61 protein-coding genes (2 of these 61 running past the window's edge) are annotated in these 56,610 nt (G+C 36.2%); 25 read left to right on the forward strand and 36 right to left on the reverse strand.

The window, feature by feature from the left end; translation table 11 throughout:
- The 3 genes from NHE85_RS11985 to NHE85_RS11995 all read right to left on the reverse strand — a co-directional run.
- A protein-coding gene (locus NHE85_RS11985; protein WP_252812264.1) for a TonB-dependent receptor crosses the window boundary here: on the reverse strand, positions 1 to 2,053 show its 5' portion. It extends 326 nt beyond the left edge of the window; the window shows 2,053 of its 2,379 coding nt (coding positions 1-2,053); it begins with the start codon at positions 2,051 to 2,053; its stop codon lies beyond the left edge, outside the window.
- A 312-nt stretch (positions 2,054 to 2,365) separates the two neighbouring features.
- Positions 2,366 to 4,591: an NADP-dependent isocitrate dehydrogenase gene (locus NHE85_RS11990; protein ID WP_252812265.1), complete on the reverse strand. Its 2,226-nt coding sequence runs from the start codon at positions 4,589 to 4,591 to the stop codon at positions 2,366 to 2,368.
- Positions 4,592 to 4,824: 233 nt separating this feature from the next.
- Positions 4,825 to 5,049: a hypothetical protein gene (locus NHE85_RS11995; RefSeq protein WP_252812266.1), complete on the reverse strand. Its 225-nt coding sequence runs from the start codon at positions 5,047 to 5,049 to the stop codon at positions 4,825 to 4,827.
- A 112-nt stretch (positions 5,050 to 5,161) separates the two neighbouring features.
- On the opposite strand from NHE85_RS11995, the gene NHE85_RS12000 reads away from it, so the two are divergent.
- A complete protein-coding gene (locus tag NHE85_RS12000) occupies positions 5,162 to 5,659 on the forward strand; it encodes a hypothetical protein (protein WP_252812267.1) in 498 nt (165 codons plus the stop codon).
- Positions 5,660 to 5,854: 195 nt separating this feature from the next.
- Here the strand turns inward: NHE85_RS12000 and rplS are convergent, their stop codons facing one another.
- The 4 genes from rplS to NHE85_RS12020 form a co-directional block, all read right to left on the reverse strand.
- Positions 5,855 to 6,205 carry a 50S ribosomal protein L19 gene (rplS, locus tag NHE85_RS12005; RefSeq protein WP_252812268.1) on the reverse strand — a complete coding sequence of 117 codons (351 nt, stop codon included), beginning with the start codon at positions 6,203 to 6,205 and terminating at the stop codon, positions 5,855 to 5,857.
- A 196-nt stretch (positions 6,206 to 6,401) separates the two neighbouring features.
- Positions 6,402 to 7,076, reverse strand: a complete 675-nt coding sequence (gene trmD / locus NHE85_RS12010) for a tRNA (guanosine(37)-N1)-methyltransferase TrmD (protein WP_252812269.1) — start codon at positions 7,074 to 7,076, stop codon at positions 6,402 to 6,404.
- A 95-nt stretch (positions 7,077 to 7,171) separates the two neighbouring features.
- Positions 7,172 to 7,624 (reverse strand): DUF1569 domain-containing protein, encoded by a 453-nt coding sequence (locus tag NHE85_RS12015; protein ID WP_252812270.1) that lies wholly within the window; start codon positions 7,622 to 7,624, stop codon positions 7,172 to 7,174.
- A gap of 37 nt (positions 7,625 to 7,661) precedes the next feature.
- Positions 7,662 to 8,462, reverse strand: a complete 801-nt coding sequence (locus tag NHE85_RS12020) for a bifunctional 2-polyprenyl-6-hydroxyphenol methylase/3-demethylubiquinol 3-O-methyltransferase UbiG (protein ID WP_252812271.1) — start codon at positions 8,460 to 8,462, stop codon at positions 7,662 to 7,664.
- 107 nt (positions 8,463 to 8,569) lie between these two features.
- On the opposite strand from NHE85_RS12020, the gene NHE85_RS12025 reads away from it, so the two are divergent.
- Together NHE85_RS12025 and NHE85_RS12030 are read left to right on the forward strand one after the other, a co-directional pair.
- On the forward strand, positions 8,570 to 9,502 hold the full coding sequence (locus NHE85_RS12025; protein WP_252812272.1) for a peptidylprolyl isomerase: 933 nt from the start codon (positions 8,570 to 8,572) through the stop codon (positions 9,500 to 9,502).
- Positions 9,503 to 9,735: 233 nt separating this feature from the next.
- On the forward strand, positions 9,736 to 10,296 hold the full coding sequence (locus tag NHE85_RS12030; protein WP_252812273.1) for a hypothetical protein: 561 nt from the start codon (positions 9,736 to 9,738) through the stop codon (positions 10,294 to 10,296).
- Positions 10,297 to 10,379: 83 nt separating this feature from the next.
- On the opposite strand, the gene NHE85_RS12035 is transcribed toward NHE85_RS12030, so the two are convergent.
- The gene (locus NHE85_RS12035) at positions 10,380 to 10,937 is read right to left on the reverse strand and encodes a thioredoxin family protein (RefSeq protein ID WP_252812274.1); all 558 of its coding nucleotides are present in this window, start codon (positions 10,935 to 10,937) and stop codon (positions 10,380 to 10,382) included.
- A 73-nt stretch (positions 10,938 to 11,010) separates the two neighbouring features.
- On the opposite strand from NHE85_RS12035, the gene NHE85_RS12040 reads away from it, so the two are divergent.
- On the forward strand, positions 11,011 to 11,346 hold the full coding sequence (locus NHE85_RS12040) for a tRNA-binding protein (RefSeq protein ID WP_252813306.1): 336 nt from the start codon (positions 11,011 to 11,013) through the stop codon (positions 11,344 to 11,346).
- A gap of 120 nt (positions 11,347 to 11,466) precedes the next feature.
- On the opposite strand, the gene NHE85_RS12045 is transcribed toward NHE85_RS12040, so the two are convergent.
- Both NHE85_RS12045 and NHE85_RS12050 read right to left on the reverse strand, forming a co-directional pair.
- Positions 11,467 to 11,838, reverse strand: a complete 372-nt coding sequence (locus tag NHE85_RS12045) for a PUR family DNA/RNA-binding protein (RefSeq protein ID WP_252812275.1) — start codon at positions 11,836 to 11,838, stop codon at positions 11,467 to 11,469.
- A gap of 71 nt (positions 11,839 to 11,909) precedes the next feature.
- On the reverse strand, positions 11,910 to 13,667 hold the full coding sequence (locus NHE85_RS12050; RefSeq protein WP_252812276.1) for an ABC transporter ATP-binding protein: 1,758 nt from the start codon (positions 13,665 to 13,667) through the stop codon (positions 11,910 to 11,912).
- Between the two features lie 196 nt (positions 13,668 to 13,863).
- On the opposite strand from NHE85_RS12050, the gene NHE85_RS12055 reads away from it, so the two are divergent.
- The 4 genes from NHE85_RS12055 (at position 13,864) to yajC (ending at position 16,801) form a co-directional block, all read left to right on the forward strand.
- A complete protein-coding gene (locus tag NHE85_RS12055; protein WP_252812278.1) occupies positions 13,864 to 14,967 on the forward strand; it encodes a Glu/Leu/Phe/Val dehydrogenase dimerization domain-containing protein in 1,104 nt (367 codons plus the stop codon).
- A 120-nt stretch (positions 14,968 to 15,087) separates the two neighbouring features.
- A complete protein-coding gene (nusB, locus tag NHE85_RS12060) occupies positions 15,088 to 16,005 on the forward strand; it encodes a transcription antitermination factor NusB (protein ID WP_252812279.1) in 918 nt (305 codons plus the stop codon).
- Between the two features lie 22 nt (positions 16,006 to 16,027).
- Complete coding sequence (locus NHE85_RS12065; protein ID WP_252812281.1) at positions 16,028 to 16,510, forward strand: DUF1573 domain-containing protein; 483 nt, start codon at positions 16,028 to 16,030, stop codon at positions 16,508 to 16,510.
- 3 nt (positions 16,511 to 16,513) lie between these two features.
- Positions 16,514 to 16,801 (forward strand): preprotein translocase subunit YajC, encoded by a 288-nt coding sequence (gene yajC / locus NHE85_RS12070; protein ID WP_252812282.1) that lies wholly within the window; start codon positions 16,514 to 16,516, stop codon positions 16,799 to 16,801.
- A 34-nt stretch (positions 16,802 to 16,835) separates the two neighbouring features.
- Here the strand turns inward: yajC and NHE85_RS12075 are convergent, their stop codons facing one another.
- A complete protein-coding gene (locus NHE85_RS12075) occupies positions 16,836 to 17,417 on the reverse strand; it encodes a YdeI family protein (RefSeq protein WP_252812283.1) in 582 nt (193 codons plus the stop codon).
- A gap of 7 nt (positions 17,418 to 17,424) precedes the next feature.
- Positions 17,425 to 18,663, reverse strand: coding sequence for a peptidase T (pepT, locus tag NHE85_RS12080; RefSeq protein ID WP_252812284.1), 1,239 nt, complete (start codon positions 18,661 to 18,663; stop codon positions 17,425 to 17,427).
- Between the two features lie 237 nt (positions 18,664 to 18,900).
- On the opposite strand from pepT, the gene NHE85_RS12085 reads away from it, so the two are divergent.
- The 3 genes from NHE85_RS12085 (at position 18,901) to guaB (ending at position 22,471) form a co-directional block, all read left to right on the forward strand.
- Positions 18,901 to 19,932, forward strand: a complete 1,032-nt coding sequence (locus NHE85_RS12085) for a quinone-dependent dihydroorotate dehydrogenase (protein WP_252812285.1) — start codon at positions 18,901 to 18,903, stop codon at positions 19,930 to 19,932.
- Positions 19,933 to 20,027: 95 nt separating this feature from the next.
- Complete coding sequence (locus NHE85_RS12090; protein ID WP_252812286.1) at positions 20,028 to 20,891, forward strand: hydroxymethylglutaryl-CoA lyase; 864 nt, start codon at positions 20,028 to 20,030, stop codon at positions 20,889 to 20,891.
- A 107-nt stretch (positions 20,892 to 20,998) separates the two neighbouring features.
- Positions 20,999 to 22,471 (forward strand): IMP dehydrogenase, encoded by a 1,473-nt coding sequence (gene guaB, locus NHE85_RS12095; RefSeq protein ID WP_252812287.1) that lies wholly within the window; start codon positions 20,999 to 21,001, stop codon positions 22,469 to 22,471.
- Positions 22,472 to 22,546: 75 nt separating this feature from the next.
- On the opposite strand, the gene NHE85_RS12100 is transcribed toward guaB, so the two are convergent.
- From NHE85_RS12100 to NHE85_RS12125, 6 genes are all read right to left on the reverse strand, one after another.
- On the reverse strand, positions 22,547 to 24,439 hold the full coding sequence (locus NHE85_RS12100) for a monovalent cation:proton antiporter-2 (CPA2) family protein (protein WP_252812288.1): 1,893 nt from the start codon (positions 24,437 to 24,439) through the stop codon (positions 22,547 to 22,549).
- A gap of 4 nt (positions 24,440 to 24,443) precedes the next feature.
- A complete protein-coding gene (locus NHE85_RS12105) occupies positions 24,444 to 25,046 on the reverse strand; it encodes an NAD(P)H-dependent oxidoreductase (protein ID WP_252812289.1) in 603 nt (200 codons plus the stop codon).
- Positions 25,047 to 25,205: 159 nt separating this feature from the next.
- Positions 25,206 to 26,552: an adenylosuccinate lyase gene (gene purB, locus NHE85_RS12110; protein WP_252812290.1), complete on the reverse strand. Its 1,347-nt coding sequence runs from the start codon at positions 26,550 to 26,552 to the stop codon at positions 25,206 to 25,208.
- A 79-nt stretch (positions 26,553 to 26,631) separates the two neighbouring features.
- A complete protein-coding gene (locus tag NHE85_RS12115; RefSeq protein WP_252812291.1) occupies positions 26,632 to 27,321 on the reverse strand; it encodes an NAD-dependent deacylase in 690 nt (229 codons plus the stop codon).
- A 7-nt stretch (positions 27,322 to 27,328) separates the two neighbouring features.
- Positions 27,329 to 28,114, reverse strand: a complete 786-nt coding sequence (locus tag NHE85_RS12120) for an anti-sigma factor domain-containing protein (protein ID WP_252812292.1) — start codon at positions 28,112 to 28,114, stop codon at positions 27,329 to 27,331.
- Positions 28,114 to 28,644: an RNA polymerase sigma factor gene (locus NHE85_RS12125; protein WP_252812293.1), complete on the reverse strand. Its 531-nt coding sequence runs from the start codon at positions 28,642 to 28,644 to the stop codon at positions 28,114 to 28,116. Before NHE85_RS12125 ends, NHE85_RS12120 begins: the two co-directional genes overlap by 1 nt.
- Positions 28,645 to 28,708: 64 nt before the next feature.
- Between NHE85_RS12125 and NHE85_RS12130 the strand changes: the two genes are divergently transcribed.
- Positions 28,709 to 29,374 carry an RNA methyltransferase gene (locus NHE85_RS12130; RefSeq protein WP_252812294.1) on the forward strand — a complete coding sequence of 222 codons (666 nt, stop codon included), beginning with the start codon at positions 28,709 to 28,711 and terminating at the stop codon, positions 29,372 to 29,374.
- A 5-nt stretch (positions 29,375 to 29,379) separates the two neighbouring features.
- Here the strand turns inward: NHE85_RS12130 and NHE85_RS12135 are convergent, their stop codons facing one another.
- The 6 genes from NHE85_RS12135 to NHE85_RS12160 form a co-directional block, all read right to left on the reverse strand.
- Complete coding sequence (locus tag NHE85_RS12135; RefSeq protein ID WP_252812295.1) at positions 29,380 to 30,153, reverse strand: carboxypeptidase-like regulatory domain-containing protein; 774 nt, start codon at positions 30,151 to 30,153, stop codon at positions 29,380 to 29,382.
- A 76-nt stretch (positions 30,154 to 30,229) separates the two neighbouring features.
- The gene (locus NHE85_RS12140) at positions 30,230 to 32,059 is read right to left on the reverse strand and encodes a DEAD/DEAH box helicase (RefSeq protein WP_252812296.1); all 1,830 of its coding nucleotides are present in this window, start codon (positions 32,057 to 32,059) and stop codon (positions 30,230 to 30,232) included.
- Positions 32,060 to 32,159: 100 nt separating this feature from the next.
- A complete protein-coding gene (locus NHE85_RS12145; protein ID WP_252812297.1) occupies positions 32,160 to 32,732 on the reverse strand; it encodes a non-canonical purine NTP diphosphatase in 573 nt (190 codons plus the stop codon).
- Positions 32,733 to 32,734: 2 nt separating this feature from the next.
- The gene (locus NHE85_RS12150) at positions 32,735 to 33,289 is read right to left on the reverse strand and encodes a hypothetical protein (RefSeq protein WP_252812298.1); all 555 of its coding nucleotides are present in this window, start codon (positions 33,287 to 33,289) and stop codon (positions 32,735 to 32,737) included.
- Entirely contained in the window at positions 33,265 to 33,672 is a 408-nt protein-coding gene (locus NHE85_RS12155) for a DUF2752 domain-containing protein (RefSeq protein ID WP_252812299.1), read from the reverse strand. The genes NHE85_RS12150 and NHE85_RS12155 overlap by 25 nt, the downstream gene beginning before the upstream one ends.
- Before the next feature lie 4 nt (positions 33,673 to 33,676).
- Positions 33,677 to 34,012 carry a TM2 domain-containing protein gene (locus NHE85_RS12160; RefSeq protein WP_252812301.1) on the reverse strand — a complete coding sequence of 112 codons (336 nt, stop codon included), beginning with the start codon at positions 34,010 to 34,012 and terminating at the stop codon, positions 33,677 to 33,679.
- Between the two features lie 258 nt (positions 34,013 to 34,270).
- On the opposite strand from NHE85_RS12160, the gene NHE85_RS12165 reads away from it, so the two are divergent.
- Positions 34,271 to 35,536, forward strand: a complete 1,266-nt coding sequence (locus NHE85_RS12165; protein WP_252812302.1) for an aminotransferase class I/II-fold pyridoxal phosphate-dependent enzyme — start codon at positions 34,271 to 34,273, stop codon at positions 35,534 to 35,536.
- A gap of 71 nt (positions 35,537 to 35,607) precedes the next feature.
- On the opposite strand, the gene NHE85_RS12170 is transcribed toward NHE85_RS12165, so the two are convergent.
- Together NHE85_RS12170 and NHE85_RS12175 are read right to left on the reverse strand one after the other, a co-directional pair.
- On the reverse strand, positions 35,608 to 36,726 hold the full coding sequence (locus tag NHE85_RS12170; RefSeq protein WP_252812303.1) for a GTP cyclohydrolase: 1,119 nt from the start codon (positions 36,724 to 36,726) through the stop codon (positions 35,608 to 35,610).
- A 2-nt stretch (positions 36,727 to 36,728) separates the two neighbouring features.
- Positions 36,729 to 37,697 (reverse strand): transporter, encoded by a 969-nt coding sequence (locus NHE85_RS12175; protein ID WP_252812304.1) that lies wholly within the window; start codon positions 37,695 to 37,697, stop codon positions 36,729 to 36,731.
- 128 nt (positions 37,698 to 37,825) lie between these two features.
- Between NHE85_RS12175 and NHE85_RS12180 the strand changes: the two genes are divergently transcribed.
- The 3 genes from NHE85_RS12180 (at position 37,826) to NHE85_RS12190 (ending at position 41,967) form a co-directional block, all read left to right on the forward strand.
- Positions 37,826 to 38,080 carry a DUF4834 domain-containing protein gene (locus NHE85_RS12180; protein WP_252812305.1) on the forward strand — a complete coding sequence of 85 codons (255 nt, stop codon included), beginning with the start codon at positions 37,826 to 37,828 and terminating at the stop codon, positions 38,078 to 38,080.
- A 124-nt stretch (positions 38,081 to 38,204) separates the two neighbouring features.
- The gene (locus NHE85_RS12185; protein WP_252812306.1) at positions 38,205 to 40,655 is read left to right on the forward strand and encodes a YfhO family protein; all 2,451 of its coding nucleotides are present in this window, start codon (positions 38,205 to 38,207) and stop codon (positions 40,653 to 40,655) included.
- A 34-nt stretch (positions 40,656 to 40,689) separates the two neighbouring features.
- On the forward strand, positions 40,690 to 41,967 hold the full coding sequence (locus tag NHE85_RS12190) for a glycosyltransferase family 4 protein (protein WP_252812307.1): 1,278 nt from the start codon (positions 40,690 to 40,692) through the stop codon (positions 41,965 to 41,967).
- 293 nt (positions 41,968 to 42,260) lie between these two features.
- Here NHE85_RS12190 and NHE85_RS12195 read toward each other — a convergent pair whose 3' ends face one another.
- The 7 genes from NHE85_RS12195 to uvrA all read right to left on the reverse strand — a co-directional run bounded on the left by NHE85_RS12195 (position 42,261) and on the right by uvrA (position 48,929).
- The gene (locus NHE85_RS12195) at positions 42,261 to 42,689 is read right to left on the reverse strand and encodes a GNAT family N-acetyltransferase (protein WP_252812308.1); all 429 of its coding nucleotides are present in this window, start codon (positions 42,687 to 42,689) and stop codon (positions 42,261 to 42,263) included.
- A gap of 9 nt (positions 42,690 to 42,698) precedes the next feature.
- A complete protein-coding gene (locus NHE85_RS12200; RefSeq protein WP_252812309.1) occupies positions 42,699 to 43,064 on the reverse strand; it encodes a glyoxalase in 366 nt (121 codons plus the stop codon).
- Between the two features lie 2 nt (positions 43,065 to 43,066).
- A complete protein-coding gene (locus tag NHE85_RS12205) occupies positions 43,067 to 43,525 on the reverse strand; it encodes a DUF1572 domain-containing protein (protein WP_252812310.1) in 459 nt (152 codons plus the stop codon).
- Positions 43,526 to 43,591: 66 nt separating this feature from the next.
- On the reverse strand, positions 43,592 to 44,260 hold the full coding sequence (locus tag NHE85_RS12210) for a DnaJ domain-containing protein (RefSeq protein WP_252812311.1): 669 nt from the start codon (positions 44,258 to 44,260) through the stop codon (positions 43,592 to 43,594).
- 400 nt (positions 44,261 to 44,660) lie between these two features.
- Positions 44,661 to 45,431: a restriction endonuclease gene (locus tag NHE85_RS12215; protein WP_252812313.1), complete on the reverse strand. Its 771-nt coding sequence runs from the start codon at positions 45,429 to 45,431 to the stop codon at positions 44,661 to 44,663.
- A gap of 138 nt (positions 45,432 to 45,569) precedes the next feature.
- Positions 45,570 to 45,953 (reverse strand): SseB family protein, encoded by a 384-nt coding sequence (locus NHE85_RS12220; protein WP_252812314.1) that lies wholly within the window; start codon positions 45,951 to 45,953, stop codon positions 45,570 to 45,572.
- Between the two features lie 186 nt (positions 45,954 to 46,139).
- Positions 46,140 to 48,929, reverse strand: coding sequence for an excinuclease ABC subunit UvrA (gene uvrA, locus NHE85_RS12225; RefSeq protein WP_252812315.1), 2,790 nt, complete (start codon positions 48,927 to 48,929; stop codon positions 46,140 to 46,142).
- A 177-nt stretch (positions 48,930 to 49,106) separates the two neighbouring features.
- Between uvrA and NHE85_RS12230 the strand changes: the two genes are divergently transcribed.
- The 7 genes from NHE85_RS12230 (at position 49,107) to NHE85_RS12260 (ending at position 53,132) form a co-directional block, all read left to right on the forward strand.
- Complete coding sequence (locus NHE85_RS12230) at positions 49,107 to 49,496, forward strand: endonuclease domain-containing protein (protein WP_252812317.1); 390 nt, start codon at positions 49,107 to 49,109, stop codon at positions 49,494 to 49,496.
- Between the two features lie 183 nt (positions 49,497 to 49,679).
- Positions 49,680 to 50,000: a hypothetical protein gene (locus NHE85_RS12235; protein ID WP_252812319.1), complete on the forward strand. Its 321-nt coding sequence runs from the start codon at positions 49,680 to 49,682 to the stop codon at positions 49,998 to 50,000.
- An 8-nt stretch (positions 50,001 to 50,008) separates the two neighbouring features.
- On the forward strand, positions 50,009 to 50,818 hold the full coding sequence (locus NHE85_RS12240) for a hypothetical protein (RefSeq protein WP_252812321.1): 810 nt from the start codon (positions 50,009 to 50,011) through the stop codon (positions 50,816 to 50,818).
- Positions 50,819 to 50,866: 48 nt separating this feature from the next.
- A complete protein-coding gene (locus NHE85_RS12245) occupies positions 50,867 to 51,754 on the forward strand; it encodes an LD-carboxypeptidase (protein ID WP_252812322.1) in 888 nt (295 codons plus the stop codon).
- A complete protein-coding gene (locus tag NHE85_RS12250) occupies positions 51,754 to 51,993 on the forward strand; it encodes a hypothetical protein (RefSeq protein ID WP_252812323.1) in 240 nt (79 codons plus the stop codon). Before NHE85_RS12245 ends, NHE85_RS12250 begins: the two co-directional genes overlap by 1 nt.
- 356 nt (positions 51,994 to 52,349) lie before the next feature.
- Entirely contained in the window at positions 52,350 to 52,934 is a 585-nt protein-coding gene (locus NHE85_RS12255; protein ID WP_252812324.1) for an RNA polymerase sigma factor, read from the forward strand.
- 51 nt (positions 52,935 to 52,985) lie between these two features.
- Entirely contained in the window at positions 52,986 to 53,132 is a 147-nt protein-coding gene (locus NHE85_RS12260) for a hypothetical protein (RefSeq protein ID WP_252812325.1), read from the forward strand.
- Positions 53,133 to 53,149: 17 nt separating this feature from the next.
- Here the strand turns inward: NHE85_RS12260 and nth are convergent, their stop codons facing one another.
- Both nth and NHE85_RS12270 read right to left on the reverse strand, forming a co-directional pair.
- On the reverse strand, positions 53,150 to 53,812 hold the full coding sequence (gene nth / locus NHE85_RS12265; RefSeq protein ID WP_252812326.1) for an endonuclease III: 663 nt from the start codon (positions 53,810 to 53,812) through the stop codon (positions 53,150 to 53,152).
- A gap of 31 nt (positions 53,813 to 53,843) precedes the next feature.
- Entirely contained in the window at positions 53,844 to 54,563 is a 720-nt protein-coding gene (locus tag NHE85_RS12270) for a hypothetical protein (protein ID WP_252812327.1), read from the reverse strand.
- Positions 54,564 to 54,594: 31 nt separating this feature from the next.
- Between NHE85_RS12270 and bcp the strand changes: the two genes are divergently transcribed.
- Positions 54,595 to 55,047, forward strand: coding sequence for a thioredoxin-dependent thiol peroxidase (gene bcp / locus NHE85_RS12275; protein ID WP_252812328.1), 453 nt, complete (start codon positions 54,595 to 54,597; stop codon positions 55,045 to 55,047).
- Here bcp and NHE85_RS12280 read toward each other — a convergent pair.
- Positions 55,039 to 55,437 (reverse strand): Ig-like domain-containing protein, encoded by a 399-nt coding sequence (locus NHE85_RS12280; RefSeq protein ID WP_252812329.1) that lies wholly within the window; start codon positions 55,435 to 55,437, stop codon positions 55,039 to 55,041. The two genes, bcp and NHE85_RS12280, sit on opposite strands and share 9 nt — an antisense overlap.
- Before the next feature lie 426 nt (positions 55,438 to 55,863).
- On the opposite strand from NHE85_RS12280, the gene NHE85_RS12285 reads away from it, so the two are divergent.
- A protein-coding gene (locus NHE85_RS12285; protein ID WP_252812330.1) for a LuxR C-terminal-related transcriptional regulator crosses the window boundary here: on the forward strand, positions 55,864 to 56,610 show its 5' portion. It continues 12 nt past the right edge of the window; the window shows 747 of its 759 coding nt (coding positions 1-747); the start codon lies at positions 55,864 to 55,866; the stop codon falls past the right edge of the window.

The following is a 56,610-nucleotide window of genomic DNA, read 5'->3' on the forward strand; positions in this document are numbered from 1 at the left end:
TCGCCCCGAATGACCATTTGTCTGTATAATCATAAGAACCTGTTACAGAAAGGTTATGTGTTTTATTATATCCGGCACTATACCATTCGCCATTATTAATACCTGTTTCTCCCGTTGCTCTGCCCGGAGTTTGCTGTTCAGTACGGGAAAGGGTGTAAGATACCCAGCCTGTAAGCTTACCTTTGTTTTTACGGAACAGTACTTCTAAACCGTATGATCTTGCTTTACCATTTAGCAATACCTGCTCTATGGCTTTATTGGCAATAAGATCGGCACCGTCTATATAATCAAGCTTGTTTTTTATTTTTTTGTAGAAGCTTTCTACTTCAAGTGTATAAGTGTCATCTTTTAGATTTCTGAAATACCCAACCGCTACCTGATCTAATAATTCCGGCTTGGTAAAATTGTCACTTGGTGCCCAAACGTCAAGTGGAGTGGGTGATGAGGTATTAGATATTAAATGCAGGTATTGTGCCATGCGGTTGTAACTTGCTTTTACCGACTGATTGTCGTCAAGTTTATAAGCAATAGCTACACGTGGTTCCAGATTGCCAAAATCAGCAATGGTTTCGCCGCTGCTATAATGTAGTGTACCAATTGGAGTTGCTTTTTCGTAAATTTTCAGCTCGTTATCAAAAGCCACAGCCTGATTGTTGGCATAAACATTCATATTTTGCTCTCCTAAACGATAAAACATACTATATCGTAAACCATAGCTAACAGTAATTCTGTCACTCAGTTCATGTTCTGCATCTACATACAGGGCGGGTTCAAAAGCATGTTTCTTTTCGAGCTGGTCGTGGTTTATAGCCGAATCTTCTCCTGTTGGGTTTACAGTTCCCGGATTAAAATCGTAGTATATGGCATTAACACCATAGTTCAGTTTAAATTTATCCGTAAGGTAATGTTTCAGGTCATATTTAAAATTATAATTTTTAATGCCTGAATCCCATTTAAGGCCAATAAAGCCTAATTCGAGTCCGTAATAGTAATCACTATAAATAAGACTCATATTAGAGAATAGCTTTTCACTAAATAAATGGTTCCATCTAAGGTTTAAAACGGCATTACCATATACGTTATTAAAACTTTGGCTTATATCCAGTAAATCACGGCCAAAGTAGCCAGAAAGGTACAGGTTGTTATTTTCGTTGAGGTTATAGCTAAGTTTTGTATTAAGGTCATAAAAATAAGCAGAGTTGTCATTGTCTGCCAGTTTAAGAAAAAGATGTGCATACGATGCTCTTCCTCCAATGAGGAAAGAGCCTTTGTCTTTTACAATAGGGCCTTCAGCCAATAATCGGCTTGAAATTGCACCAATACCGCCTTTCATGTGAAACTCTTTCTTGTTCCCCTCTTTTTGGTAAATATCCAGTACAGATGACAGTCTTCCGCCATAACGTGCCGGGATACCTCCTTTATATAATTTCAGGTCTTTTATTGCATCTGCATTAAAGACTGAAAAGAAACCGAATAAGTGGGATGAGTTGTAAATAGTTGCTTCATCAAGAAGTATAAGGTTTTGATCGGCAGATCCTCCGCGGACATTAAACCCTGAAGCGCCCTCGCCGGCATTAGTTACACCGGGTAATGTAAGTATAGATTTTAGTACATCTACTTCACCCATTACAACGGGCATTTTCTTTATTTCTTCAGCAGAAAGCCTGTTTACACTCATTTCAGGCTTTCTTATGTTGGCTCTTTTTACGTTTTCAGAAATTACTACTTCATCAAGCACTTTGCTATCGGTAGTAAGGCTGAAGTTTTTACGTATGTTGCTGTTTAATACAATTGTTTCTTCCTTAGTACCAAAGCTTACATAGCTTACCTGTACTGTGTAGGTTCCTGCGGGAAGTGAGATAGAGTAAAAGCCATATTCGTTGGTTGAAATTCCTTTTTCCAGTTCTTTTATATATACACTGGCACCTATAAGGGTTTCATTGCTGCTATCGTCGGCAATAGTGCCGCTTAGTGTAAATTTCTCCTGTGCAAACACAGCACTGAAAAAAAACAGAAGGAATACCGAGAGGCATCCTTTTTTTTGTAAGGTCATTTGTTTGATTGGTTTTGTGTTGATTGATCGATGATTGGACTCCGGTTCAATACTATTATTTAATGAACAAGTAGATTCAGGTTTACATTGTTTAATTCATAATTTTTATATTTTCTTATATAACGATATTAGACGAATTAAATTACTTCTTGTTACAAGAATTTACAATTTTTTCATACAAGAAATAGTGTTTTTAATAACAGACCCCATTAAAATAGGGGTTGCTGCTAAAATTTTAAAATTTAATTTAAACTACTGCTATAAAAAAAGCTATCCCTAAGGATAGCTTTTAAGTATAATATACGACTGGTTTTAAACCAGTTTTGCAAGTATAGTATTTAATGTTTCACTTGGCCTCATAGCTTTGTCGGTTTTTGCAAAATCAGGGTGGTAGTAGCCGCCTATTTCCTGTGGCTTGCCCTGTGCACCTATAAGTTCAGCATTAATCTTAGCTTCATTTTCAGTAAGATCTTTAGCAATTTCTTCAAACTTAGCTTTCAGTTCAGCATCTTTAGTCTGAGCAGCTAGAGCCTGTGCCCAGTATAATGCAAGGTAGAAATGAGAACCACGGTTGTCTATTTCGCCTACTTTACGTGCTGGAGATTTATCATTCTCAAGGAATTTCTCATTAGCAGCGTCAAGTGTTTCGCTTAATACTAAAGCTTTAGAATTGTTCAGAGACTGACCAAGGTGCTCTAAAGATACACCAAGTGCTAAAAACTCTCCAAGTGAATCCCAACGAAGGTAGCCTTCTTCAACAAACTGCTGAACATGCTTAGGAGCTGAACCTCCTGCGCCTGTTTCAAATAATCCACCGCCATTCATTAACGGAACGATAGAAAGCATTTTTGCTGATGTGCCAAGTTCAAGAATAGGGAACAGGTCAGTTAGGTAGTCACGAAGTACGTTACCTGTAACAGAGATAGTATCTTCTCCTTTACGTATTCTCTCCAAAGAGAATTTAGTAGCGTCGATCGGGTTCATGATACGAATATCAAGTCCGTTTGTATCGTGATCTTTTAAATATGTTTTTACTTTTTCAATTATCTGTACATCATGTGCTCTGTTTTCATCTAACCAGAATATAGCCGGTGTAGAAGATAACCTTGCTCTGTTTACAGCAAGTTTAACCCAGTCCTGAACAGGAGCATCTTTAGTCTGGCACATTCTGAAAATATCTCCGGCCTCTACTTTTTGCTCCATGTAAACAGTACCGTTATTATTATCTACAACTTTTATAACGCCATCAGCAGCTGCCTGGAATGTTTTATCATGAGAGCCGTATTCTTCAGCTTTCTGAGCCATAAGCCCAACGTTTGGTACACTACCCATTGTTGCAGGATTAAATGCACCGTGTTTTTTACAGTCTTCAATAGTTGCAACATATACGCCTGAATAACTTCTGTCCGGAATAATGGCTAAAGTATCCTGTGGTTTTCCATCTGCATTCCACATTTGCCCCGATGTACGTATCATAGCCGGCATAGAAGCATCTACAATCACATCGCTAGGAACATGAAGGTTGGTAATTCCGTTATCAGAGTTTACCATTGCAAGAGCAGGGGCAGTAGTATAAACCGCATTAATAGCTGCTTTTACTTCCGCTTCCTGAGGAGTTCCTGCTATTTTAGCATAAACATCACCTAAGCCATTACGTGTATCTACACCCAGTTCGGCGAATAATGATGCGTATTTTTCAAATACATCTTTATAAAACACCTCCACAATAGCTCCAAAGATAATAGGGTCAGAAACCTTCATCATTGTAGCTTTAAGGTGAACAGAGAATAGTATACCCTGTTTTTTAGCAACTTCAATTTCTTCAGCAATAAATGCTTTAAGTTTTTTAAGGCTAAGTGCAGAACTGTCTATAATTTCACCTGCTTTTAGAGGTGTACTTGCTTTAAGTACTGTAACAGTACCGTCATTAGCTGTAAATTCTATTTTAACATCGGTAGCCTCTTTTACGGTAACAGATTTTTCACTGCCGTAAAAGTCGCCTTCTTTCATGCTGGCAACACTTGTTTTAGAGTCAGGCGACCATTTACCCATAGAATGAGGATGTGCCTTTGCATAATTTTTAACTGCTTTAGGAGCCCTACGGTCAGAGTTGCCTTCACGTAGTACAGGGTTAACTGCAGATCCTAATACTTTTGCATATTTAGCTTTAACAGCTTTTTCTTCTTCTGTTTTAGCATCTTCCGGAAAGTCAGGAATGTTATATCCCTGTCCCTGAAGTTCTTTTATGGCTGCTTTTAACTGCGGTACCGAAGCTGATATGTTTGGTAATTTGATTATGTTGGCTTCCGGCGTGTTTGCCAGTTGGCCAAGTTCTGTAAGGGCATCACCAACTTTTTGGTTTTCAGTAAGATGTTCCGGGAAGTTAGCAAGTATCCTTCCGGCAAGAGATATGTCGCGGGTTTCAACTTCTATTCCGGCAGGTGCAGTAAATGCCTGCACAATAGGAAGTAATGAATGGGTGGCCAGCATAGGGGCCTCATCAGTTATCGTATAAAAGATCTTTGATGTTTTGGACATTGCGATTGTTGTTTAATGACCCTTTCGGCAAACGCTGAAAGGCTGATTATTAATATGTTATTTGAGTGTTTGTTTGAGCTGTTTACTACAAAGCGCATTTATCAGCCCCTTACTGTAAACAAGGCTCGCAAATATAGGAAAATCTTATCTAACAGGGGGTTGGTATATCGGTAAAAAAACGTTGTCGTAATTTTACTTTTACAATTTTAAAGGATAAGATTTTACAGTGTCAGTTAAGGTTTCTCCTTTAACTGGTTGATCCTTTCCAGCACAGAAGTTGAAAATTCTTTTGTGATTACTTTATTTATCTGTCCCTTGCAATCAGGAATAGAATAGTAGCGTATATGTGTAAGTTTAGCTTTTGCGCTGGTTACTTCTTCTACCTCATAAATATGCTTAATATTTACAAAGTGCACGCCCCCGCGTATGTCAGCTATTTTTATAAAAATCGGATCCATGCCCAAAGATAATTAAATGTGTTGATTTTGTTTAAAAGTATACGTTTAAATCGATATAAAACATTTCTATAAAAACTCTTGCTGTTTATATTTGTATATATAAACTAATATTATGAGAATTACTTTTTTAATAATAGTGTTTTTATTGTGTGCTTGTAACAACAATAAAAATTGTAGTTATAAGGAAGCGATACAAAGAGGTGAAATAAAAGATTATAAAACATCTTTTATTCGTATTAATGACAGTCTGGATTTTAAACTGGATTATGTCCGGGATCAGCTATATAAGGAAAAAGAGCCTTTTTGTTATGGAAATATGGAATTAAATAATGAACGTTTTTCTGTACTGTGTAATGCTGTCGCACCTTATTATAATTCTGCGAATGTCAGAATACTTGACCTTTTATGTGCAAATAAAGATCTTTGTGAAGGTGAAGCTTTAGAATTTCAAAACATAAAAGGATATTTGATATACTATATTAACGATGAAAAAAGATTGTCCTTAGATTATGTAAATCTCATAACAAGTGAGAAAGAAACCTATCCTGTAAGTGATGCTTATGCTACTGTAAAAGGCACTTTCTGTTTGAAAGAAGCGGTATTGAGCTAAAGCCTTCTATTGTTGAATTAAAAAATATGGGATTTAATTTCCAGCCTGATGATATTTTAATGATAAAAAAATCTGAAGACAAGCTCTATAAAAAAATTAATGGAAAGTGATTGTAAGTGTAATATAGTCAGGTTATTTGCAAAAAAAAATCCCATGCCGTAGCTATGGGATTTTGTATTTGTGAAAAAGAAAAGATTATCTTCTTCTTTCTTTGATTTTTGCTTTTTTACCTGTAAGGTCACGGAAGTAGAATATACGTGCTCTTCTAACTTTACCTCTTTGGTTAAGTTCGATTTTTTGCAGCGCCGGCATATTAAGCGGGAAAATACGCTCTACACCTACAGCTCCTGACATTTTACGGATAGTAAATGTTTGAGAGATACCTGCACCTCTTTTTTGGATAACTACACCTTTAAAGAACTGGGTTCTTGTTTTCTCACCCTCTTTAATTTCGTAGTAAACAGTAATGGTGTCTCCTGAGTTAAATTCAGGGAAATCTTTTTTTGTTACAAATTCGTCTTGTACAAATTTTACTAAATCAGACATGATTTTATTTTTAAGTGTTTGATTCAAAGCAACATTCACGATTTTCGCCAGAGGTTAGTCCGAATAAGGGTGCAAATATAAAATTTTTTTTGTTTCAGGTTTAAAGTTTCAGGGTTTTTTTAAATTCTATAAGTAGATTTTTTTTATTTAGGTACTTAACTATAAAAAATTATGTCCTAAACAATTTACAATCAACTTATTCTAAAAGATCCGGCCTTCTGTTTTTTGTGTGTTCAAGTGCCTGGTCTTCCCTCCATTTGTCTATGTTTGCAAAGTTGCCGCTAAGTAATATATCGGGAACTTTCCATCCTTTATATTCTGCCGGGCGCGTATATATGGGAGGGGAAAGCAGGTTGTCCTGAAAACTATCTGTTAAGGCAGAGGTTTCATTGCTTAAAACACCGGGTATAAGGCGTATGATGCTATCGGCTACTACTGCAGCAGCAAGTTCACCACCTGACAGCACAAAATCGCCAATAGAAATTTCTTTGGTTATAAAATGATCGCGTACACGCTGATCTACACCTTTATAATGCCCACACAGTATAATTATGTTTTTAAGAAGCGACATACGGTTTGCCATGCCCTGATTGAGTGTTTCTCCGTCGGGTGACATGTATATTACTTCATCATAGTCGCGTTCTGCCTTAAGTTTAGATATGCATGCATCTATAGGCTCAATCATCATCACCATGCCTGCGCCACCGCCAAACTGATAATCATCTACATTTTTATGTTTGTTGGTGCTGTAGTCTCTTAAATTGTGCAGGTGTACTTCAACCAGTCCTTTGTCTATAGCGCGTTTAAGTATAGATGCTTCAAAAGGGCTTCGCAATAATTCGGGCAGTACAGTAATAATGTCTATTCTCATCTAATAATTATTCAATGTAACAATTGCCTGTTATAGCAATTATACAGGACTGCAAAATTAAACTTTTTTAATGTAATAAGTAATTGTTACATTATTTATGCCCCGAATTGTTTTAAGTGATGGTCAAGATGCTTCCATTGCATTAGGTCCCATTCATGCATTGTCATTTTGCCAAAAAAAGGATGTTTGTCTATTTTAATGGCATCATGGCCTTCTTTGGCAAAAATACTAACCAGTTCTATAAGTTCTTTTTTAGAAGTCTCAAAATCAGGTTCATGGGTAATTTTGAATTCTTTACTGGTGGGCATGCCTTTGCCAAAAGGTTGTTTATTTGTAAGTTTCTTTTTTGCAGACTTACCAAAAAAGAAAGCCAGTAAAGGTTTTGGTTCAAGCTGTAAAGTGCCATAAGCAACTTTTATTGGCTGCTGGCAGTGCAGCAGCATTTGGCTTACAGTCATTTTTCCCCATTGCGAAAGTGTTATTGGGGTTAAGGTATGAATACGGTCTATTATATTTTTATTGCCTTGTGGGTCGAATATGCTTTCCATAATTTTAGGTTTGATGCAAAAATAATAATAAATCCGCTTACTTTTTCGTGGCTTTCACAGAGTATACCATCGGTATATTATTGCCTAAATGGGCTATTCGGTATTTGTAGGTTTCCAATGCTTCGGTGTTCCTGAAACAATTGTAAGGTGAATAATCGTACTCTTTAAAAGAGTTTATTTGCAGACCTGCATTTATAAGATTATTTAAAACTTCGCTCAGGCTGTGGTTCCAGGTTATCATTTCATATTCTGTTACAGATGCAGGGTCAGCATAGGTGCCAAGTTCGGTTTCAATAATAGCATCGCTTTTAAAATAATTATAAGCAATTTTATTGAAATCGTTGTCAAACATCCATACTACAGGATGAAATTCAGCAAAAATGAAAACTCCTTCCTGTTTTAAAAAATGTGAGATTATATGTGCCCATTTTTCTAAGTCAGGTAACCATCCAATTGTACCATAGCTTGTAAAAACGATATCGAATTCTTCATGTAGATTATCTTGGAGGCTGTATATATCAGAACAGATAAAGCGTGCATTTGCTCCTGTTTTTTCAGTTAATTCACGGGCTGTTTTAATAGCTTTTTCTGAAAAATCTACTCCTGTAACTTCGGCACCCATGCGGGATAAGGATATAGTGTCCTGTCCGAAATGGCATTGCAGGTGCAGTATCTTTTTTCCTTTAACATCACCCAGTAAATCAAGCTCTATACTATTAAGGCTCGATTTACCTTCTAAAAAAGCAGGTATATTGTAAAATTCAGAGTTTATATGTACATCTGTTTTATCGTTCCAGGCCTTTTTATTTATAGCGAGATAATTATCTTCTTTTTTCATTTTTAATTGGTTTGATATTCAAATTTACCTTTTTGTTATGAAAGTCCTATATCTTAAATTGTGAATAAATTTGTAAATTTGGCACTTCAAAATAAACAACTACAATAATGGAAAACGGAATTTACGCAAAATTCAATACTTCAAAAGGCGCTATACTTGTTAAACTTACCCACGATTTAACTCCGGGTACAGTTGGTAACTTTGTAGGCCTTGCAGAAGGCAATTTAGAGAACGAAGTGAAGCCGCAAGGTAAACCATATTATGACGGACTTAAATTTCACCGTGTTATATCTGATTTCATGATTCAGGGCGGATGCCCGCTTGGAACAGGTACAGGTGGTCCGGGTTACCAATTTGATGATGAGTTTCACCCATCTCTTAGACATGATGCTCCCGGTGTACTTTCCATGGCTAATGCAGGGCCTGGTTCAAACGGATCGCAGTTTTTTATAACTCACGTAGCTACGCCCTGGTTAGATGATAAACATACTGTATTTGGTAAAGTAGTAGAAGGGCAGGATGTAGTTGATGCTATTCAGGGTAATGATACTCTTGAAAGTGTTGAAATTATCCGTGAAGGTGAAGAAGCTAAGAAATGGAATGCTGTTGAAGCTTTCAGAACATTTGAAGGTTCTCGTGAAAAACGTATGGCTGAAGCTAAAAAACAAGCTGAAGAAGCTATGGAAAAACTTGCTGCAGGTTTTGATAAAACTGAAAGCGGACTTCGTTATAAAATGATACAAAAAGGTACCGGTAAACAGGCTCAGAAAGGGAAAACAGTATCTGTTCACTATACAGGTTCTCTTGAGAATGGACAGGTATTTGATTCTTCATACAAAAGAAAACAGCCTATTGATTTCCCTCTTGGGATGGGTCATGTTATTGAAGGATGGGATGAAGGGATTGCTTTACTTCAGGTAGGCGATAAGGCCCGCTTTGTTATACCATCTCATTTAGGGTATGGCGAACGTGGCGCAGGCGGTGTTATTCCTCCGGGAGCTACACTTATTTTTGATGTAGAACTTATGGATGTAAAATAGTCTCTGTATTGAGAATTGATATATTTGAAGGCCGGGAGATTTTTCTCCCGGCTTTCTTTTTTGAACAGATTATTACTGTTTTAAAACAGGTGAATTAATAGCGAGATTATTGGTTGTGTTTTTTCTGTCAACTGTGAACTGTGAACTGTGAACTGAAAACTGATAATTAAAAGTTGGAATACTTTTTGAAAGTAATGCTGTATAGTTTTACTTTTGCGCTAATTCTTTTAGTTATGAAATATACTTTACTGATTATAGTTTCTTTATTAGGTTTATCTGCTAAAGCACAGCTGCCGGGTGGTAATTCCATGCACTGTGGTTATGATTTTACATCCTATATAGTACTCGATGTGCATGAATCAGGTAAAAAAGAGAATATCAAAAACCTGCGTATTACTGTGGTAGATAGTCTGGGTAAAGATCTTATTAATATTAGTAACCTGTATAGTTTTAAAAATGCTAATCAGCCGCTTGTATTTACATCTAACTATCTTATAGGTGATGACAATAAAAGACTTGAACAAGGGGCTGTTGCTAAAAAAGAACGCTATTTCTTTCCTTTTGCAAAAGATAATTATCTGCTGTCTGTAGCTAATACTTTCAAAGCAGACAGTTTTGCTGTGAAAATTCAGGATACCGATGGTGAAGAGAATGGAGGTAAATTTAAAACGGTAACTATCCCTCTGCACAGTTATAATATGTATGTTTTATGTTCTAATGAAAGTCAGCAGGCAGCTATTAAATTTGGTGTAAAAATGAATAAGCCTATTGATATAGTGCTAGAACAGGAATAATATAAACGTAATAATTTGTTATTTTTTAATGTAACAATTATCGCATCTACAGATAATCGTTGCATTCTTATATTAATTGTATATTAAATTTTCCACTTGATATTACATCCTAAACTTGGCTTTTGATTTTTAGGTATTGCACGATTGTATAAAACACCATCTATAGCGTTTCGTAAATCGCTTCCGCTTAGTGGAATGTTATTGCCAGGGCGGGAATCATCAAGCTGTCCTCTGTAAACAAGCTGGTCACTGGCATTGAAAAGATAAAAATCAGGTGTGCATGCGGCGTCATAAGCTTTTGCGGCTTCCTGAGTGTTGTCGAATAAATAAGGGAATTCCATTTTGTTTTCAAAAGCAAATTCACTCATTTTTTCAGGACTATCCATAGGATATTTTTCAATATCATTACTGCTTATAGCTATCATGCCAATGCCCTGTACTCTGTAATCATTTGCAATCATAACTATTTCATCGATCACATGGTGTACAAAAGGGCAATGATTGCATATAAACATAACTAATGTGCCTTTTTCACCTTTTAATTGAGCAAAAGAGTAATAGTTATTAGAATTGGTATCCTTTAACCAAAAAGCAGGAGCGATGGTACCAAGAGGCAGCATATTTGATGGAGTGTTTGCCATTTTATAAGAAAATATTACTTTAGCAAAGTACGGATTTTTAACCCGAAACTTTATAATCTTAATCAAAATTAAAATAATGCTGACCTGGGAAGAATTTGAAAAAACTGAAATGCGTGTAGGTACTATTCTTGAAGTGAATGATTTTCCTGAAGCCAGAAAGCCGGCATATCAGTTAACTATAGATTTTGGTATTGATATTGGAGTTAGGAAATCGTCTGCACAAATTACAAAGCGATATAAAAAGGAAGATTTGGCAGGAAGGCAAATTATTGCCGTAGTAAACTTTCCTAAGAAACAGATCGGTAAGTTTATGAGTGAATGCCTTGTTCTTGGAGCAGTGGGGCAGGAGGGTGACGTAGTTTTGCTGGCTCCTGATGTTAAAGTTGAAAATGGCTTACGAATAGGGTAGCCATTTTATTTTAAAGATTTCTGTTTTATAATGAGTGATTATATAGGAAGTAAAAAAAAGTCCAAAACCTTAAAGATTCCGGACTTCATAATTTTTTAGTTTTTTGACGGGTTGATTTGATTAAATATCGTCAAAATTAACATCGGTAAAGCTTTCACTGGTTACAGCTTCTTCGCCTTTTTCGCCAAAGAGCTTTCTAAAGTCTTTTTGGTGTCTTTCAGAGATTACTTCTTCCCCTTTGTTGCTAAGTACATACGATGTCATTTCATCAAGTATGTCTCTAAAGGCAGCAAAATCTTCTTTGTAAAGGTAGATCTTGTGTTTCTTGAAGTGGAACGAACCGTCTTCTTCTGTAAATTTTTTACTTTCGGTAATGGTAATATAATAATCATCAGCCTTAGTAGCCCTTACATCAAAGAAATATGTCCTTCGTCCTGCCCTCAATACTTTCGAGAAGATCTCTTCCTTTTCAAGCATGTCATTTTCTCTCATAATCCTTGGTTCTTTTTATTTGGTTTATGTGCAAACCAAAAATCTAAAAAAAATCTAAATTAACCAACAAATTATTGCAATTCTTTTTCAGAAAGTTGTTTTAAATACAATTCTTTATAATATCCCGGTTCGTTTATTAGCTGATTATGAGTGCCTTGTTGCAATATTTCACCATCATCTAAAATTATTATCTTATCTGCATTTTTGGCTGACGACACCCTGTGACTTACAATAATAGTAGTTTTGTCTTTACAAAATTCAAGCAGATTATTAAGTATAGCTTCTTCTGTTTCAGTGTCTACAGCAGAAAGGCAGTCGTCAAGTAATAATATAGGTGCATCTTTTATCATGGCTCTTGCAATAGATACACGTTGTTTTTGTCCGCCTGAAAGTGTTATACCTCTTTCTCCCAATATGGTTTCATATTGTTTGTTAAAAGCTATAATATTATTGTGTACCATTGCTTTTTGTGCTACGCTAACAATTTCGTCATAGGAGGCTTCTTCTTTTCCAAATTTTATATTATTACTTATGCTGTCAGAAAACAAGAATGCATCCTGGGGTACAAATCCTATGCTGTTGCGTAAGTCGTAGAGGTTTAAATCTTCAACGTTTTCACCATCAACTGTTATAGTACCTTTATCAACATCATATAACCTGCTTATTAGAGAAAGTATTGTAGATTTTCCTGATCCTGTCCGGCCTAAAATCGCTAATGTTTCTCCTTTATTTACAGAGAAAGTCACATTTTTTAGTGCAGTTATATTGGTGTCATCATATGTAAAAGATACATTATTAAATGCTATATGTCCTAATACAGGAGTATGAATTTCATTATTGTTTTGTATATCGGGCTGTATCTTAAGAAATTCATTAATTCTTTTTTGTGAAGCCTCGGCTTCCTGAATCATAGATGATATCCATCCTAAGGATGCTACAGGCCATGTAAGCCGGTTTATGTATAGTATAAATTGAGCTATAATACCAATTTCAGCTATATTACCTTTAATATACATTATTCCCCCTACATATATTACTACAAGGTTGCTTATACCTATTAGTAGTATCATAAAAGGTCCAAAAAGAGCATTTACTTTTGCCAGGCTCAGATTTTTTTTAACACTGTCCCTTGAAAGTTCTTTAAAATCATCACCTTTTTGTTTTTCAAGCGAATAAGCTTTTACTATTCTTATACCTGAAAACATTTCCTGTGTAAAAGTTGATAGCTTTGACAAATTTTGCTGATAAAGAGTACTGCGCTTATTTATTTGTTTGCTTATCCAGAATATAGAGTACGCAAGTATAGGTAAAGGCAAAAGTGTATAAAATGTAAGCTTTGGCGAAATAGTAAACATGTGTGTAGTAATAACGGCAAAGCTTATAACTGTATTGAGAGCATACATAATGGCAGGGCCTACATACTGGCGTACACGGCCAACATCTTCACTAATACGGTTCATCAAGTCTCCGGTACGGTTTTTTTTGTAAAAACTGGATGAAAGATTTTCATATTGACGAAACACCTCATTTTTAAGATCATACTCTACATGCCGGGACATTACAATAAGTGTTTGTCGCATAAGGAAGGTAAGAAACCCTGCAATCAGAGTGGTTCCAATAATCATTAATATACTGGTTAGCAACTCAGATTGTACTTCTGCTGTTGTAGCAGTTCCGTTTTTAAAATTTTCAATAGCCGTAATTGAATCTTTAATATATTCAGGAGTGAATAAAGAGAAGATTTGAGCTACAATTGTTATTAAAATACCTAAAAGAAATTGAAATTTGTATTTTATAAAATATTTATTTAAATATTGAAGTTCTTTCATCTTATTAATTGAAATGCAATTTTATTATTTAGTTTAGTGTTAAAATACCTTTCTGTCAGGTTATATTTAACATGTTGAAAACACCTGCCTTTAATTATGGAATATGTAAAAAAAGACTTTTATTTTGTCTTATCTTAATATTATATGTAATTTTACAACCTGTTTTTGAATAAATTTCAAATTTAAAATTATTATTATGATAACAGAAGTTATTAAGGCTAACGAGCTTACTAAAGTCGATCCGGTTTTTGGACAGCCATCTTTTAATGACCATGAGCAGATCGTTTTTTGCCATGACAAAGATACAGGTTTAAAAGCAATAATAGGTATTCATAACACAGTTTTAGGGCCTGCTTTAGGAGGTACAAGAATGTGGAAGTATACTAACGAATGGGAAGCCTTAAATGATGTTTTGAGATTATCAAGAGGTATGACCTACAAGTCTGCTATTTCAGGATTAAATCTGGGTGGTGGTAAAGCTGTTATCATAGGCGATTCTAAGTTAGATAAGACCCCTGAAATGATAACAAGGTTTGGCCAGTTTGTAAACTCTCTTAGCGGTAAGTATATTACTGCTGAAGATGTAGGTACTACAACTGCTGATATGGATCTTATACGTGATGTTTCTCCTCATGTTACCGGTATATCTGTAGAAAGAGGCGGTTCAGGCAATCCTTCTCCTGTAACGGCTTATGGTGTTTATATGGGTATGAAAGCTGCTGCTATGCATCAGTTTGGAAGTGATAAGCTGGAAGGTAAAAAAGTATTAGTTCAGGGTACAGGCCATGTAGGTGAAACACTTATAGATTACCTTACTAAAGAAGGAGCTCTTGTTCAGATATCAGATATTAATGAAGCGAGAATGCAGGAAGTATCAGCCAAATATGGTGCTGCTATTTTTGCAGGTGATGATGTTTACAGTGCAGATGTTGATATTTATGCTCCATGTGCTCTTGGTGCTACAATTAATGATACTACTATTGATAAAATAAAAGCAAAAGTTATAGCTGGTGCTGCTAATAATCAGCTTGCTAACGAGGTTGTTCATGGTAAAATACTTCAGGACAGAGGTATTCTTTATGCTCCTGACTTCCTTATTAATGCAGGTGGTATTATTAATGTTTATTCAGAGATAGTAGGCTATGATTCAGCTGAAGCAATGAGGAGAACTGAAAACATATATAATACAACGCTTGAAATATTCAGTCTTGCTGAAACTCAGGGTATCACAACGCAACAGGCTGCTATGGCAATGGCCCAGAAGCGTATAGATGACAGGAAAAAAGAAACCGCTAAATAATTAGCGTACAAAAATATTATTCTTAATTTTGCGGAGCGAAAGAGTTATTCTTTCGCTCCCTTAATTTTTTAAAGTTCTTATAGACGGATGTTAAACAGAAGACATATTCGGGTTAAAGTGATGCAGTCAATATATGCTATGCATCAAAATGATTCAGACAATCTTGAAAAGGAAGAGAAATTCCTTTTTAATAGTATTGAAAACATTCGTGATTTGTATCTTATCATGCTTTCTGCACTGGTAGAAATAAGAAATAGTGAAGAAGATTTTATCGAAAAATCATCAAAAAAACACCTTGCGACTGCCGAAGAACGCAATCCTAACAAAAAATTTATTAATAATCAGGTACTTCATATGCTGGCAGAGAGTAATCCGCTTAATATTGCAATGGCAGACCGTAATATTAATAACTGGAAAAATAACGACGATTATATATTACTTCTTCTTGAAGATATTAAGAAAAGTGAGGTGTATCAAAACTACATGCACAATAACATCAATACCTTTGAAGAAGACCGTGATTTTGTAGCGGATCTTTTCACAGATGTTGTTGCACCTAACGAGAAGTTGTATGAATACCTTGAAGATAATAAGCTTACTTGGGTAGATGATATTCCTGTTGTAAATACACTTATAGCAAAACAATTAAGATTGGTAGAGCCGCCTAAAGAAGGAAAAGAAACATTTAATGTTCCAAGGCTTTATAAAGATATGGATGATAAAGATTTTGTAAAAGATCTTTTCCGAAAAACGGTATTGAATAATGTAGAGCTTGCAAAAGAATTTATAGATAAAACACCAAACTGGGATACTGAACGTATTGCAGAGATCGATGCAATTATACTTAAAATGGCTATTTGTGAGTTTCTTAAATTTCCATCTATTCCGGTTAAAGTTACAATTAATGAATATCTTGAAATTGCAAAAGAGTATTCTACGCCAAAAAGCAGTATTTTTATCAATGGAATTTTAGATAACCTTGTAAAAGATTATCAGGCTAATAATAAATTAATAAAAGCCGGAAGAGGCTTAATGTAAAACAGTTTAAATTTTTTAAGTTATGTTGAAAAAAACAGCAGCTATGTTTGCCATAGCGTCTTTAATGCTTACAGCATGCAAAAAAGAAAATGCAGCATTGCGTATTGATGATGAAACAGCTAAAAAAGCTGAAATTGCCCATGCGCAGTCAGGTAACCTTCCTGTAGCTAAATTTGAAAGCATGGAGTATGACTTTGGTACTATTACTGAAGGTGATAAAGTAGAGCACGTTTTTAAAGTTACTAACGATGGTACTGCAGATCTTGTAATAAGTGAAGTTAAGCCTAGCTGCGGATGTACTGTACCTGAATATACTAAAACGCCTATAGCACCGGGTGCACAGGGAGATATTAAAGTAATTTTTAATTCTACCGGAAAAAGCGGTAATCAGGAAAAAACAGTTACAGTAACACTAAATACTGAAAAAGCAACAGAAATTCTTAAATTTAAGGCAAACATCACACCTAAAGCGGGTGGTATAGGTGTTACGCCTGCAGCACACTAATATATGGGACAATTAACGCAATTTGCGCCAATAATTTTAATGTTTGTGGTAGTGTATTTTTTAATGCTTAGACCACAGCAGAAAAAGCAGAAACTTGAAAAAGAGTTTGAAGCTAATTTAAAAGTAGGAGACAAGATTATCACTAAAAGTGGTATTCACGGAAGAATAGCCGAATTAGCTCAGGACTCTGTTGTAATAGAGACAATGGCAGGAAAGCTTAAAATGGAGCGTTCTGCAATATCTCTTGATCTTAGTCAGAAACTAAATGCTCCTAAACAGGAAGTAAAATAAATAAAAAATCCCAATCGAAAGATTGGGATTTTTTTTATCTGTACTTATCATTAAGTCCTCTCCCTTCAAGTATCAGGGGCTTAATTTTTTCAAGCCTCGCTAGTATAGTTTCTTCCCGCTTTGCAGATTCTATAAGTTCTGCAAATTCTTTTTGTTTATAAGGAGAAAACTTATCGAAAGCTTCAGCTAATTCAGGAGATGCTTTAAGTTCGGTTTTTAGTCTCTCGGGAATTGTAAAAGCTTTCTTTTCAGGCTTTACGGCTAATCCGGCTTTTTCAACTTCAATAGCTTCGTGTATATATTCAAGTACCAGTTTTTCATCTACTTCTTCTTTAGAAGTGAAACGCCACTGGCGTAACGACTTGGTTACGCCTTCTTGCGCGTTCACTAATACTTTATTTTCATCTTTAAGAAAAACACCTTTGAAAAACCAAATGGCAAAATAGTCTTTAAATCCACCTATGCCAACTACGTTTTTGTTATTATACGTATAGGCTGTACCTCCCCATTTTATGGTTTCAGTCAGGCCGGTTTTGTTTATTATAGACTTTAATATATCTAATTCTTCAGGCCATTGACTGTTTTTGTCCCAAATGTTTTTCTTTTCAGACTCCATTGGCTTTTTACTTTTGTGCAGTCAGCTCGGCAATTTTAACAATAACCTCTACAGCCTTCTGCATGCTTTCCACAGGAACATATTCATATTTACCATGAAAATTATGCCCGCCCGCAAAAATATTTGGACAAGGTAATCCCATATATGAAAGTTGAGAACCGTCTGTACCACCACGTATTGGCTTAATAATCGGTTCTATACCAAGTTCTTTCATGGCTTTTTCTGCAATATCAACAATATGCATTACAGGCTCTACTTTTTCCTTCATATTAAAGTAAGAGTCTTTTATTTCGGCGGTAGCAATATCTCCGCCAAATTGCTCTTTAAAGCTATTGTTTATGTTGTCAGTGATTTTTTGAACTAACTGTTTTCTATCTTCAAACTTAGCACGATCATGGTCGCGAATAATAAGCTGAACAGTAGTTTCTTCAATGCTTCCGTTTAAGCCAACAACGTGAAAGAAACCTTCATAACCGGTAGTTTTTTCAGGAACTTCACCTTTAGGAAGTGCAGAGATAAAATCATTAGCAATAAGCATTGAATTGATCATTTTACCTTTGGCGTAACCGGGGTGTACGCTTTTACCTTTAAAAGTAATTTTTGCTCCGGCAGCATTAAAATTTTCATATTCAAGTTCACCTATCTGGCTGCCGTCCATAGTATAAGCCCACTCTGCACCAAATTTTGCTACATCAAATTTATGAGCACCGCGACCTATTTCTTCATCAGGTGTAAAGCCTACGCGTATTTTTCCATGTTTGATCTCAGGATGCTGAATTAAGTATTCCATAGCAGTTACTATTTCAGTAATACCTGCTTTATCATCAGCACCAAGAAGGGTAGTACCATCTGTAGTTATAAGGGTCTGACCTTTATATTGAAGCATATCTTTAAAATAGCCTGGAGAAAGTACTATATCAAGTTCTTTATTTAGAACAATATCACCGCCATCATAGTTATGTACTATTTGTGGTTTTACATTAGCGCCTGTAAAATCCGGAGTAGTATCAAAATGAGAAACAAAACCTATTACAGGAACTTCATGATCTACATTTGATGGAAGTGTAGCCATAATATACGCATTGTCATCTATGGTAACATCTTCCATGCCTATTGCTTTAAGTTCTTCTACAAGCTGATTGGCAAGATCCCATTGTTTTGCTGTGCTTGGTGTTGTGTCAGAGTTTGGATCAGATTCAGTATCAACAGTAACATAGCTGATAAAACGGTCTATAATATGCTGCATGTTTAATTTTTATTTAAAATGAAGCACAAATTTACGATTTTACAATATTTTTTATTGCATTTTCAAGAGTTTTATAATCATTTTATAATAAACTTTTGTGGACATATTTAAGACAAAAGAGAAAGTTCAGCGGATAAATTTATCTCAATCTTCTCATATCCGGTCATAATAACTTTTACAGTTTAATTTTTAATATGATATGTTATTCCTAAATTTGCAGCTACCAAACAATTTTATATGTACAAATCCTTAATAAGGCCGATACTGTTCCGTTTTGATCCGGAAAAAATACACCATTTTACTTTTTCCACAATTCGTTTTCTTGATAGTATCCCGGGATTTCCGGTACTGTTCAGATCACTGTATGAAGTAAAAGATCCGCGTCTTGAGCGTGAGGTATTCGGACTTAAGTTCAAAAACCCTGTAGGACTGGCAGCAGGTATGGATAAAGATGCGAAGATGTTCAAAGAGTTTTCAGACCTTGGATTCGGATTTATAGAAATTGGTACACTTACGCCAAAAGCACAGGAAGGAAACCCTAAAAAAAGATCATTCAGGTTAAAGGCAGACAGTGCTATTATTAACCGTATGGGCTTTAATAACGGGGGAGTACAGGAAGCTGTAGAACGCCTTAAAAAGAACCCTGCAGGAAAAGGACATGTACTTATTGGAGGTAACATAGGCAAAAATAAAGTTACTCCTAATGAAGAGGCAGTTAACGATTATGAGATATGCTTTGATGCACTATATGATTATGTAGATTATTTTGTGGTAAATGTAAGTTCGCCAAATACACCTAATTTAAGAGAATTACAGGATAAAGAACCGCTTACAAGGCTATTGCAAACGCTTCAGGATAAGAATGCCGTTAAACCAAAGCAAAAACCTATTTTACTTAAAATAGCACCGGATCTTACTAATGAACAATTACTGGATATAATAGATATAGTTAAAACTACTAACATTGCCGGCGTTATTGCTACCAATACCACTATTTCACGTGAAGGACTTGTATCTCCTGATAAAACTGAAATGGGAGGATTAAGTGGTAAACCACTTACTAAGCGATCTACAGAGGTAATCAGGTTTCTTTCGGAGAAAAGTAATAAAGCATTCCCGATTATTGGGGTAGGAGGGATACATACTCCTGAAGATGCCATTGAAAAACTGGAAGCCGGTGCGAGCCTTATCCAGCTTTATACAGGTTTTATTTATGAAGGCCCTGCACTTATAAAAGCTATTAATAAGAAGCTTTTAAAAGATGCATAAGGTACTTTAAGCCTGAATTTTTTAACAACAGCAATTACAAGTCTTAAAGAAAACGTTTTCGTAAATAGGTGAATTCTTATTATCTTTGAACCTTTATGGAAAAGATTAAAATTATTGAATGTCCAAGAGATGCCATGCAGGGCATCAAGGCATTTATACCTACCAATAGAAAAATAAGCTATATCCAGTCTTTATTAAGAATAGGATATGACACCATAGATTTCGGAAGTTTTGTATCACCAAAAGCTATCCCGCAGATGCAGGATACCGCCGAGCTGCTTGCGGGACTCGATCTTTCTTCAACCCAAAGCAAACTTCTGGCTATTATAGCAAATATACAAGGGGCGCAAATGGCAGCGCAACATGCAGAAATTCGTTATTTAGGTTACCCTTTTTCTATTTCTGAGAATTTCCAGATGCGAAATACCCATAAAACCATAGCAGAGTCAATAGTTACATTACAGGAAATATTAAACATTGCCGATGCATCCAATAAAGAAGTTGTTGCTTACCTTTCTATGGGGTTTGGTAATCCTTACGGTGATCCGTGGAATGTAGAGATAGTAGGAGAGTGGACTGAAAAACTGGCTGCTATGGGAGTAAAAATCCTCTCTTTAAGTGATACAGTTGGAAGTTCTACCCCCGATGTTATTGATTACCTTTTTGCTAATCTTATTCCTAAATATCCTGAAATCGAATTTGGAGCACACCTGCACACTACTCCTGATAAATGGTTTGAAAAAGTAGATGCAGCCTACAAAGCAGGATGCAAACGTTTTGATGGTGCCATACAAGGCTTTGGCGGATGCCCAATGGCTAAAGATGATCTTACAGGCAATATGCCTACAGAGCGTATGCTATCCTACTTTACCGCAGCAAAAGCAGATACCAATATGAACCCAATGAGCTTTGAAAGTGCCTATAACGAAGCTACTAAATTATTTGGGGAGTTTCATTAAAGTATAAATCATGACTATATGATCATAAAAATATTTTATGGTCTTATCTATTTTACAATTCCTAAAAAAGTGTTATATTTGCACGCAATTTAACTACAAATTGCAGCATGAAAGCACATACAAATAAAATCATCGGCGAAGGTCTTACTTACGATGATGTTCTGCTAGTACCTAACTACTCTGAAATATTACCTCGCGAAGTTAGCATTCAGTCTAAATTCTCAAGAAACATAACGCTAAACGTTCCTATTGTATCTGCCGCTATGGATACTGTTACCGAAAGTGCAATGGCTATCGCTATGGCACGCGAAGGCGGTATAGGGGTTTTACATAAAAACATGACGATCGATCAGCAGGCAGCTGAGGTTCGTAAAGTTAAAAGGGCTGAGTCGGGTATGATTATCGATCCTGTAACGCTTCCACTTACGGCTAATGTAGGCGATGCTAAAAATGTAATGCGTGAGTATAGCATTGGCGGTATTCCGGTAGTGGATGCAGACGGTACTCTTAAAGGTATTGTTACTAATCGTGACCTTAGGTTCGAAAAAGAAAACAGCCGTTCTATTCTTGAAGTAATGACTACCGAAAATTTGGTAACTGCCGCCGAAGGTACTACGCTACAGGTTGCTGAAGGCATTCTTCAAAAAAATAAAATTGAAAAACTACCTGTTGTAAACAACGATTACAAACTGGTTGGGCTTATTACTTTCAGGGATATAACTAAACTTACCCAGAAACCAATAGCTAATAAAGATAAATTCGGAAGGCTTCGTGTTGCTGCTGCTCTTGGAGTTACTGCCGATGCAGTTCAACGTGCAGAAGCGCTTGTAAATGCAGGCGTAGATGCTGTTATTATTGATACAGCTCACGGACATACCAAAGGTGTGGTAACTGTACTAAAAGAGGTAAAAGCTAAATTCCCTGAACTGGATGTAGTAGTAGGTAACATTGCAACTCCTGAAGCGGCACTTTACCTTGCTGAAAATGGTGCTGATGCTGTGAAAGTAGGTATCGGACCAGGTTCTATATGTACTACACGTGTAGTTGCAGGGGTTGGTTTCCCACAATTCTCAGCAGTTCTTGAAGTAGCTGCTGCTCTTAAAGGTACAGGTGTTCCTGTAATTGCAGATGGTGGTATTCGTTATACAGGTGATATTCCTAAAGCACTTGCTGCCGGAGCCGACTGTGTAATGTTAGGCTCACTGCTTGCAGGTACTAAAGAATCTCCTGGTGAGACTATTATATTTGAAGGAAGGAAATTCAAATCATACCGTGGTATGGGTTCTGTAGAGGCTATGAAAGAAGGTTCTAAAGACCGTTACTTCCAGGATGTAGAGGATGATGTTAAAAAACTAGTTCCGGAAGGTATTGTTGGTCGTGTACCTTACAAAGGAGAGCTTTTTGAAAGCATGCTTCAGTTCATTGGAGGTCTTCGTGCAGGTATGGGATACTGTGGTGCTAAAGATATACCTACACTACAGGAATCAAGCCGTTTTGTTCGTCTTACATCAAGCGGAATTGCCGAAAGCCATCCTCATAATGTAACCATTACAAAAGAGGCTCCTAACTATTCAAGATAAATCATAAGATAGTATAATAAATGAAAAAGGCATAAGAAAGAAGTTTAATAGCTTCGGTCTTATGCTTTTTTTTGTTTAATCTGTTGTTGCGTTATTTTCTTCCTGGCGCTCTTTTCTTAGAGCGGTACTTTCCCAGGCATGGTCATTAGCACCAAGTTGTGCATAAAGGTCATTACGTAACAATTGTTCCTGCATTTGAATTTCTTCCATAGCAGACATAAGGAAAGCTTTTTTATCATGACGCTTTTCTGCAAGCCTGAATATAGACTGTTCATCATATTTTATAAATCGCTGTCCCTGTCGCGTAGCTGTATAACGCCTGTGGCCCATTTCTACAAGTGCATCAACACCTAAGTGAACGGCACTGTACATATTTTCCCTGTAAAAGTCTTTTACGCCCATATCGACCAATTCAAAAGCATCACTGCGGTTTCTGGCACGTGCAAGTACTTTGAGATCAGGAAAATGCTTTTTTATCATCTCAACCACATCAAGGTTTACTCTCGGGTTGTCTATTGCAGCAATAAAGAGCTTGGCATTCTCACAGCCTGCTGCTTTTAATAGTTCTAGCCGTGACGCATCGCCATAATATACCTTGAACCCCATTTTTCTGAGCGAATCTACCCTGTCAGAGTCCATGTCAAGTACAGTTGCCGATATACCGTTTGTTTTTAAAAGGCGCACTATAGTACTCCCAAAGTTGCCAAACCCTGCAATAATTACATCGTTTTGCTCATCAATATTGTCAAAATTCTTTTTAGAAGGGTTTTCTTTAACCCCAAAGAAAGGATCTATCCATTTTTCATTTATAAGTAATAAAAATGGTGTGCCAAGCATGCTTATTGCAATAACCGCCATCATTTGGTTAGACAGTTCAACAGGCATAAGGTTAAGCTGTAGTGCAAAACCAAGAATTACAAACCCAAATTCTCCTGCCTGGCTTAATGCAAATGAAAAAAGTATATTCTGATCCTGGCTTTTTTTATAGAATTTCCCGATAGCCAGAAGAACAAAGAATTTTATAGTGTTAAAAATGGTGGTGAATATTATTATAAATGCCGGATCGGCTATTATAAGTCTAAAGTTAATAGACGCACCTACACCAATAAAAAATAATCCTAAGAGCAGACCTTTAAAAGGAGCTATATCTCCCTCGAGCTCGTGTTTAAACTCGCTATTGGCTAATACCATTCCTGCCAAAAATGCCCCTAAAGCCGGGCTTAATCCTACAATCTGCATCATGAAAGAAACTCCCACAACCAGTAGCAGCGCTGAAGCAGTGAAGAGTTCCTGAAGCCTTGTTTTTGCTATTATATGCAATAAGGGTACTATAAGGTAGCGTCCTCCTAAATATACCACGCCAATAGTTCCCAATACTATTAGTGTTTGTAACCAACTCTGTAGGTCTGATATTAACGACTTGTCTGTCTGTTCTGTAACAATGCTTCCATCGGCAAGCAATGGCAGAATGGCCATTATTGGTATTACGGCTATATCCTGAAAAAGCAATACTGCAAACGATGAACGCCCCATTGATGTTTTGCTGAGTCCCTTTTCCTTTAATGTCTGCATTACAATAGCTGTAGAAGATAATGTAAGAGCAAGGGAGATTACAAGTGTAGTGCGCCATTCCCAACGTAACACGAACGAACACGCAATAAAAAGCACTGCAGCCGTACCCACAACCTGCATAGTGCCCATACCGATAATAAAGCGGCGCATACGCCAAAATTTATGAGGCTCAAGTTCGAGACCGATAAGGAAAAGCATCATAACAACACCAAATTCAGCGAAGTGCATAATATCTTCTCCTTCCTGTCCGATTAAACCCAATACATATGGGCCAATTATAATTCCGGCAAATAGATAGCCCAATATAGAGCTTAAACCTATTTTTTTGGCAATAGGCACACATACCACAGCAGCAGTAAGGTATATAATGGCCTGAAAGAAAAAGCTTTCCTGCATAATTTTATCCTAATTGAGTTTTAAACCAGTCATTAAAGTAATGAAAACCTGTAAGTTCTTTTGGGTCAAAAGGTTTGTTTTCCAAATATTCCAGCACCTGCCCGTATAACTTTGCATATTTCTGATAACCATCTTCATTCATAGAATGTGTACCGTGTATTACGAAGGGCGGAAGGTATGTCATATTACATACTTTTGCCGTTTGGCAGAAGGGTTCCAGTAATTGCGGAATCGTGAAAAAATCGCGTCCGGTAGGGCTGTAGTTTTCTTTTCGTCCACCAGTAGTTATTGCTTGTAATAACAGTTTTCCTTTTAAGGCAAAGCCTTCTTTACCATATGCCCATCCGTGCTCTAAAACAATATCTATCCATTGCTTTAAAAGAGGAGGGCAGCTATACCAATACATTGGATGATGCCATATAATTATATCGTGAAGCATTAATAATTCCTGCTCCCGTTTCATATCAATATCGAATTCCGGATATTCCTGATAAAGGTCGTGAAAAGTAATATTTGGCGAGTCGGGTATATGACTTACCAATGCACTATTAGCATTCGATTTTTCGAATAAAGGATGTGCAAATAATATCAGGATTTTATTGGGCATAGAAAAGCCTGTTTAAATTTGTGTGAAACGTTGTTTTTAGTCTTTAAGGTAATATTGCAATATAACAAATATAATCCTTCAAGATTTTCTTGTTAGCCCTAAATATAGGGCTTTATACAGGTGTTTCAGTAAAATTTAAACAGGCTTTAACATTTATGGTTATATGCCTAAATAGTTTGCAGGAGTTATCTGCATTAGCTCAGCTTTTATATCATCATTTACATTCAGGTTGCTTATAAATGTATGAATAGCTTGTTTATTTATAACAGTATTTGTTCTTGTAAGGTCTTTAAGAGCTTCATAAGGATTTGGATATCCTTCCCTACGAAGTATAGTCTGAATAGCTTCTGCAACAACAGCCCAGTTCTTCTCAAGATCTTCAGCAAACTTTTCTTCATTAAGCAATAGCTTATTAAGGCCTTTTAATGTTGCTTCAAAAGATATTATTGTGTGTCCCATTGGTACACCTATGTTTCTAAGTACAGTACTGTCTGTAAGGTCACGCTGTAATCTTGATATTGGCAGTTTAGCGGAAAGATGCTCAAAAATAGCGTTTGCTATGCCCAGATTGCCTTCAGAGTTTTCAAAGTCAATAGGGTTAACTTTATGTGGCATTGCCGATGAGCCTATTTCCCCAGCTTTAATTTTCTGTTTAAAGTAATCCATAGACACGTATGTCCATATATCCCTATCAAGATCTATAAGTATGGTGTTGATGCGTTTAAGGGCATCAAAAAATGCTGCAAAATGGTCATAATGTTCAATTTGCGTAGTAGGGAACGAGTGTTTAAGCCCAAGAGTCCCTTCAACAAAATCGGCACCAAATTTTCTCCAGTCATTTTTTGGGTAAGCTACAAAATGCGCATTAAAATTACCCGTAGCGCCACCAAATTTAGCTGCAAAAGGCACATTGAAAAGTAAACGAAGCTGTTCTTCAAGGCGTTCTACAAATACCAGAATTTCTTTTCCTAAACGGGTAGGAGAGGCAGGTTGCCCATGAGTGCGGGCAAGCATTGATATATCTTTCCATTCTACGCTAAGCTCTTTTAGCTTGGCTATAACAGCAATAATCGATGGCAGGTATACATTTTCAAAAGCTTCTTTTGTAGAAAGCGGTATTGCAGTATTATTAATATCCTGAGACGTAAGTCCAAAGTGAATAAATTCTTTGTAAGCCTCAAGGCCCAATTTGTCAAAACCTGCTTTTATAAAATATTCTACAGCTTTAACGTCATGGTTTGTTGTTTTCTCAATTTCTTTTATCTGAAGTGCATCTTCGGTTGAAAAGTTTTGGTAAAGGTCACGAAGTGCACCGAAAGTATTTTTATCTACACCTGCAAGCTGAGGTAAAGGCAGTTCGCAAAGTGCAATAAAGTACTCAATTTCCACAAGCACGCGGTATTTTATAAGGGCTTCTTCAGAGAAATAAGCTGCCAATGGAGCTGTTTTGTTTCTGTATCTACCATCAATAGGCGATATGGCATTCAGTTCAGATAAATTTTGCATTGTTTTTAAGTGTCAAAATTAGAAGCCGCGAAGGTAAGAATTTTGAGGGGAATAATGAAAAGGATTGTTAACTATAAAATTATAGCGTTTTCAATCTCTCTCTTACAACCGCCATACCCTCACTTGCTGTCATGGGTATATTTTCAATGTGGTAATGCATGATTGGTATTTTCCCCGGATTGGGATCAATATAAAATATAGGAGTATCTGGTTTTGCATATTCTACCAGCCCAGCCGCAGGATATACCTGCATAGATGTACCCACTATAATAATATAATCGGCTTCTTCAACAATATCTATAGCATCGGCAATTGCCGGAACAGCTTCGCCAAACCAAACTATATGCGGGCGTAGCTGATAGCCATCAGTATGCAGGTCGCCAATATTAATATCGGTTTTCCAGTCTATAATATCAAATTCGTTGTGAATACTGCGGGCTTTAAGTAATTCGCCGTGCAGGTGTAAAACGTTGGTACTTCCGGCGCGTTCATGCAGGTCATCTACGTTTTGGGTTATGATGTGTACATCAAAGTCTTTTTCAAGTTCGGCAGCAACTATATGTCCGCGATTAGGGTGTACTTCAAAAAGCTGCTGGCGGCGTTTATTGTAAAAATCCAGCACAAGCGCCTGGTTTTTACGCCACCCTTCAGGCGATGCTACTTCCATAACATCATGTCCTTCCCATAATCCTCCGGCGTCGCGAAAAGTTTTAATGCCGCTTTCGGCACTCATCCCGGCACCGGAGAGTATGACAAGTTTCTTCTTCATGTATTGCTTATACTTTTCCTAAAGTATATAATTGTTCCATAGTAGGAGAAGGGCTTCCGCCTTCCGGCTCAAGTGTGATACCAAAAGCCTGGGCTCCTTCAAAATTATCAACCGCTATAATACCTTTGCTGTCTGCAACTTTGTTTTTGTCAAGCACACCTATGCTTGTTGGTGTGATAGGATTTAGCATTAATGCCCAAACCTGGTATACTTTGCCTTCCGGTGCTTTTGGCAGTCCGGCAATATCTACATATATCTGGTTTTTATCGTCATTAACATACACTTTAGCAAATGCATTTGGTGCTGCCTGTTGCCCTTCAAGCGTAACAACTGTGTTGCTTTTTTCACGAACTATGCTAAGTGCTTTTTCGTTTTGTGTATTTTCTTTAGTAACACTGGCAAGCATCTGCTGGTATTTATCCCTTTGCACTGATGCAGACTGTACTTCCTGAGTTGCCTCGTTGTATTTATAATACTGTATGCCTAAACCAAACATTAAAATAACTGCAGCTGCCCATCCAATATAAGACGTAGTACTGCTTCTGCGCGGCTGCATCTGTACAACGCCCGAATGCTTATCTATAAGCTCCTGGCGTATTCTGTTATATACTTCCGGAGACAGGTGTGGAGACACGCTGTAAGACAGGTTTACAATAGCTTTTTCTATTGATAGTATTTCGGCCTGTACTTCCGGATGCCGGCTGGCCATTTCCTGTACTGCTTTATTTTCTTCTTCGGTAAGTACTCCAAAGATATAAAGCTCTAAAATTCCTGATTCTATATACTCTTCCATTATACCTCTAATATCGTTCTTAAATCTTTAATGCAATTTCTGTTTTGTGTTTTTACCGTACCTAATGGCATAGCTAATTCTTCAGAGGCTTCCTGTTGAGTATAGCCTTTAAAGAATAAGAGTTCAATAATGCGCACGCAGGTTGGTTTTAACTTCTTAATGAACTCACGAATACCTATGGCGTCTATCTTATTGACTACCGTTGCATTGTGGTCAAGAATATGTACGAAATTATCAACGGAGAGGTTTTTTAAATTTTTATTATGATCTTTAGAGCGAAGCCTGTCTATAGCAGCGTTTCGGGATATATTAAGTATCCAGGTAAAAAACCGGCCTTTAGTATCATTATAGGAATCAATGTTTTTCCAGATTTTTACAAAAACTTCCTGTAAAACATCTTCGGCTTCTTCTTTGTTTTTCAGAAGGTTGTAAATAACGCCGTATAGGCTTTTAGAATACATGTCATACAGCGTGGTAAATGCATTGCTGTCTTTTTTGTAGATTTGCTCTAGTAATTCTTCCTGTGTCATTCGGTTTTAAAGTTAGTTTGGCACATCTAATATAGTAAAAAATTCTAAAGGCAACTCTTACGCAATGAAAAATGCATCAGACATAAATTATCTTACTTATCTGGAAACAATAATAACAGAAAGCAGAAGAGATAAATTTATAGATATACTTTCCCGCCGTACAAAACATTTTACAGTAGCAATGGAAGATGTGTACCAATTACATAACGCGAGTGCGGTAATGCGCAGCTGTGAGATTTTCGGTATTCAGGAAATGAATGTGATTGAGGAGAAGTACGGTAAAAAAATTGATAAAGAGATTGCTATGGGCGCCCAGAAATGGGTAGATGTTAACAGGTATAGTACTACAGATGCGTGTATAAAAGATTTAAAAAGTAAAGGTTATCGTATTATTGCCACTTCACCCCATGAAAACTCATGCTTTCTCGAAGATTTTGATATAACACAACCGGCGGCATTATTTTTTGGTACTGAAAGGCTGGGGCTTTCAGAAGAAGTACTCAGCCAGGCGGACGGATTTCTTAAAATACCCATGTTTGGGTTTACAGAAAGTATTAATGTGTCGTCATCTGCAGCAATAATTATACAACATCTTAGCAGTAGGTTACGAAACTCTGATATTAAATGGCAGCTTACTGAGGAAGAAATACTTGAAAAACGTATTGACTGGGCAAGAAAATCTATAAAAGATATTGATTTTATTACACAGCGTTATCTTGAAACGGTATAAAAGCTTTATTTTCTGTTAAGTGCTTTGTACTCTTCATAACACCCTGATATGGCATCCATTATCTGCAGGTCGTTAGAGTTTTTTATAAAATCTTCAGAGTAGTTGCATCTTTCTAAAATATCGGCAATATCATCTTTGCTTACACCAAGCAATGCGGCAAGTGTTTCGCGGTCATATTTTTCGGCCAGGGCATTACGAACGCTGTCATCTTTTTTCATTTCCTTAAGCCTTCGCATTTCTGCAGGTTTTTTACCAAATATATTATGAAGCAAATCGGCCGGATTAAACATTGAGCTTATGATCTTCTTAAATGCATTGGGCGAATTTTCGCCACTTTCATAACCCTGTGGCAGGCCTGAAATACTATAACGGTAATTTTCTCTTACAGGTGCAAGTTTAGAGTCTATTTGCAGATAACCTGTAAGATTGTATTTGCTTATAATTACTTCCTCAAGGGTATAAGCTTTCTCAGTCAGGTTGATTTTTGTAACATTTTTGAATTTTATCCAGTCACTGGATACGCGGACTTTTATAGGCTGATAACCTACCAGCGATACATGAAGTGTGTCATTGGCTACAGCTTCAATAGTAAAATTTCCACGGCTGTCGGTAACCGTACCTTTTACGCGGTTAATATTAATAATGCTTACTCCTGCAACGGGCTGAAGTGTTGCCTCGTTTAAAATTATACCCGACACTTTTTCAGGGTTTGTATTGGTACCCTGTGCAAATGAGTTTAAGGAAAGTAAAGCAAATAAAAAAACTACAAAATATCTCATTGACTGTTTATGTGTTGTAAAAGTAATAAACAAACGGGATATTTTGTAGTTAGTATAAAATTATATAAAATAATTTTTAGCTTCTTCTGGGTCTTCTTTCTCTTGAAGCCGATGAATCACGGTTAGAATCGCCTCTTCTTGGCGGGCGCCCGGCAGATCCGGCACTTCTTGCACCGCTTCTTCCGCCACCAAATGATGATTCGCTTCTTCTTTCTCCACCTCTTCCGCCACGGTCAGAGTTTCCTCTAAAGCCACCGCCGCCTCTGTTGTTGTGGTCTCTGCGTCCGCTATTGTCTCTGCCGTCATTTTTAGATATCTCTACATTAATCCTGCGGCCATCCATCTGGAAGCTGTTAAGAATATCTAATACTTTTTCGCTATGTTCAGCATCTGTATTAAAGAAAGAGAAACCTTCTTTTACGTCAACTTTAAACACGTCATCACGGCCAAGTCCAAGCGTATCACGTAAGAAATCTTTAAGACTCATCCAGTCATAATTGTCTCTTGACCCGATATTGATAAAGTAACGTACTGCGCCGCCATCGTTAATTCTTGGAGAGCTTTCACGTCTGTCACCAGCCGATTGAGAAGAAAGATCCCTGTTTTTCTTATAGTAGTTTATAAACCTGTTAAACTCTACCGATACCATTTTCTTGATAAGCTCTTCTTTAGAAAGATCTTTCATTACTTCATAAATAGCAGGAAGATAAGAGTCTATTTCATGATCTACTTCTACATCTTTAATTCTGTTAGCTAAATGGAAAAGCTGAATTTCACAGATCTCCATACCTGAAGGGATTGTTTTTTCTTCAAACTTCTGTTTGATGATTCTTTCAATAGCTGATATTTTACGTAATTCACTTTTTGTGATGATAACTATAGATGTACCTAATTTACCCGCACGGCCTGTACGCCCGCTTCGGTGGTTATAGGTTTCTATTTCATCTGGCAACTGGTAGTTAACCACGTGAGTTACGTTATCTACGTCAATACCCCTTGCAGCTACATCGGTAGCAACAAGCATTTGTATCTGCCTGTTACGGAACGATTTCATTACAGAGTCACGCTGCGCCTGAGAAAGGTCTCCGTGAAGTGCTGCTGCATTGTATCCGTCTTCAATAAGCTTTTCTGCAACTGCCTGAGTGTCTCTTTTTGTACGGCAAAATACAACAGAGAAAATGTCCGGGTTAGCATCTGCTAAACGTTTAAGTGCTTCGTAACGATCACGTGCATTTACAAGGTAAAACTCGTGAGAAACTGTAGAAGAACCTGAGTTTTTATGGCCAACTGTAATTTCAAGTGGCTTTCTCATGAATTCTTTTGCTATTCTTGCAACCTCCTGAGGCATAGTAGCAGAGAAAAGCCATGTGCTCTTTTCGTCCGGCGATGTAGATAAGATATTTACGATATCATCATAAAAACCCATGTTAAGCATCTCATCCGCCTCGTCAAGAATACAATAATCTATTTTTGAAACATTTACAAGGCCACGGTTTATCATGTCCTGCATTCTTCCCGGTGTTGCAACAATAATTTGTGCACCACGTTTTATTTCTCTTGCCTGTTCAGTAATACTTGCTCCACCGTAAACGGCAACAGTATGTATACCTTTAATGTATTTAGAGTAAAGCTTAATTTCGTTTGTAATTTGTAAGCAAAGCTCACGGGTTGGCGATAAAATCAACGCCTGTGTGTTCCTGTTCTCAGGATCTATTTTCTGGATAAGCGGAAAACCAAAAGCAGCGGTTTTCCCTGTGCCCGTCTGGGCTAACGCTACTATATCTGTATCTTTTTCCAATAATAGGGGAATCGCTTTCTCCTGCACTTCTGACGGATTCTCAAATCCTAGATCGGTTATCGCCTTCAGAAGCGATTCATTCAATCCTAATTGTTCAAATTTATTCATATATACTTTTAAAAATAGGTGCAAAGGTACTGTTAATTAGCGAGATAAACTAACAGTATTTGTAGTTTTATTTTAATAAATATATTTGAAAATCAGAAAGTTAACTTTTTAAAAAATCTATAAGCTTGCTTACAGCACGGCCACGATGGCTAAGCTCTGCCTTTTGGGTGAGAGAAATTTGCGCAAAAGTGAGGTCTAAACCTTCCGGTTTAAATACAGGATCATAACCAAAACCTTCATTTCCTGCTTTTTGAGTAGTTATTGTCCCATTTACTATACCTGTAAACAAATGTTGCTCTCCTTTAAGGTTTAAAGCTATAACGGTTTTAAATCTGGCTTCGCGGTTTGAGCTGTCTTTAAGAGCTTTAAGTAACTTTTTCATATTATCCTCCGTACTTTTCTGTTCTCCGGCATAACGCGCTGAATATACTCCCGGTTCACCGTTTAAAGCAGTAACTTCAAGTCCGGTGTCATCTGCAAAACAATTAAAGCCGTATTTTTCAGTTACATAATTGGCCTTAATAATAGCATTGCCTTCAATAGTATCGGCAGTTTCAGGTATTTCTTCAAAGCAGCCGATATCTTCAAGGCTTAAAAGCTCAATATCCTTTGGTAGCTGATGTTTTATTTCCTGTATTTTGTTTTTATTATTTGAGGCAAAAACAAGTTTCATAGTTATATTTTATACGGGTTACGGTCTTCTTTACTGCAAATTTTATCGGCTATTGCTGCTATGCCAAACCAGCGCACATTATGCCCTTTCTTTACTTTTGAAGCTGTGGCTATAACCACAATGAATTCTGATATATTCAGAATAATTATAAAAGCAATATATAGCCAGTAGTAAAGAGTGACACCGGAATAATCATCAAATGGTAAAGCATTATGACTATAATATCTTCTTGGTATATCTGTTAGGCCTAAAATACCTCTACCTCCAAATAAAATACCTAATGTCCATGCCAGTGCTATGCTGTTAAAAGGAACAAGTGCAATTTGCCCTAAGCCTGCCTGTATGCAATGCCAGCGTACAAAGTAAGATGATTTCCGTTGAGCCATATAATAGCCTACGGTTGCAATGAGGTTTATTATAGGTAATGGCAGGCCTGCTATTACCGCAACTACAGCCATTAAATAACTATTACCTGCCTGTTCATATTCATAAGGATGAATAAACGGCGTGCGCTCATTTGCTGAATTCTCTTTTATAATCCCTTCTGTATATTCCATAACCAGTTTAAAAGTAGTAAAATAATAAGGGTAATAGCGACCCATTTAGTTTTAATGATATTTTCAGATGTCCTGTAACTTTTATATAGGCTGTCTTTTTTAAAGATGGTATCATAAAACAGCCAAAAAGGAGCTATCAGCATAATGACAGCCATAAAAGGGCCAATAGGGTTAAGTAAAATGGCATCAGTAATATTTCCCTGTGATACTAATACCACTGAGCGTGTAGAACCACAAGAAGGACAGGCTATACCCGTTACGCTTTTAAAAAGACAGGCAGGGTAGGTGTGATTTAGGGTACTATGGGATGAAAACCATATAATCCAGCCATATCCGGCCAACAATCCAAAAGCTAATAATAGATATAGCCTGTTTCTTGTCATATTATTATAGGTAAGCCTGAAGCTTTTCCATGTTTTTTTGACGGGTAACATCCATGATAAGGAACCAGTCTACTATTGTCCATATACCTGCACCACCACAAGTTAGCAATTTAGCAACTCCCAATCCTGTATCGCCAATCAAAAAACGGTCAATACCCCATGTCCCTGCAAGAATTGATACAATTAAAATTGTAGTTGGGTCTTTTAGGTCTATTGACTGAATAAGATCCCATTTAGAATCGTCAGCAGCAAGAAGCCTTTCGCGAACGTATGGTAATTGTGAAGGTTGAAAAAATTTTGCATTACTCATTAAGTACATGTCTACTTTTTGTGAATCCATTGGTGATTTGTTTTTGGTTATTAATATCGTAAAACTATAATTTTTTTTTAAATGTGTATTAATTTTGTTTTATTTAACAATATTGCCCTGACAACTAAAAATATGCAATATAATTTTCAGATTAATACATTGCTTAAGAGTTCTATTGTATTAGTCGCAAAACTCACATTTTTATTACACTGATTGTCAAAAATTATTATGATGTGAGTAATTTAATAATTACTTTTGGTGCGTTTTTTAAAGCACAAAACTAGAATTATGGTAAAAGATCTTTTTGAGAGGATACAAAAGAATAAAGGCCCTCTGGGAAAGTGGGCTTCGCAGGCTGAAGGCTATTATGTTTTTCCTAAACTGGAAGGACCTTTGGCAAACAGAATGCAATTTCACGGTAAAGAGGTTATTAACTGGAGTATAAATGACTACTTAGGACTGGCTAATCACCCTGAGGTGCGTAAAGTTGATGCGGAAGCTGCTGCAGAATACGGAGCTGCTTATCCAATGGGGGCGAGAATGATGAGCGGGCATACCTCATGGCATGAAAAACTCGAGCAGGAACTTGCAGCATTTGTACAAAAGGAATCTGCTTACCTGTTAAATTTCGGTTATCAGGGAATGGTGTCTATAATTGATGCACTTGTTTCTAAAAATGATATTATTGTTTACGATGTAGACTCTCACGCCTGTATTATTGATGGTGTGCGCCTTCACATGGGTAAACGTTTTACCTACAAACATAATGATGTAGAAAGCCTTGAGAAAAATCTTGAGCGTGCTACTAATATGGCAGAAACTACAGGTGGAGGTATTCTTGTTATTACCGAAGGTGTTTTTGGTATGAGAGGCCAGCAGGGTAAGCTTAAAGAAATTGTAGCCCTTAAAGAAAAATATAACTTCAGGCTGCTTGTAGATGATGCACATGGTTTTGGTACACTTGGTAAAACAGGAGCCGGAGCAGGGGAAGAGCAGGAATGCCAGGATGGTATAGATGTTTACTTTTCTACTTTTGCAAAATCTATGGCAAGCATAGGTGCTTTTGTAGCTGCTGATAAAGATATTATAGATTTTCTAAAATATAATCTTCGTTCTCAGATGTTTGCAAAATCTTTACCAATGCTATTGGTTAAAGGAGCACTTAAACGTCTTGACTTGCTTAGAACTACACCGGAGCTTAAAGATAAGCTTTGGGAAAATGTAAACTACCTTCAAAACGGACTTAAAGAAAAAGGATTTAATATAGGTGATACTAATACTTGTGTAACACCTGTATATCTTGAAGGAAGTATTCCGGAAGCTATGGTAATGGTTAATGATTTAAGGGAGAATTACAGTATATTCCTTTCGATAGTTGTTTATCCGGTTATTCCTAAAGGTATTATACTTTTAAGAATGATTCCTACGGCTACCCATACAAAAGCTGATATTGATGAAACACTGGCAGCTTACGAAGCTATTCGTGAGAAATTAGAAAACGGTACTTATAAGAAAATTGCTGAGCAGACAACAGTAGATGTTTCTGCTGAGTAATAAGCTAAGTTTTAAATATAAAAAATCCCATGCATTTAAATGCATGGGATTTTTTATATAATCATAATATCCTATAGGTCTTTCTTGTAAGTTCTTCTGCGTTTGTGTATAATTGGATCAAAGTTTTTCCACATATTATGTATGGCATGGTTTTCTTCCAGTTCTGGAGTGCGGATACAGTTTTCTATCTTATTGTTTTTAAATGTTTCATAATATTCATCAAAAACAATAGCTGTAACACCTTTATTTTGGTAATCAGGATGGATACCTATTAAATAAAATACTACCTCTTTACTGTTTTTACGGGCTTTTAGTAAATGAATAAACCCAAAAGGGAATAACTTGCCATTAGCCTTTTTTAATGCTTCAGAGAAAGACGGCATAACAATACTAAAAGCTATAAGATTATCATCTTTATCAACAATAAATTTTATATATTCAGGATTAATAAGGCTTATGTATTTTTTCTTGAAATATTCTTTTTGTACTTCTGTAACCGCCACAAAAGATGCCAGTTTTTCATAAGTAGCATTAAACAGGTCAAACATTTTATCCACATAAGGCATAACTTCCTTTGTAGAGTTAAAAGAAAGAGGGGTAAGACTGTACCTTTTTTTAATAAGCTCACTTGCTTTAAGAAAAAGTGCAGGATCTACGTTGTTAAAAGAAAACCTGCTTTCTATATATTCTTTTTCTTTAATAAAACCTAATTGCTCTAAATGCTCTTTATAATAAGGTGGGTTGTACCATGTTATCATTGTACCTATCTGGTCAAAGCCTTCTGTAAGCACACCCACTTTATCAAGATTCGAAAAGCCCATTGGCCCCTCAATATATTCCAAATTATGTTTTTTACCTAACTCAGTAACTTTTTCCAGAAGCGCTTTTGTAACTTCAATATCATCTATAACATCAAACCATCCAAAACGTACTTTTCTTTTTTTCTGCTCATTAATTTCCTGCCAGTTTACTATTGCGGCAATTTTACCTACAATTTTCCCGTCTCTATAGGCCAGGTAAAAATTAGCTTCTGCATGTTCAAAAGCAGGATTTTTAGTTTTGTCAAATCCTTCAAGTTCATCATTTATGATAGGAGGAATCCAGTAAGGATTATTCTTATAGAGTTCAAAAGAAAACTTTATAAAATCTTTGAGTTCTTTTTTTGTTTTTGCTTCCTTAATTGTAATCATACTTATTCTACAGGTACATTATCAAGTCGTTCTTTTTCTTCTCTTTCTTTCTTTTTCTTCATTTTTTTATCCATTTCACTCTGATTTTTTTCTGCATCGGACTGGCCAGGCAGTAAAATATCATGATAATCAGCATCAAAACGCCATGAAAAGCCTATGCTTCCATAAAGAATTGACGGGGTGTCTTTAAAGTTTTTACTTATAGAAGCATCAAGCTGCATGTTGTCATTTAATAAATAAGCCACACCGCATCTACCAATAATATCTGCATAATAATCACTTTTATAGCCCTGTAATTCTACAAAACCCGACCATTTAGCAGCAAAAGCCCTTGTCAGGGTACTTATTATGCCATAGCTGGGATAGTCAGTAGTAATTTTGTCAGCTATAAAGTTATTAGTCCATATAACGTTATTAAATCTGTTTTGGGTTATAGCCATCACTTTAGGGCTGAAACCATCATCAGGAAAAGTGTATGGATTATTTTTACCTATAAGATTTGCTCCTGCGAAGATAGATACCGATGGTAAAAGATTATGCCACTTGAATTTATGGTTTTTCTTCCAGCTGTAAATATCTACTTCAGGATGGTAATTTTTATTAGGATCGTAAATAAGATATTTAGCACCAATGGTAAATTGCCTGAAATCATTGCGGTTGGTAGTATAAATAGCATCTTCAAACTGATCGAACTGATACTGCATATCAACAATAAATTCAAGTTGTTCTAAAAATGCGCCATAACGCAGCATAAGGTCAACACCAACCCCTTTGGTTTTGTTATTTAATACATTATGCTTCTCTTTTATACCGTAAATACCACTTTCTACCTGCATCACGGTTTTACCTACGGAAAAGCTTCCCATAGATTCACCCGGACGGTTAGAGTTTATCTGGTCTGTATATTGTGCCTGGGCTAAGCCGGCGCTGAAAAGCAATGTTAGGGAAAAAATTTTCTTAAAAACGGTCATATTTGGCTCGTTTATTGGTTGTACTTATACGTATGGTTTTCCAAAAGTAGTATATTTTATTATTAATTTAAGAGCCATCGTTTAATTTTAAATAACAGATTACGTATTTTTGACAAAATTTTAAGCCCATGGAAACTGCATCGTTAACAGGAATTATAAGAACATTATTTTGGTTACTGATTATATATTACGCAATTAAGTTTTTTTTCAGGCTTTTTGGTCCGGTTATATTTCAGCAGGTAGTTAAAAAGGCAGAACAAAATTTTCAGCAGCAGCAAGAGCAATATCAGCAGCAACAGCAAACATATAGCGCTCCCAAACAAGATAAGCCCAAAGAAAAGAAAAAAGTAGGTGAATACATTGACTACGAAGAGATTGAATAACCATATATAGAGCCTTTCTGAAAAGAAAGGCTTTTTTATGCTTTGTCAGTATTAATTACATTGCACTATCAGGGCAATTGTAGAAAATTAAGTATCTTCACGGCGTTTTTTACAAAATTTATTTATGAAAAATATCAATAAGCTTTATCCGCATTTTCTTGCTGTTTTAGGATTTGTAATCGTTTCTTTAATTTATTTTTATCCTGTTCTTCAGGGTAAAAAAATATACCAGTCAGATATTGCCCAATATACGGGAATGGCTAAAGAACAAAACGATTTCAGGAAAGAAACAGGAGAAGAGCCTTATTGGACCAACAGTGCTTTTGGCGGGATGCCAACCTATCAGTTAGGCGCTAAATACCCGCATAACTATGTAAAGCAAATTGATGAGGCTATCAGGTTTCTGCCACGTCCGGCAGATTATCTGTTTATATACTTTTTAGGTTTTTATGTACTTTTGTGTACATTAAAAATAGACCCTCTAAAAGCTTTTTTCGGAGCACTGGCTTTTGGTTTTTCAACTTATCTTATTATAATCCTTGGAGTAGGGCATAATGCAAAAGCACATGCCATTGCTTATATGCCGCTTGTTATTGCAGGCTTTTTAATGGTTTGGCAAAAGAGATATATAGTTGGCGGACTGCTAACAATGTTTGCTGCCGCTCTCGAAATAAATGCCAATCACATTCAAATGACATATTATTTATTCCTGTTACTATTAGTTATGGGAATATGGTTTCTTGTAGGTATAATTAAAAGAAAAGACTACAGGCATTTAGGTATTTCTTTGGGCATTTTGGCAGCCGGCGCTTTAATTGCTGTAGGAACAAATGCTACTAACCTTATGGCTACTGCCGAATATGCTAAATACAGTACACGCCATAACAGCGAGCTTACTTTTGAACCAGATGGCAAACCCAAAGAGAGTTCAAATGCAATGTCTTATGAATACATTACAGATTATAGTTATGGCATTGCAGAAAGTCTGGATCTTATAGTACCAAGATTATTTGGGGGATCATCAGGGCATGAAAAACTGCCGGAAGACTCGCATCTTGTAGAATATCTTCAGACACAGCAAATTGCCGAGGGTCAGTACGTGTCTAAAGAACAGGCTGTGGAAATAGCGAACTCAGGTATTCCTACCTATTGGGGTGACCAATATAGCACTGCGGGGCCGGCTTATATAGGAGCAGTAGTATTCTTCCTTTTTGTACTTGCCATGTTTGCAGAAGAAAGGAAAATAAAATATGCCTTTTTAGCAGGTGCTATTATGTCATTATTACTTTCATGGGGTAAATTCTTTCCGCTGCTTACTAATTTATTTATAGATTACTTCCCTATGTACAATAAGTTCAGGGCGGTAGCATCTATTCAGGTAGTACTTGAAGTTTGTATTCCTGTTCTGGCAGTTTTAGGGTTAAATTCATTCTTTACCCTTGATAAAGATAAACAATGGAATGCCTTGTGGAAATCGGGAGCAGTAAGCCTTGGGGTTATTGTGTTGCTTTTCATCTGTAAAGGTATGTTCAGTTTTTCAGGATTGAATGATGGCGCAATTATGAATGCTTACGGTAATGAATTTATGGATGCACTTAAAATGGATAGGAAAACCATGTACAGTGCTGATCTACTTCGTTCAGGATTCCTGATCTTAATAGCTGCGGGTGCATTATGGTTGTTTACAAAACAAAAACTGTCTCAAAATACAGCTATTATTCTTGTGGGACTGTTTATGGTAGCCGATCTTTTCTTTGTAGATAAGCGATATGTTGACGAGAGCAGTTTTCAGAGTGCAAGTAAGATAGATATGCCATTTCAGGCTACGGTTGCCGATCAGCAAATTATGCAGGATACAACACATTACAGAGTGTTTGATATTGATGGTAGTCTTAATAGTGCGCGTGCTTCCTACTTCCATAAATCGTTAGGAGGGTATCATGCAGCAAAACCGAGAAAGCTTCAGCAATTATTCGAATATCAGCTTGCTAAAAATAATATGGCAGTACTTAATATGCTTAATGTTAAGTATGTAATACAGTCAGATGAACAAGGGCAGCAGGTGCCTACACTGAACAGCCAGGCTAATGGTAATGCATGGTTTGTGAGCAAAGTAAAAATTGTGAATAGTGCCGATGACGAGATGAAGGCTTTAAACAATATGGATACTAAAAATGAAGCAGTCATCAATAAATCCAGATTTGCAGATGCGGTTACTAAAACCACATTTGTAAAAGATAGTACCGCAACAATAAAGCTTACTGCTTATGAGCCGAATTATCTTAAATATAAATCCGATAATACTAATGATGGAATGGCTATATTCTCGGAAATGTATTATAACCCGGGATGGAATGCATATATAGACGAAAAACCAGTACCACATTTTGAGGCAGATTACACACTTAGAGGGCTTAAAATACCTGCCGGTAAACACACTATAGAGTTTAAATTTGAACCTCAGGTAGTTAAAACAGGAAGTACTATTTCACTGGTTAGTTTTATTCTTATGTTAGCTTTAATAGGATTTGGTATTTATACTGAAAGAAAAAAGAAGCAAACACAAGCTAATTAAACGTTTGCAATAAAATTATATAATAAGAAGTTAAATGAAGGTATTAATTATAACATACTATTGGCCTCCTGCCGGCGGACCCGGAGTACAGCGCTGGCTTAAGTTTGTTAAATACCTTCCTGATTTTGGTATAGAACCTGTAGTTTATATTCCCGAAAACCCTACATATCCACTTATAGATGAAGGGCTTTTAAAAGAGGTAAATCCTAATGTAACACTACTGAAACAAAAGATAACGGAGCCCTATGCATGGGCTTCAGCATTTTCTAAGAATAGCACAAAAAAAATAAGCTCAGGAATTATTCCGCATAAAAAGAAACAGTCTTTTTTACAACGGATTATGCTTTGGGTACGAGGTAACCTGTTTATACCTGATGCACGTGTGTTATGGGTGAAACCATCGGTTGCGTACCTCTCAAAATATATAAAAGAACAGGGCATAACTACTGTAATTACTACAGGACCTCCACATAGTCTTCATCTTATAGGTTTAAGGCTTAAAGAATTGCATTCTATAAAATGGATTGCTGATTTCCGTGATCCGTGGACTACAATTGGTTATCATAAAGCTTTAAAGCTAAGTGCTTCTGCAGCCCAAAAACACAAGGATTTAGAGAAAAAGGTGTTAAATTCTGCCGATACAGTTTTGGTTACCAGCCCAACAACCAAAGCAGAATTTGAAGCGTTAACTACCAAACCTATTGCAGTTATAACCAACGGCTATGATGTTGAAACAATAGCCAGACAGCCATTAGATGAGAAATTTACCATTGCACACATAGGTTCGTTTCTTTCAGAGCGTAATCCTAAAATGTTGTGGCAGGCACTTACAGAATTAATTGAAGAAGAACCTGACTTTAATAATGACTTTCAATTAAAGCTTATAGGTGCTGTAAGTAATGAGGTACTTGAAGCTATTAATCAGCACGGGCTTTCCAAGTATGTAAATATGCTGGGCTATATATCACACGGCGAAGCTGTTACTGAGCAAAGAAAATCGCAGGTATTGCTTTTGGTCGAGATAGATTCTGAAGATACCAAATGTATTATACCGGGTAAATTATTTGAATACATGGTTTCCGAAAGGCCAACTTTGGCTATAGGGCCACATGGCGCAGATTTTGCCGGAATTATACAAACTACAAATACGGGTGTTTTTGCTACTTATGAAGATAAGGAGAAAATTAAAAACACTATAAAGAACTACTTTACTCAATATAAGGAAGGTAATCTTAAATCGCATCCTGTTGGTTTACAGCAATATTCACGTAAAAACTTAACCGGACAACTGGCACAGCTTTTAAAAGTATAATTATTTAATGCCAGTATGTCATTTGTAAAATACTTCGCTTTAGTGTGAATTGGTATAAAAAGTAAATCCCGCCACCCTTATGAAGTGACGGGACTTAACAAACCAACCAACCAATTATTAACAAACCTCAAAATCGAAGATTTATGAGATTCATAATGGCAAAGGTACAATTAATGTGCCAAAGTTGGTTTAGTTATGTAATTTTTTTTCTTGCAGTTTCTTGATTTTTAGCTTTTAATAAACATCATATGTGTGTTAAGCTATTGTAAAGACTGGATTTTTCCAGTATTAGTTTATTCTTTTTCTATGTTTAATATTTTAGAAAAATAAATTCGTTTATGTCCGGCAGGAAAATTTTCAATAGTACCAATAGGAGTGTAACCGTTTTTAAGATAGAAATCCTCAGCCTGAAAATCAAAAGTGTCCAGCATAGCTATAGTAGCTCTTCTTTGTGCAGCAATGGTTTCTGTGTATTTAAGTAGCTGATAACCAATTCCTTTATTCATGCATTCTTCTTTAACCCAAAGAATTTTTATTTCGAGTCCGTTCCAGTAGCCAATGTCGGCAAGTATTCCGCCAATTTCAGTACCGTTGTCATCTTTGGCTACATATTCCAAAGATGTCCAGTTATCAGCCAGTGCAGCAACCTTGTTAAGGTTGTAATTGTTAATACCATCAACAATTTTTTTAATGTTTTCCTTGTTACAAGGTTCTATAGTCATTATAGTAGTTTATTTATTAAACTCTCCAAAATGCCATAAAATACCCGACGGATCGTGTACGAAACATTCTTTACCCCAGTCAAGATTACGAATAGGAACAAGTTTTATGCTCTCATACTTTTCGGTGAGGTTTAAAGCTGTAAGTTCATTCCAGAAATTGGAAACATTTTCCACTTCCATGAAAATCATAGTATTGTCTATCCAGTCTTTTACATAGGCATTCTGAAGATAAAAAGCCATAGTGCCTGTTTTGAAAACCGACATATCCGGAGATAAAACCGATTCTTCAAATCCAAGGTCACTATAAAAACTACGCGATACTTCGAAATTTTTAGCACCGATGAAAGGACGTATTGATTTGGCGTTGTGGTTCATATTTATATTATCTTTTTAATAAGTACTATTTGTCCTAAATGGTAATGAGTATGTTCAATTAAGCCATGAAAATTTCTATAATAGCTACCATATTTTTCATCTGAAAAATTTTCTGCAAGCATGTTTTCCGGTAGTTGCTCAATAAGGTCTGCCATGCGATGAGCTTCCTGCCATTTTTGAGTAAGAAAATCATCCCAGTCTTTTTGTGATTCAATAGGAGGATGATTAAAACTCAGCTTATCGCTGGCATCCAGCGGACCTCCTTCCAGGACTTTTGTAATAGCACTAACATAATAGGTTATATGGTAGGTAAGTGTTGCTATAGTATTAAAAGAATATTTTTTAGCAATAGCTTCCTGCCATGTAACATCTGCCAGAGTGTCTTTTAAGTTTACAGTAGTCCAGTTACCACCAAAAAATACTTCTTTAAAATGTTTTGCTATTTGTTCTGACATGTTCATTTTTAGACGTTTTAACAAAAATTAAAAATACTAAAAAAATCAGCAAATCATTAGATTATAAATTGGTTACAATACCGCAAGGACTATAAGAAAAATCAGCAATAAGATCAAAAAGAAAACAGGTTTGCCCGCTTCACTTTCTGTAGGATACGCCGTTGCTTTCTGGCCAAGGCGTTTGACGTTGGGCTTAGTAAGTCCGCTTATTTTTTCAATTAAGCGATGGTCGCCATTTGCCATTTTTAGTAATTTTTCATGAATAGCATAGCGTGACTCGTCGGTAAGGAATATGGCAGATACCAATATTTCGTCCACTATCATTGTATTAGTCACCACATCATTTACAACAACTAAAAGCCTGATGGTTTCGTCAGATAACAGATCGTTCATGACTGTAAACAGCCTATATTCGTTAATATGCCCGCCTGCATTAAGTACTTTCGTTTTAATTCTTTTGAAAAGTATAAGAAATGTAGCCGGTGTTGCCTGTCCGGGTGTCGAAGTATTTTTACCGTTATAATGAATTTTATTATCCTGCGAATAATCGTACGCATTGCGTTTCGGTAAATCGCCAAGAATAATATAAGATTCTGATATTGCCTTAAAACGTTCCTCGCTTTCTATATCGCCGTTATTGCGGTCGGGGTGGTATTGCAGGGCAAGCTGCCTGTAGGCTTTCTTAATCTCGTCCTGTGAAGAATCGCGTGTAACGCCAAGTATTTTATAATAGTCCGTCATTTAGGCAACCGTTGGAACCGTAAAAATAAGATAATAACAACGTTGGCAGAAGCTTTTTTAAAGTTTTCTTAGCGGCTGGCGCGAGGCTCTGGCTCGTGTCTCGTTAAGTTGTGATATTATACCACAGGTAGTTTTAGCCTTACTTCGGTAAACCTGCAGATTACCTACATAAAACACTTTGATGCTCTTTTTAAGAAGAAGTAAGGAGTATATTTTGGTACGAGCGTGACGCTCGCACCATCTTAGAATATTATTGATCAGCCATTGAATCCCAAAAGTCTGTATCCATTTTTTTTATTTCAATAGTTTGCTCTATTTGCATTCCCAGCCCATAATCATATATAAAAGCAGCAAGGTCTTTTCCATCAATAAGAACTACTGTTGTATTACCAAAAAGACTTTATACATATTCAATTGCACCTTTTGAAAAATATGATGTTGTTATAAAAACACCTTTGTTTGATTGAGCGACAGCCAAAGCACCAACAAATTTTTGAATTTCTTCACGGCCAATTCCTATATCTAATCTATATCTCTTTGCTTGAATATTTATTCTCCCAAATCCAAGAATATCTTCTTTAATTACTCCGTCTATTCCTCCATCATTAGATTGCTTAGTTACTAATCCTGAATTTTTTACCTCTCCTCCATATCCCATTTTTTGTAGAAGTAAAACCACTAACTTTTCAAATGCTGCCGGAGTTTTGTTTAATATAGTTATTAAGATTTCTTCATATACTGAATTGCGTATATTGTTAAATGAAGTATATAATTTTTCTTGTGGGGTTGATCTATCATTTACCTCCGTAATTTTTATTTCAGGATTTTTATTTTGTTTTTTAGATTTATCTCTTTTCGAAACTTCTTGATCAACATACTCATTTATTTTTTCTGGAGTTTTTAGCATCAGAATTCCTTTTTGACTTATGCGATATATTCCTCTGCCTGGTTTATCTAATAATCCTGCCATATTGAGATAACTTAAAGCCCAAGAAATTCTATCATAAAATATATGTCCGTTTCCAGACGGGTACATTTCATTAATTTCTTCATCAGTTAAATTAAACTCTCTAGCTAAAGGTTCAAGAAATTCTCTTAATTTCATTGACTTTCCATCCATTAATAGATTTAATGCAGAAATTCTTATTTCATCATATTTAGGAATTGCCATATGTTAATCAATTATTTTTTCAAATTAACAAAATTAAAACTTGTCCTACAATACCTGACGATTAACAGGTAATTATACCTAGTCACAAAAAAGCCCCATCCATTCAAGAATGAGGCTTTATATATTTATTTTTACTTATTAATCCTGTTGTAAAACAAACATTGTGGACTGATTGCTGTTAATAACAATTCTTTGTATTGCATTCTGTTCGCAAATTTTAAGTACATCTTTTGATTGAAGCATTTTATAAGGTGTTGGCTGCTTCGCCCAGGTAAATAGTGCATTTTCATCTGTAAATGCACCCAGTACGGTTATGCCGTCAATATTAAATACACTACTTAGTTTAAGGGTTTTGGTTTCGCCTTGTTGTGTATCGTTATTTTCTGCACCGTCATTCGGAGATGGAATATACAATAATGATTCACCATTCATTAGCTCTAGTATTACATCTTTATAGCTATCATTGTTTCTGTCTTTTTCGTGGTAGATGTTTATCAAATCTAAAAGTTTACTTGTACTCACTTTGATAGTTTTTTTATTAGGTAATTTATTTTAATAGCCTTATTGCTTTTCAGGTCTCAGTCATTGCGAGTGTAGTGTAAAGGAGCGCGGCAATCTACATAGGATTGCTTCGTGCCTCGCAATGACAGAACGTGTGGATGAGCACTTTGTACTTCTGGCAACCAGCACCCATCAACCGACAACCAATTACAGTTTCTCCCGAAGGTATTCACCCGTAACCGATTTAGGGTTCTTAGCTACTTCTTCCGGTGTGCCAAAAGCCACAAGGTGACCACCATTCTCACCACCACCGGGACCAATATCTATAATATAGTCGGCACATTTGATAAGGTCAAGGTTATGCTCAATAACAATAATAGAATGTCCTTTATCTATAAGTGCTTCAAACGAAGCCAATAACTTTTTAATATCGTGGAAATGCAGACCCGTAGTAGGCTCATCAAACACAAACAGGGCTTTTTCTTTGGTGGCTCCTTTTACAAGGAACGATGCCAGCTTGATACGCTGTGCCTCGCCACCCGAAAGGGTAGAGGACGACTGACCCAACTGTACGTAACCCAAACCAACATCCTGTAAAGGCTGTAGTTTTGTCATTATTTTGATTTGCTTGTGCTCGGCAAAAAAGGCTACGGCATCATCAATGGTCATGGTAAGGATGTCATCTATATTCTTGCCTTCAAAAGTTACTTCAAGTACTTCTTTCTTAAAGCGTTTGCCGTTGCAGGTTTCGCACTCCAGGTGTACATCGGCCATAAACTGCATCTCTATCGTTACTTCACCTTCACCTTTACAGGTTTCACAGCGTCCGCCATCTACGTTAAACGAGAAATGCTTGCTCTGATACCCTCGCATTTGTGACAGTTTTTGTTTGGAGTACAGGTCACGAATATCGTCGTATGCCTTTATATACGTCACCGGGTTAGAACGCGAGCTGCGCCCAATAGGGTTCTGGTCAACATACTCAATGTGTTTAATGTGTCCGTAGCTTCCCTGTAGTTCAGTAAACTGCCCGGCTTTTTCGCCTACACCATCCAGTTTTTTCTGTAGGGCTGGAAATAATATTTTTTTAACCAATGTACTTTTACCACTACCCGAAACCCCTGTAATTACAGTAAGGCAATCTAACGGAAAAGTAACATCTATGTTTTTAAGGTTGTTTTCGCGTGCGCCTATAACATCTATATGGTTCTTGAACTTACGGCGTTTTTTAGGAACACTTATTTCAAGGTCGCCATTCAGGTATTTTGCCGTAAGCGAATCCGATTTTAATATCTCGTCAAAAGTACCCTGTGCTACAAGCTCACCGCCATACGTACCCGCTTCGGGGCCAATATCAATTATCATATCGGCTTTTTTCATAATGTCTTCATCATGTTCAACCACAATAACGGTATTGCCAAGATCCCGTAGGCCTATAAGTACATCTATAAGCCTTTCGGTGTCTTTCGGGTGAAGACCAATACTCGGCTCATCCAGTATATACATAGAACCAACAAGGCTGCTGCCCATAGAGGTAGCAAGGTTAATACGTTGCGATTCACCGCCCGAAAGGGTGGCTGAACGCCTGTTTAATGTTAGGTAATCAAGTCCAACTTCCTGAAGAAAACGCAAACGGTTATTGATCTCAACCAAAAGACGTTTGGCTACTTTAAGGTCAAATTCAGACAGTTCAAGTTTTTGAAAGAAATCAGCAAGATTTTTAATAGGCAGGTCAACCAGATCAGAAATAGTGTGGTTGCCTACTTTTATGTAATTCGTTTCCTGTCTAAGTCGTTTGCCTTTACAGGTAGGACATTTGGTTTTACCGCGGTAGCGTGATAGCATTACGCGGTTTTGTATCTTATAGTTTTTCTCTTCCAGTTCGGCAAAAAAGTCGTTTAGTCCGGTAAAGTATTTATTACCTGTCCAGATCAGTTGCCTGTCTTTTTCAGAAAGCTGAAAATAAGGTTTGTGTACAGGGAAGTCAAATTTGTGGCCATTATTTACCAATTGATCGCGGTACCAGCCCATGCTTTCGCCACGCCACGGAAAAATAGCATTTTCGTAAACAGAAAGTGCCGTGTTAGGTACAACCAGTTCTTCGTCAATACCAATAATACTTCCGTAGCCCTCGCAGGCAGGACATGCCCCATAAGGGTTATTAAAGCTGAAAAGGTGTACGTTAGGCTCGGGAAAGGTAATACCGTCCAGTTCAAAATTATTGCTGAATACCAGCCTGTTGCCATTGGCTACATCCTGCAGGAATAATTCGCCCTTACCTTCGTAAAAAGCACTCTGAACAGCATCGGCAAGACGATTGTAAAATTCTTCCTCGTCTTTAACCACCAAACGGTCAACCACTAGTAGTACTTCTTTATTGGCAAGGTCTGCACCTGCAAGTTCGTCAAGGCGGGTCGTTTCGTTATCTACAAGTACACGTGCAAACCCCTGTTGTAATAATACACCAAGCTTTTCGTCGAGTGTACGGCCTTTCTCAATATGAACGGGAGCAAGCAGTAGCCAGCGGCTGCCGTCTTCAAAAGCTTTTACCTCGTTCATAACATCGGTAACGGTATGCTTTTTCACTTCACGACCCGAAACAGGTGAGAAAGTGCGCCCTATACGGGCAAAAAGCAGTTTCATGTAGTCGTAAATCTCGGTACTTGTACCAACGGTAGAACGGGCGTTAGTGGTGTTTACTTTTTGTTCAATGGCAATAGCAGGGGCAATACCTTTAATATATTCTACTTTAGGTTTATCCAGACGGCCAAGGAACTGGCGTGCGTAACTGGATAAGCTCTCTACATAGCGGCGTTGTCCTTCGGCATAAAGGGTATCAAATGCTAAGCTCGACTTACCCGAACCCGAAAGCCCGGTAACCACTACCAGCTTATTACGCGGAATGGCTACGTCTATATTCTTGAGGTTGTGCAGCTGCGCACCTTTTATAAGTATGTTTTTCTTAGGTTCTAATTTAGAAAAATCGGTCTTTATCATGGTAAAAATTGAATAGACAAAGATACGGATTTACAGGGAGAATTTTGTTAAGGGAAATGAAAGGGATTTTTTATATTTGAATCTTAATTACCGCTTAGTTTAGAGTGTGAATGAAACTGTTCCCCTCTTGATAGTAGAGAAGAGGTGTTATTGATAAGCTTTGATCGATAGCAAACTATGAAAAGAAAAATCATTCCATATAATCCTAATCTAAAAGAATTTGCAAGGCAACTTCGTAATGCAAGTACAAAAGCTGAAATTTTACTTTGGCAAAAACTAAAATGCAAACAGATGTATGGGTATGATTTTGACAGGCAAAAACCTGTAGATAATTATATATTGGACTTTTTTTGTTATGACCTAATGTTAGGAATTGAAGTTGATGGGTATTCTCATGAATTTCTGGAGGTATATAATAAAGATGTTATTAAAGAAGCGAAGATGAACGAGCTTGGAATAACTGTTTTAAGGTTTAGTGATTTTCAGGTTATGAAAGATAACGAGAATGTGATGCGTGCAATTGAACAATATATTTTAGATTTCGAGGGACATAATCCATTGTCTTAATGTCTTAAAAATTGAAATTTTAAAATTATAAATATCTTTGAATTACTATTATATAGAATAACACACCCCTAACCCCTCTCAAGAGGGGAATAGCTTCACTCATACTCATTAGTAATGTATTAATCGGCAAGAGTAAGAGTTCCCCTCTTGAGAGGGGCTAGGGGTGTGTAAAATTAGAAATCAATGACACCAGATTTTAAAGCAACTTTAAAATATAATACACATGAAGAAGGTGGACGAAGTATGCCCGCTTTATCAGGCTATCGTCCCGATATTAAATTTGATTTTGATGAAATGATAACCTGTGGTATACAAACTTTTTTAAATAAGGAAAAAGTGTATCCTGGAGATATTGTTGAAGCTGTTATAAATATTTTTTCGGTTCCACACTTTAAAGGGAGATTAAACAAAGGTATGGGATTTACGTTTTGTGAAGGACCAAATATAATTGGCACAGGAATTATAGATGAGATTTTGAATCAAGAATTAAGAACCATAGACTGAATCCAATTATGAAAATATATTTCGCTTTATTTTTATGTTTAGTGCTTGTTTGTTGTAATAAACAAAAAACTGATGCTGTAAAGACTGCAAATGCTCAAACAACAACTCTTGCAAAAGATTCTCTCACGGAAGTAAAAAATGCAGTGGTAGATTCATCAAAGTTGATAAAGGTAATCTATCTTAATGACAAAGGTAATTATTATGATAAGGAAGCTTACAAAGCATTTGGTAAATGGTCTAACGCTTTAAACCCTAATTATGTTTGCGCGCCTGATGTAGCGGAAGAAATATTTAGAAGAGAGAAATTTTACAAACAAAAATCTAATCCGATTAGTAAAATCCAGTCTGGGACACATTTTTTATATCTCTATGCTAATTTTTTGCAGAAAAAGAATGGTATAGAATCAAACGTCGAATTACGAAAAAAAATATTTAGAATTTGTACGCTTATAAATGCTGTCCATAGCAATATAGATTTTGATGGCGGTATTTATTTTTCTTATCAGAGGACGTTTAGTGCTGCATACACCGAGTTTGCTTTGTACAATTATATTAGGTATAATATGGTTTTTAAAAAAGAGTATAGCATTCAAAAACAAAAATCCTTATATATACAATTATTGAAGCAAAAGGTTGATGATGAGCTGAATGAAATGATAAAGAAACAAAGAGGTCAATATTGGTATTTAAATACTCCAGAGAAACGAAAGGAATGGCGAAAAGAAACACTTATTTTAATTAAAGAACTTGACGATTTGATTGAAACATATTACGATCTTAAAATTGCAGAGCAATTCCAATACAGCCATTATGTGTAAGATTTAATTGAGAAAATGTGCCACTCAACCGCCTCAAAATATAAAAAAATGACACTACCACCATACCTTTCCTCCGGCGATAAAGTCGGGGTTGTTAGTACAGCAAAACGTTGCGAACCGCACGAAATAAATGACGGACTCGCCCTGCTGAAAAGCTGGGGACTTGAACCTGTACTGGGAAACAATATTTTTGATTCTGATGGTTTTCTTGCGGGTACTGATGCACAACGCCTTGCCGACTTTCAGCAAATGCTGGATGATACATCTATAAAAGCCATATTTTTTACCAAAGGCGGTTATGGTACTATGCGTATTATAGACAGTATTGACTGGACAGCTTTTAAAGCAAGTCCGAAATGGCTTGTAGGTTATAGCGATATCACGCTGCTGCATTGCCATGTGCATAATTTTGGAATACTGAGCCTGCATTCAGTTATGTTGCAGGGCATTCCTAAAAGTAATGTAGAATCATCTGAAACGATGAGGAAGGCACTCTTTGGCGAAAGCCTGAGCTATACAATTGCGGTTCAGGCTGAGAATAGGGCAGGAGGTACTATTGAAGGTACTTTGGTAGGTGGCAACTTATCTATGCTATATGCTGTTATGGGATCGGCATCGGATATTGATATGACCGATAAGATTCTCTTTGTAGAAGATATTGATGAATACCTGTACCACTATGACCGTATGCTAATTTCGTTGAAAAGAGCCGGTAAACTAAATAACCTGAAAGCTGTCATTATAGGCGATATGATAGATATTAAAGATTCTACTATTCCCTTTGGCAGAAACGACAGAGAGATCGCTTTAGAGCATTTTAATTGTCCGGTGTACTTTGGTTTTCCGGCGGGGCATTCAGAGGATAACAGGGCGTTAATTATGGGACATACTATCAGAATATCTCAAACTAATAATAAAATTAACTTTGAAATGTAATGGAAGAAAGTAATATTATATATGAGCTTTGTGAAAAGATAAATACCAGATCTGATTTTGAAAAATTCCTTGAGGAACTTCGATATAATTACGCCACTTATAAATCAGATGTATGGGATAATCATACTTTAGAAGCATTTTTAGAAGGCTTATATGGTTTTAATTATCAAGCAGATAATGATAAACCTTCCTGGAAACTTTTTGCTCGAATTTTATTAGCTGCTAGAGTTTATGAGTGATATATTACTCTTAGTATATGTATGCAGAGTGGATTTTTTCTGCAAAAAGAAAAGAAACTATTAAGTAAAGGATTACTAAAACGATATATAAGCTAAAATGCAGAGAACGAATTGTTTAACTTTTATTTTGTAATATGCTTTAAACTCATCAGAAAATGCTGAGTTTACCTCAATATTGTGCTAATTGTGTTAAAATTTAAATTAAGTATTGCATTTTAAACTTTTTTTATATTATATTTGGCTTATAATTAATTCAAAATTAACACTGCCTATACAAAAAATTACTTTTTAGGAAACCCAAGTTTCTGAATTTATTAACCGAGACCAAATTCAAAAAACGCTAAAAAGTATTTGCTATGGCTAATGTTATCATCCCCGACGCAGTTCTGGTTAAAAATTATGTAGATGGAGACGAAAATGCTCTTGCTACTCTAATTAACAGACATCAATCTAAAATTTACGGTTTTATTTACTCTAAAGTTACCGACAGGGATATTTCAGATGATATCTTTCAGGATACTTTTATCAAGGTAATTAAAACGCTGAAATCTAATTCTTATAATGAAGAAGGTAAGTTCCTTCCGTGGGTAATGCGTATTTCGCATAACCTTATTGTAGATCATTTCAGGAGAAACAAAAAAATGCCGATGTTCCGTGAAACGGAGGAGTTTTCTATATTCTCTATAATGACAGATAACAGCCCTAATGTTGAGAACAGGATTATTACAGAACAGGTAGAAAATGATTTGCAACGCCTTATAGAGGAACTTCCTGAAGATCAGAAAGAAGTACTTCAAATGAGGATTTATCAGGACCTTAGTTTTAAGGAGATAGCCGATTTGACTGGGGTTAGCATAAATACTGCTCTTGGCAGGATGAGGTATGCACTAATGAACCTGAGAAAAGTTATAGAAAAAAATAAAATAATTTTGACGAATTAAACAATATTGGAATGCTGCTTTGCGTTGTATAGGAAAATAAACAACCTATTCATGGCAAAACTCTACTCTAAAAAGAAATTAGCAGAAGCTCCAAAAGTGTTACCTAAACAAGATACAATTGATTTTATACTTAACTATTCTAAAGCATTGAAAATAGTTAAAACATCTAACGGTACATACGAGAATATGTCTAATTAAGAAAAACCTCCCGCAGATTAACGGGAGGTTTTTTTATTTTCATACTCATCCAGCACAGATTTACGACCAATAGTTGCGGTAATAATATCTTTTTTCAGATCCCAGCCACGCGCAGGCGAATACTCACGGCCATACCATATGATCTGTAAATGAAGTTCATTCCATTTTTCTTCCGGAAATAATCGTTTTGCATCTTTCTCGGTCTGCACTACATTTTTGCCATTGGTAAATCCCCATCGGTACATTAACCTGTGTATGTGTGTGTCAACAGGAAATGCAGGCACGTCAAAAGCCTGGCTCATTACTACGCTGGCTGTTTTATGGCCTACGGCAGGCAGTTCTTCCAAAGCCTCAAAACTTTGCGGAACCTGTCCGTTATGCTTGTCTATTAATATCTGTGAAAGTCCGTGTATACCTTTTGCTTTCATTGGTGAAAGCCCGACAGGTTTAATAATTTCCCTTATCTCTTCAATAGTTAGTTTTACCATATCATACGGGTTATCTGCTTTTGCAAACAATAGAGGAGTAATCTGGTTTACCCGAACATCGGTGCTTTGAGCACTCATAAGTACTGCAATGAGCAGGGTGTAAGGGTCTTTATGGTCTAAAGGGATTGGAATAGTTGGATATATCTCATTTAAGGTGTCCATAACGAACTGTACCTTTTGTGCTTTGGTCATTTTTAGGTATATTTTGCTTTACAAATATACGTTATGCCCAGCCATTAAAGTGTACATTATAGCATTGATTGGTGGTGAGATTTATTTTCATTTGCATATAACAAGACCCCTCATCATTTACAAATAATATTCGATTCTGAAAATCGGAAGAGTTTTTACAGGTACAATTCACCCAGATTTCCTTTTCACCATTCGCATTTATTACTGCTACAATTTGTTTCTTATAGCCTTTAGTATCAAGAAAACCGTCTCGTGTAGGACAGGAATTAAAAATTCTTTCTATTTGCAGAATGTCTTTTTCAATAAGATCATAAGGTTTCGCATTTTTATCGAAGATAAAATAGAGGTATTCAGGATTAAACTCAAAGACTGCAATATCAGGATGCTGTAAAAGATTTATTCTAGTATTTATTTTTAAAGAAGTTTTAGTAATTAAAAATCTAACACCGTTATTAAAGTCTATACTATTATTTTTTAATATTGCTTTTTTTGTTTTTAATAAAGGTATTTCGTCAGGAAAGTAAAGCGTGTCGTTTTTCAATATATACTTTCCTGTGTATGTATTTTCAATCGTATCTAATGGTCTTTTTTCTATAAGTGTGTATAAACTATCTGAAGTTAATGATAAGTTTGCATTGATGAAAATATCATTTTCAAATTTAGCTTGAAGCAGTTCTTTAGGTAATTTTTGGCTGCATCCGGTAATTATAACACAAATGGTTAATAATTGTAATATGGTTTTATATATCATTTTGTACATTTAGCTTTACAAATATACACTTATGACAACACTTACAAAAGGAGATAAAGCGCCTGATTTTTCGGGAGTTGACCAGGATGGGAAAACGCACAAATTATCAGATTATAAAGGAAAGAAACTTGTAGTTTTCTTTTATCCAAAAGCAAGTACTCCGGGCTGCACTGCCGAAGCCTGTGATCTGCGTGATAATTACCATCGTTTTCAGTCTCAAAATTATGAATTACTGGGTGTTAGTGCTGACAGCCAGTCTAAGCAAACTAAGTTTAAAGAAAAATATGACCTTCCTTTTCCGCTGCTTGCAGACGAAGACAAAAGCGTTATTAATGCATTTGGTGTATGGGGGCCTAAAAAGTTTATGGGCCGCGTATTTGACGGAATTAACCGTACCACGTTTGTAATAGATGAAAATGGTATTATTGATGAGGTAATTACAGCTGTAAAAACCAAAGAACATTCAGCACAACTATTAAAATAAAAATAACCGCTTCATACCCGATGCAGGTTTTCCGGTAAATGCAATCATGCCTGAGCCATTTCGTTCAGGTGTATTGCTGTTTACTAAAGTAAAGTTTACATAGCCATTTTCTGAATCACCTGTAACTCTTCCTCTTACTGTTAGCGTTACATTGCCATTTGCATTTGTAATACCTAAAACATCAGGCATACTGAGCCATGAGGGTAAGGTAGGTACAGAAAACTTTACTTTTTCGCCGGCAGCAGGCTGTCCGCTATGATCTTTAATATTAATTGTTACAGTAAATTTAAATTCACCATTAGTTGACAAATCCGATGCTTCAATCGTTGGATTGGCAGGGGAAAATCTGAAGGTGCCTTTGGCCGAGCCGATTTGTCTTGTAGTTGCCATAGTGGTAGATTTTAGGGGGATAATCTATATAGCAAATATCGGAAATTTTTAGAATAGGAACCACGTATTTTTACCTGTTTTTCAAATAAATATTTAATACGTAAATATTTATCTTTTAGTGCTCTTGTGCTTTAATATTTCTCATTTTTTTAACAATTTTTAAAATATTAATTAGATAAAGTGATTGATATTGTCGATGAAGTACACTGAAGTTATATTTAAATATTAAATAAATGCTTCCAAATTCTTAATCAATTTTTTGTAAAAATGCAGACTATATTGCATAACTATAGTAGTATTATTTAATAAGCCTTATAGGTATTATTCTTATATGACTTAAGGATAAAATCTATATAAATGATAGGCTTTTCCTGAATTTTTATTTTACCAGGATTGTGTTAATTTGACTTACTAAATGTAATAGTTATGACGCTGAATGTATATGAAGAGTTACAAATGATATGGAGCACAATATCTACAAATCAACCAATTAAAGATGCTTCTTTTGATATAAGTCTGCAAGAGAAATTACTTGATATTTTTCAGGCAGGGGATTATTATTATTTTATCGTAAATGTTAGAAAATCTATCATAGAGGTAATGAGTCCTGAAGTTGAAAATGTATTGGGTTATCCTTCCGGTGAGCTTACATTACCCTTTGTAATGAATATAATGCATCCGGAAGATCTGCCTTATTACCTTAACTTTGAATCAGCGATTACCAAATTTTTAAACAGCCTGTCTGGCGAAAAACTTTTTAAATATAAAATACAGCATGATTTCAGGCTTAAAAAAGCAGATGGTAATTATTTAAGGATACTAAATCAGTTTATAATTATTCAACATGAAAAGGACAATGTGCGCACATTTGTTATAAATACAGATATATCGCATTTAAAAAAAGATAACATTCCTGTTTTGTCTTTCATTGGTATGAATGGAGAGCCATCTTATAGTAATGTGAATGTAAAAAACATATTTAAACTTTCTAAACCTGTTCTTACCAGGCGTGAAAAAGATGTACTTAGAGCTCTCGCTAGAGGAATGAATAGTGCAGAGATAAGCGATGCATTATGTATAAGCAAGTATACTGTAGATTCACACCGTAAAAACATGCTTAAAAAAACAGAAGCAAAATCTACTACAGAGATTTTAGGTATTGCTTTTAATAAT

This window comes from Flavobacterium sp. NRK1 (assembly GCF_024054175.1).
In the GTDB taxonomy this organism is placed as follows: domain Bacteria; phylum Bacteroidota; class Bacteroidia; order Flavobacteriales; family Flavobacteriaceae; genus Flavobacterium.

Excerpts from the sequence above, each read along its gene's own strand:
- NHE85_RS11990 (WP_252812265.1), bottom strand. The coding sequence starts at position 4,591 with ATGTCCAAAACATCAAAGATCTTTTATACGATAACTGATGAGGCCCCT.
- NHE85_RS11995 (WP_252812266.1), bottom strand. The coding sequence starts at position 5,049 with ATGGATCCGATTTTTATAAAAATAGCTGACATACGCGGGGGCGTGCAC.
- NHE85_RS12000 (WP_252812267.1), top strand. The coding sequence starts at position 5,162 with ATGAGAATTACTTTTTTAATAATAGTGTTTTTATTGTGTGCTTGTAAC.
- rplS (WP_252812268.1), bottom strand. The coding sequence starts at position 6,205 with ATGTCTGATTTAGTAAAATTTGTACAAGACGAATTTGTAACAAAAAAA.
- trmD (WP_252812269.1), bottom strand. The coding sequence starts at position 7,076 with ATGAGAATAGACATTATTACTGTACTGCCCGAATTATTGCGAAGCCCT.
- NHE85_RS12015 (WP_252812270.1), bottom strand. The coding sequence starts at position 7,624 with ATGGAAAGCATATTCGACCCACAAGGCAATAAAAATATAATAGACCGT.
- NHE85_RS12020 (WP_252812271.1), bottom strand. The coding sequence starts at position 8,462 with ATGAAAAAAGAAGATAATTATCTCGCTATAAATAAAAAGGCCTGGAAC.
- NHE85_RS12025 (WP_252812272.1), top strand. The coding sequence starts at position 8,570 with ATGGAAAACGGAATTTACGCAAAATTCAATACTTCAAAAGGCGCTATA.
- NHE85_RS12030 (WP_252812273.1), top strand. The coding sequence starts at position 9,736 with ATGAAATATACTTTACTGATTATAGTTTCTTTATTAGGTTTATCTGCT.
- NHE85_RS12035 (WP_252812274.1), bottom strand. The coding sequence starts at position 10,937 with ATGGCAAACACTCCATCAAATATGCTGCCTCTTGGTACCATCGCTCCT.
- NHE85_RS12045 (WP_252812275.1), bottom strand. The coding sequence starts at position 11,838 with ATGAGAGAAAATGACATGCTTGAAAAGGAAGAGATCTTCTCGAAAGTA.
- NHE85_RS12050 (WP_252812276.1), bottom strand. The coding sequence starts at position 13,667 with ATGAAAGAACTTCAATATTTAAATAAATATTTTATAAAATACAAATTT.
- NHE85_RS12055 (WP_252812278.1), top strand. The coding sequence starts at position 13,864 with ATGATAACAGAAGTTATTAAGGCTAACGAGCTTACTAAAGTCGATCCG.
- nusB (WP_252812279.1), top strand. The coding sequence starts at position 15,088 with ATGCAGTCAATATATGCTATGCATCAAAATGATTCAGACAATCTTGAA.
- NHE85_RS12065 (WP_252812281.1), top strand. The coding sequence starts at position 16,028 with ATGTTGAAAAAAACAGCAGCTATGTTTGCCATAGCGTCTTTAATGCTT.
- yajC (WP_252812282.1), top strand. The coding sequence starts at position 16,514 with ATGGGACAATTAACGCAATTTGCGCCAATAATTTTAATGTTTGTGGTA.
- NHE85_RS12075 (WP_252812283.1), bottom strand. The coding sequence starts at position 17,417 with ATGGAGTCTGAAAAGAAAAACATTTGGGACAAAAACAGTCAATGGCCT.
- pepT (WP_252812284.1), bottom strand. The coding sequence starts at position 18,663 with ATGCAGCATATTATAGACCGTTTTATCAGCTATGTTACTGTTGATACT.
- NHE85_RS12085 (WP_252812285.1), top strand. The coding sequence starts at position 18,901 with ATGTACAAATCCTTAATAAGGCCGATACTGTTCCGTTTTGATCCGGAA.
- NHE85_RS12090 (WP_252812286.1), top strand. The coding sequence starts at position 20,028 with ATGGAAAAGATTAAAATTATTGAATGTCCAAGAGATGCCATGCAGGGC.
- guaB (WP_252812287.1), top strand. The coding sequence starts at position 20,999 with ATGAAAGCACATACAAATAAAATCATCGGCGAAGGTCTTACTTACGAT.
- NHE85_RS12100 (WP_252812288.1), bottom strand. The coding sequence starts at position 24,439 with ATGCAGGAAAGCTTTTTCTTTCAGGCCATTATATACCTTACTGCTGCT.
- NHE85_RS12105 (WP_252812289.1), bottom strand. The coding sequence starts at position 25,046 with ATGCCCAATAAAATCCTGATATTATTTGCACATCCTTTATTCGAAAAA.
- purB (WP_252812290.1), bottom strand. The coding sequence starts at position 26,552 with ATGCAAAATTTATCTGAACTGAATGCCATATCGCCTATTGATGGTAGA.
- NHE85_RS12115 (WP_252812291.1), bottom strand. The coding sequence starts at position 27,321 with ATGAAGAAGAAACTTGTCATACTCTCCGGTGCCGGGATGAGTGCCGAA.
- NHE85_RS12120 (WP_252812292.1), bottom strand. The coding sequence starts at position 28,114 with ATGGAAGAGTATATAGAATCAGGAATTTTAGAGCTTTATATCTTTGGA.
- NHE85_RS12125 (WP_252812293.1), bottom strand. The coding sequence starts at position 28,644 with ATGACACAGGAAGAATTACTAGAGCAAATCTACAAAAAAGACAGCAAT.
- NHE85_RS12130 (WP_252812294.1), top strand. The coding sequence starts at position 28,709 with ATGAAAAATGCATCAGACATAAATTATCTTACTTATCTGGAAACAATA.
- NHE85_RS12135 (WP_252812295.1), bottom strand. The coding sequence starts at position 30,153 with ATGAGATATTTTGTAGTTTTTTTATTTGCTTTACTTTCCTTAAACTCA.
- NHE85_RS12140 (WP_252812296.1), bottom strand. The coding sequence starts at position 32,059 with ATGAATAAATTTGAACAATTAGGATTGAATGAATCGCTTCTGAAGGCG.
- NHE85_RS12145 (WP_252812297.1), bottom strand. The coding sequence starts at position 32,732 with ATGAAACTTGTTTTTGCCTCAAATAATAAAAACAAAATACAGGAAATA.
- NHE85_RS12150 (WP_252812298.1), bottom strand. The coding sequence starts at position 33,289 with ATGGAATATACAGAAGGGATTATAAAAGAGAATTCAGCAAATGAGCGC.
- NHE85_RS12155 (WP_252812299.1), bottom strand. The coding sequence starts at position 33,672 with ATGACAAGAAACAGGCTATATCTATTATTAGCTTTTGGATTGTTGGCC.
- NHE85_RS12160 (WP_252812301.1), bottom strand. The coding sequence starts at position 34,012 with ATGGATTCACAAAAAGTAGACATGTACTTAATGAGTAATGCAAAATTT.
- NHE85_RS12165 (WP_252812302.1), top strand. The coding sequence starts at position 34,271 with ATGGTAAAAGATCTTTTTGAGAGGATACAAAAGAATAAAGGCCCTCTG.
- NHE85_RS12170 (WP_252812303.1), bottom strand. The coding sequence starts at position 36,726 with ATGATTACAATTAAGGAAGCAAAAACAAAAAAAGAACTCAAAGATTTT.
- NHE85_RS12175 (WP_252812304.1), bottom strand. The coding sequence starts at position 37,697 with ATGACCGTTTTTAAGAAAATTTTTTCCCTAACATTGCTTTTCAGCGCC.
- NHE85_RS12180 (WP_252812305.1), top strand. The coding sequence starts at position 37,826 with ATGGAAACTGCATCGTTAACAGGAATTATAAGAACATTATTTTGGTTA.
- NHE85_RS12185 (WP_252812306.1), top strand. The coding sequence starts at position 38,205 with ATGAAAAATATCAATAAGCTTTATCCGCATTTTCTTGCTGTTTTAGGA.
- NHE85_RS12190 (WP_252812307.1), top strand. The coding sequence starts at position 40,690 with ATGAAGGTATTAATTATAACATACTATTGGCCTCCTGCCGGCGGACCC.
- NHE85_RS12195 (WP_252812308.1), bottom strand. The coding sequence starts at position 42,689 with ATGACTATAGAACCTTGTAACAAGGAAAACATTAAAAAAATTGTTGAT.
- NHE85_RS12200 (WP_252812309.1), bottom strand. The coding sequence starts at position 43,064 with ATGAACCACAACGCCAAATCAATACGTCCTTTCATCGGTGCTAAAAAT.
- NHE85_RS12205 (WP_252812310.1), bottom strand. The coding sequence starts at position 43,525 with ATGAACATGTCAGAACAAATAGCAAAACATTTTAAAGAAGTATTTTTT.
- NHE85_RS12210 (WP_252812311.1), bottom strand. The coding sequence starts at position 44,260 with ATGACGGACTATTATAAAATACTTGGCGTTACACGCGATTCTTCACAG.
- NHE85_RS12215 (WP_252812313.1), bottom strand. The coding sequence starts at position 45,431 with ATGGCAATTCCTAAATATGATGAAATAAGAATTTCTGCATTAAATCTA.
- uvrA (WP_252812315.1), bottom strand. The coding sequence starts at position 48,929 with ATGATAAAGACCGATTTTTCTAAATTAGAACCTAAGAAAAACATACTT.
- NHE85_RS12230 (WP_252812317.1), top strand. The coding sequence starts at position 49,107 with ATGAAAAGAAAAATCATTCCATATAATCCTAATCTAAAAGAATTTGCA.
- NHE85_RS12235 (WP_252812319.1), top strand. The coding sequence starts at position 49,680 with ATGACACCAGATTTTAAAGCAACTTTAAAATATAATACACATGAAGAA.
- NHE85_RS12240 (WP_252812321.1), top strand. The coding sequence starts at position 50,009 with ATGAAAATATATTTCGCTTTATTTTTATGTTTAGTGCTTGTTTGTTGT.
- NHE85_RS12245 (WP_252812322.1), top strand. The coding sequence starts at position 50,867 with ATGACACTACCACCATACCTTTCCTCCGGCGATAAAGTCGGGGTTGTT.
- NHE85_RS12250 (WP_252812323.1), top strand. The coding sequence starts at position 51,754 with ATGGAAGAAAGTAATATTATATATGAGCTTTGTGAAAAGATAAATACC.
- NHE85_RS12255 (WP_252812324.1), top strand. The coding sequence starts at position 52,350 with ATGGCTAATGTTATCATCCCCGACGCAGTTCTGGTTAAAAATTATGTA.
- NHE85_RS12260 (WP_252812325.1), top strand. The coding sequence starts at position 52,986 with ATGGCAAAACTCTACTCTAAAAAGAAATTAGCAGAAGCTCCAAAAGTG.
- nth (WP_252812326.1), bottom strand. The coding sequence starts at position 53,812 with ATGACCAAAGCACAAAAGGTACAGTTCGTTATGGACACCTTAAATGAG.
- NHE85_RS12270 (WP_252812327.1), bottom strand. The coding sequence starts at position 54,563 with ATGATATATAAAACCATATTACAATTATTAACCATTTGTGTTATAATT.
- bcp (WP_252812328.1), top strand. The coding sequence starts at position 54,595 with ATGACAACACTTACAAAAGGAGATAAAGCGCCTGATTTTTCGGGAGTT.
- NHE85_RS12280 (WP_252812329.1), bottom strand. The coding sequence starts at position 55,437 with ATGGCAACTACAAGACAAATCGGCTCGGCCAAAGGCACCTTCAGATTT.